Below are 47,628 nucleotides of genomic sequence, written 5' to 3' on the forward strand. Positions count from 1 at the left end.
GGTGCTGCCGCGGCGGGCAGCGTCACCGACGCGGTGGCCGCCGGTGCCGGTGCGGCGGGGGCGGCGGCGGGTGCGGCCGCTGCGCCCGTGAACGCCGACGCGAGACCCTGCAGCATCGCCGGCGCGTTGGCCGGTGACATGCCGCTGAGGAACGGGATGTTCGGCATGGCCGGCGCGGGGGCCGGAATCGGGTCGGCCGATGCGGTGGCGCTGAGCAGCAGGGCGCCCGGGACGGCGCATGCTGCCGCGATCACGCTGGTGGCAAGGGCTTTTCTGGCGAAGTGCATGGTTCTCCCGATCGGTTGGTGACACGTCTGAAACCGAAGCTACGGAGTTACTGGTGTTACTCAAGTGACACGTGTGGCATTTACTCAACCGTTATGGCTATGACGGCCGATGGTGACCGAACCGCCCGCCTGCCACGACCGGCGGCGACCGGAAACTAGAGTCGGACGAATAACGAGACAGTCAGAGGTCGAACCCGTCGGCGTCACCGTGGCGCCCCGACGCCGAGTGGCGAGCGCCGCGCCGTACCTGCTCGCGGTCAGCCTTCTCGCGCGGTTCGCCGTCACCTACCTGGTGCCCAACGGCACCAACTTCATCGACCTCCACGTCTACGTCGACGGCGCGGCGACCATGCGCGACGGCGGCCTCTACGACTTCGTCTACCACCCGGTGATCCCGCCGCTCCCGCTGCAGTTCACCTATCCGCCGTTCGCCGGGGTGGTGTTCTACCCGCTGCACTTCCTGCCGTTCCCCGTCGTGGCGCTGTGCTGGCAGCTCGGCACCGTGGCGGCGCTCTACGGCTCCGCGGCGCTCGTCATGAAGATGCTCGGCACGCCCGACGCCCGGCAGGCGATGGCGTGGACCGCGCTCGCCATCTGGTTCGAGCCGGTGCGCCACCTCTTCGAGCTAGGCCAGGTCGGCGCGCTGCTGATGGTCGCCGTGCTCTACGCGGTGCACAGCACGCGGTGGTGGGTGTCCGGGGTGCTGGTGGGGCTGGCCACCGGGGTGAAGCTCACCCCCGCGGTGGCGGGCGTCTACTTCGTCGGCGCGCGCCGGTGGGGCGTCGTGCTGCTCTCGGCGGCGGTGTTCGGCGCGACGGTGGCGGCGTCGATCCTGCTCGGCGGCGCTCAGGCCCGGTTCTACTTCACCGATCTGCTTGGCAACGCGAACCGGGTCGGCGTGGTGGACACCCCGATGAACCAGTCGCTGCGCGGCGCCATTGGCTATGTGGCGGGTCACGACGTCGGGTATGGCGTGCCGCTGCTGGCCGCCGTCGCCGTCACCGCGGCGCTCAGCCTCGCGGCATGGTGGCGCGTCGGGGCCGACGACGCGCTCGGCCGGATCGTCGTGGTGATGCTGTTCGGGTTGCTGATCTCGCCGATCAGTTGGACCCACCACTGGGTCTGGATGATGCCGCTGGCCATGTGGCTGGTGCTCGGGTCGACGCATCCGCGCGCCAGGGTCGTCGGCTGGGCGTGGGTGGTGCTCGCCTACGTCGGGTCGCCGTGGTTGGTGACGTTCGCCGGCGACACCGGCAGGCTGGACGGCAGGCCCTGGTACGCCGAACTGTGCGGCTCGCTGTACGTGCTGGCGGCGGTCGCGACGCTGGCCTACCTCGCGGTGGTCAGCCGACGATCCGGTTGATGTCGCCTGCCATCGCGACGTCCTTGTCGGTGATGCCGCCCTCCGAATGCGTGACGAGAGCGAAAGTGACTGTCCGCCAACGGATGTCGATGTCAGGATGATGATCCTTGGCTTCCGCCTGCTCGCCGACGCGGCGGACGGCGTCGATGCCGTCGAGGAATGCGGGAAACTTCACCGATCGGCGCAGGGCTCCGTCGGAGTGCTCCCAGCCCGCCAGGTCGGCCAGCGCGGTGTCCACTTGTTCGTCGGTCAACACGGCCATGCATCGACGGTATACCGTCGCAGCGTGCCGAACCAGATCGTCGTCGCGGGCGCATTGATCGTCGGCGCCAATCTTCTGGTGGCCCAACGCGACCGGCCTCCGGAACTCGCCGGACTGTGGGAACTGCCCGGCGGGAAGGTGGCGCCGGGGGAGAGCGACGCCGCGGCACTGGCCCGCGAACTCGACGAGGAACTGGGCGTCGAGGTCAGCGTGGGAGCCCGGCTGAGCGTCGAGGTGGCGCTGAGCGAGACGACGACCCTGCGGGCCTTCCGCGTCACGCAGACGGGCGGAACCCTGCACCCGCGCGACCATCGCGCACTGCGCTGGGTGACGGCCGACCAGCTCGAGGCGCTCGACTGGGTGCCCGCCGACCGCGCCTGGCTGCCGGAGCTGACGGCCGCGTTGCGATCGCGATGAGACGCGGGTGCCCCGAGTGCGGTGGTGACATGGCGCACACCCGCGGGGACGGCTCGGCCGAACGCCCGAGGCGAACGCGTCATCGGGACGGACGTGGCTCCGACCACCGGCGGACACCTCGACGGCGCCTAGCGACTCGTCCCGGTGAGCGGTCGCGTCGCTACCGGGCCGCACGGCGCTGGACGACGGTATTCGCGCAGCTCATCACGCCTTTCTCGCGCGTTTGAACACCTTTTCCAACTCCTTGCCGCGAATGCCGGAGAGTTCGGCTTTGTGCACCTTGTGGAGTACGAGCGGGCAGCGTTTGCAGCGGGGTTTGCTGCGACAACACTTCTTCTTCGCCTTGAGCGTGGCGAACTCCGACGGCTTCACTTGTCCCTCTCCATGTGTGCGGGCGAAACCCGCCGTTTTCGCGATTGCATACCTACGCTGCGACAATCTCGAGGTGGATTCACGCCCCAACTTTCGCAATGTCGCCATCGTCGCTCACGTCGACCACGGTAAGACCACCCTCGTCGACGCCATGCTCCGGCAGTCCGGAGCACTGACGCACCGCGGTGACGACGCCGTCGAACGCCTGATGGACTCCGGTGACCTGGAGAAGGAAAAGGGCATCACGATCCTGGCGAAGAACACCGCCGTGCATCGCCTCAACCCCGACGGCTCCATGACGGTCATCAACGTCATCGACACCCCGGGCCACGCCGACTTCGGTGGCGAGGTCGAACGCGGTCTGTCGATGGTCGACGGCGTCCTGCTGTTGGTCGACGCGTCCGAAGGCCCGCTGCCCCAGACCCGCTTCGTGCTGCGCAAGGCGCTGACCGCGCACCTGCCGGTGATCGTGTGCGTCAACAAGACCGACCGTCCCGACGCCCGCATCGCCGAGGTGGTCTCCGAGAGCCACGACCTGCTGCTCGACGTCGCATCCGACCTGGACGAAGAAGCGCAGAAGGCCGCCGAGTTCGCGCTCGGCCTGCCGACGCTCTACGCCTCGGGCCGCGCGGGCATCGCCAGCACCACCCAGCCCGCCAACGGCGAGAACCCCGACGGGGAGAACCTCGACGTGCTCTTCGACGTGCTGCTCGAGCACATCCCCGAGCCCGAGGGCGATCCAGAGGCCCCGCTGCAGGCCCTGGTCACCAACCTCGACGCCTCGGCGTTCCTCGGCCGCCTGGCGCTGATTCGCATCTACAAGGGTCGGATCAAGAAGGGCCAGCAGGTCGCGTGGATGCGCGAAGTGGACGGCCATCCCGTCATCACCAACGCGAAGATCACCGAGCTCCTGGCGACCGAAGGCGTCGAGCGGACCAGCACCAACGAAGCCGTTGCGGGCGACATCGTCGCCGTAGCGGGCATGCCCGAGATCATGATCGGCGACACCCTCGCCGACGTCGACCACGCGCACGCACTGCCGCGCATCACCGTCGACGAACCGGCCATCTCGGTCACCATCGGCACCAACACCTCGCCGCTGGCCGGCAAGGTCTCCGGACACAAGCTGACCGCCCGCATGGTGAAGGCCCGGTTGGACAGCGAACTGATCGGCAACGTGTCGATCAAGGTCGTCGACATCGACCGGCCCGACGCCTGGGAGGTCCAGGGCCGTGGCGAGTTGGCGCTGGCCATCCTCGTCGAGCAGATGCGTCGCGAAGGGTTCGAGCTCACCGTCGGCAAGCCGCAGGTGGTCACCAGGATGGTCGACGGCAAGCTGCACGAGCCGTTCGAGTCGATGACCATCGACTGTCCCGAGGAATTCGTCGGCGCGGTCACGCAGCTGATGGCCGCGCGCAAGGCCCGCATGGAGGAGATGGCCAACCACGCTGCGGGGTGGGTGCGCATGGACTTCATCGTCCCCAGCCGCGGGCTGATCGGCTTCCGCACCGACTTCCTCACCCTCACGCGAGGCACCGGCATCGCCAACGCCGTGTTCGACGGTTACCGCCCGTGGGCGGGCGAGATCAGGGCCCGTCACACCGGTTCGCTCGTCTCCGACCGCACCGGCAAGATCACGCCGTTCGCCCTGACGCAGCTGTCGGACCGCGGGCAGTTCTTCGTCGTCCCGGGTGACGACACCTACGAGGGCCAGGTCGTGGGCATCAACCCCCGCGCCGAGGACCTCGACATCAACGCCACCCGCGAGAAGAAGCTCACCAACATGCGCTCGGCCAACGCCGACGTCTTCGAAACGCTGGCGCGGCCGCTGGAAATGGGGCTGGAGCAGGCGATGGAATTCTGTGCAGAGGACGAGTGCGTCGAGGTGACGCCCGAGGTCGTGCGCGTGCGCAAGGTGGAGTTGGCCGCGACGACCCGGGCCCGCTCGAAGTCGCGCGCGAAGACCCGCGGCTGACTCGGCGCGCCGGGGCGACGCCGCGCCGTGCCGATAATCTGAAGGGCGTGCCGACGACCTCACGACGATTGATCTCCGTCGCCGGTGCGTTGACGTCGACGTTGATGCTGGTGGCGGCCTGTACCGTCAGCCCGCCGCCGGCACCGCAAAGCACGGAGACGACGGAGAGCACGCCGCCGCCACCGCTCAAGGCGTCGCAGATCATCATGGCGATCGACTCCGTCGGGCCGGGGTTCAACCCGCACCTGCTGTCGGATCAGTCGCCGGTGAACGCGGCGATCGCCTCCCTGGTGCTCCCGAGTTCGTTCCGCCCGATCCCCGATCCGACGTCGCCTACGGGCTCGCGGTGGGAACTGGACCCGACCATGCTCGAGTCGGCGGAGGTGACGAGCGAGGACCCCTTCACCGTCACCTACAAGATTCGACCGGAAGCGCAGTGGACGGACAACGCGCCGATCGCCGCCGACGACTACTGGTACCTGTGGCGACAGATGGTCAGCGCGCCCGGCGTGGTCGACCCGGCGGGATACGACCTCATCACCGGAGTCCAGTCGCTGGCGGGCGGCAAGACCGCCGTCGTGACGTTCTCCCAGGCCTACCCGGCGTGGCGGGAACTCTTCAACGACATCCTTCCGGCCCACATCGTCAAGGACGTGCCAGGCGGGTTCGCGGCGGGGCTCCTCCGGGCGCTTCCCGTGACCGGCGGCCAGTTCCGCGTCGACTCCATCGACCCGCAGCGCGACGAAATTCTGTTGGCGCGCAACGACCGCTACTGGGGTCAGCCCGCCAAACCGGATCAGATCCTGTTCCGCCGCGGCGGAGCGCCCGCCGTGCTCGCCGACTCGATCCGCAACGGTGACACCCAGGTCGCCCAGGTGCACGGCGGCCAGGCCGCGTTCATCCAACTCGGGGCCATCCCCGACGTCCGAACCGCGCGGATCGTCACGCCGCGGGTGATGCAGGTGACGCTTCGGGCCAGGCAACCGGCTCTGCAGGACACCCAGGTGCGCAAGGCGATCCTCGGGCTGCTCGACGTGGATCTCTTGGCCGCCGTCGGCGCGGGTAGCGACAACACCGTGACGCTGGCTCAGGCGCAGGTGCGATCACCGTCGGATCCGGGGTACGCACCCACCGCGCCGCCCGCCTTGCCTCGGGAGGCCGCGCTGGACCTCTTGAAGGCCAGCGGCTACGTCGTCGAGGAGGAGGCGTCCTCGACCAGCCCGATGCCGCCCCCGACGCCGGGTTCGGCACCACCGACCAGGGGGCGCATCAGCAAGGACGGCGAGCAATTGCGATTCGTCGTCGGGGTCGCGGCCAACGACCCGACGTCGGTCGCGGTCGCCAACACCGCCGCCGACCAGCTGCGCAGCGTCGGCATCTCCGCGTCGGTGCTGGCGCTCGATCCACCGGCCCTCTACGGCGACGCGCTGTCCCAGAACCGCGTCGACGCAATCGTGGGCTGGCACCAGGCGGGCGGCGATCTCGCGACCGCTTTGGCGTCGCGCTTCGGCTGCCCGGCGCTCGAGGCGACCCCGGTGCCCACGGCCCCGCCAAGTGGCACCCCGACACCGATCCCGTCCACGACGACGACGTCGGTCACCCCGCCGCGCTCGACGGCCACCTCCACCGCCACGGCGACGCCGCCCCCGACGGAGCCCCAGTCCCCGTCCGGTCCCGATCAGCTCGTCCAGGCCCCCAGCAACCTGACCGGTATCTGCGACCGCAGCATCCAGCCGAACATCGACGCAGCGCTCGACGGCAGCCAGCCCATCGCAGACGTGATCACCGCGGTCGAGCCGAGACTGTGGAACATGTCGACCGTCTTGCCGATCCTTCAGGACACCACCATCGTCGCCGCGGCACCCAACGTGCAGAACGTGAGCCTGTCGGGCGCCGTGCCGGTCGGCATCGTCGGCGACGCAGGCAACTGGGTCAAGGCGCCCCAGTAGCAGTCGAATTGCGTTCGCGCAGAAGGCGAATCCCGTGCGCCGTGAACGCCGCGGCGGCGAAGACGACGAACAGCCACACCGGCGGTCGCGCGAGTTCCCAGACGAAGAGCGCCGCGAACAACGGCGCACGTTGGGTGATCGCCAAAACGCCTGCAGAGCACGCAAGTGCCACCGCGGCAACCTGAATGTGGATGCCCGCCAAGTTGTTCAGGGTATGGGTGGCGACCGCGCCCGCCGCGGCCCCGGTCGCCAGTGCGGGGGTGATCATGCCGCCGATTGCACCTGCCCGCAGAAACAGTGCCGTCAGCAGCGGTTTGAGGAACAGGATGACCGCGGCGCCGCCGAGCGTCAGGCTCGCGTCGACGCTGACGGTCAGGATGCTGCGTCCGTTTCCCGGCAGTTCCGGCCACCAGATCGAACAGACACCCGTGGCGAGGCCCGCCAGCGCGATCGCCGGAATCAGCAGCCACGACCGCAACTGCGGCCGAGGGCGCGCCAGCGCCATCACCTTGTCGAACGCCAACCCGACGGCGACGGACAGTGGCGCGATCGCGCAGGCGAGGAACACGAACAGGTACGACAGTTTCAGGTCGGGCCACACCAGCGAGTGCTCGAGGTGGGTGACGGGTGAGGCCACCGCCACCGCGAGACTCGAGGTGATCAGCGCCGTGCCGACCGCCCGCGGATGCCAGGTGCCGAGCACGATCCGGACCGCGAACAGCGCACCGCCCAGCGGCACGCTGTAGACCGCGCCGAGGCCCGCTCCCGCCGCGCAGGCCAGCAGGATCTCGCGGTCCCTCGGGGTCAGCGACCACCGCGACGTACCCCAGTCGCCAAGCGCCGCGGCCAGCTGGCGAGGCGCACCTTCGCGACCCAGGGACGCACCGGCGCCGACGAGCAGCACCTGCAGGCCCGCGTCGGCCGACATCCGCCATCTCGGGATCGGTCGGTGCTCGGCGATGGTCGCGGACAGCCCGGGAACGTCGCCGCCGCGACGCAACAGCCACCACCCGAAGCCGGCCAGCGCACCGCCGATCATCGGTCCGACGGCACGCCGGACCGGGCTGCTGCCGCCGACGCCGGTCAGCAGCGTGCCGAACGAGTAGTGGTAGACGAGGTGCTCCACCCAGTGCAGCAAGAGTGTGGTGGCCGCGCCAGCCACGCCGGCCAACAGCCCGATCACCACGACGGCACAGCCGTACTCAACGGTGCGCCGCGTCACGGGGTGAACCTATCTTGTGGGGATGGAGAATCCACGACTGCTGTTCGTCCACGCGCATCCGGACGACGAGACGCTGACCACCGGCGCCACGATCGCCCACTACGTGGCACGCGGAGCCCAGGTTCAGGTCGTGACGTGCACCCTCGGTGAGGAGGGCGAGGTCATCGGTGACCGCTTCGCGCAGTTGGCCGCCGATGCAGCCGATCAGCTCGGCGGTTACCGCATCAGCGAGCTGACGTCTGCGCTAAGCGAATTGGGAGTCGACGGTCCACGCTTCCTCGGCGGCGCGGGGAAGTGGCGCGACTCAGGTATGGCGGGCACCCCGGCCCGCGACGGCCGGCAGAGGTTCGTCGACGCCGACCCGGCCGAGCCGATCGCGGCGCTCGTCGCGGTCATCCGTGACCTTCGCCCCCACGTCGTCGTCACCTACGACCCCAACGGTGGATACGGACACCCCGACCACATCCGCGCCCACGAGGTGACGACGGCCGCCGTCGCCGCCGCGGCCGGAACCGGTCACCCCGGCGAACCCTGGCAGGTGCCCAAGTTCTACTGGACCGTCATGGCGCGCACCGCGGTCGAACTCGGCATGCGGGAACTCGCCGACCTCGATCTGCCCGCCGAGTGGATCCGGGTCTCGGCCGCCGACTTCGTCGCCGTCGTCGGCGCGATCGACGACGCGGAGGTCGACGCGGTGGTCGACGCGCCGGAGAGCCGGGCGGCCAAGGTCGCCGCGCTGCGGGCGCACGCCACGCAGGTGACGGTGGAACCGGGCGGCCGCGCGTGCACGCTGTCGAACAACGTCGCGCTGCCGATCCCGGCGAGCGAGCACTACGTGCTGGTCGAGGGGACGGCCGGCGCGCGGGACGGTCGCGGTTGGGAAACCGATCTACTCGCCGGCGTGAACCTGGGATAGCAACGGCGAGAAGGGGTACGCTGCGATCAATTGGCGGACCCCGCTGCGACTAATTGGCGACCCCGAGGAAGGGATGGCGATGGACCCGGATCTGGATCCCAACCTGCAACATTGGCAGGATCGCTTGGACAGCTTTCAGTGGGTCGTCGGCGGCATGGTGGGCCTGCTCGACAGCGTTCCCACCTGACCACTCGTCCTTCCGGTCGGCTGCGGTTCGCCGCACTGGCCGTTCTCACACTCGACGGTGTTCTGTCGGCCGTCATCGGCGCGTTCTTCCTGCCGCTCTACGTTGGCGCCTTTCCCTTGCCCGTCAGCGGCCTGATCAGCGGTCTGCTGAACCTTGCCTTGGTGTGGGCGGCGCTGCAGTGGGAGACGTCGCCTCGGCTCGCGGCGCTGCCGCTGTGGGCCTGGCTGGTCACGACTCTCGGGCTGACGTTGGGCGGGCCAGGCGGTGACATCGTCCTCAGCGGCGCCGGGGTCATGCAGCTGGCACCGGTGATCTTCGTGGTGCTCGGCGGCGGGCCGCCGGCCTACTTCCTGTGGCGGCTGACGTCGAGGGTCGCCGCCTAGCCTTCGTCGCTCTCCGCGGGGCTCTTCGTGTCGGGCCCGGTGTCGGCCGTCTTGGGGTCCGGCGCCGCGGCGGGCGCGGGGGCCGTCGTGGGGTGTGTTCCCGCCTCGGTTCCAGTGGTAGTCGTGGCTCCGGTGGTCGTGGTGGTGGTGACCGTCGTCGTGCCGGTGGTGGTGCCGTTCCCGCCACGCACCTCGCCCTGGGCCTGCACGCCGCCTGCGGCGGTGGTGGTCGGCGGCTTGGGCGATTCGGTGGGCTCGGGTGTCTCAGGGGTCTTCGTGGGCTCAACGGTTTTCGTGGGCTCAGGGCTTTCGGACGGCTCGGCGGTCGGGCTGGGCTCGGCGGTTTCCGAGGGCTTGGTCGTTTCCGAGGGCTCAGTGGTCTTGGTGGGCTCGGCCGTGGTCTTGGTGGGCTCGGCCGACGCAGACGGCTCGGCACCCGGCGCAGGAGCCTCCCCACCCTCGGGCGCCTCCTGAATCTCCTGAACCTCGGACGCCTCCTCGACGACCGGCATCTCCCGTGCCACCGCGAGCGGTCGCGGTGGGAGCGGCGGGATCAGCCAGCCGAAGAAGTAGTTGAACTCGGCGACGCCGGTGTTGATCAGGGCGTTGACCGACGTCTGGCCGACGGCGACGAGGCCGTTGACGTAGGACGCCAGGTTCAGCGGATCGTTCACCACGGGGACGACCAGCTGGTAGACGATGCTGTCGGAGATCGGCAGGACGAGGTTGTAGTAGACGATGTTGACCTGGTCGGCGATGGCGTATCCGAACGGGACGAAGCCGAGGACGTAGTCGGCGAGCTGGACCCCGTAGGTCACCCAGTACCGGAGGAACTGATAGCCCGCGACGATGGCGTCGGAGGCCGCGTTGAAGGTGGCGGGGGCGTCGACCACGGCGGACGTGCCGGCTGGGTCGAGGCGCGCCATCGCGGCCGTCGCGTCGGCGAAGTGCGCGGGATTCGGCGGCGTGGTGAGCAGCGAGCGCACCGCTGCGGCCAGCTCGACCCGCGGTGCAGGCTGTACCTGCGCGGCGACGGCGGTCGGACCCGCGGGCGCGGCGGCGGGGGCGGTCGGCGGGATCGCCACGACGGCCGCCGCGGTGAGCGTGGCGACCCCCACGCGAAGGCAAGAGCCAATAGATCCACTCATGATGTGCTCCCCAGAGGTCCGTCACCGATGCCGTTGCTCGGTAAGTTACGCGGACCTGCGCGTCGCCGGAGCGAGATGGCCCTGCAACGTCGCGCCGTTCTGGCGCTAGTGTGGCCGGTATGCCTGTGGCAGTTGTTTCGGATTGTGGGATGCGCGGATGATTTCGGACGACCGTGGGGTTACAGGGGAGTGGCTCTGAACCCCCAGCGTGGTGCCGATCTGCCCATTCCCGTCGTGCCTCCGGCCCCGACGGAACCAAGTGCACCGTCGCCCGCCGCGGTGCGGCGTGTGTTGCGACGTGCCCGTGACGGGGTGGCGCTGAACGTCGACGAAGCCGCGATTGCGATGACGGTGCGCGGCGCCGACCTCGAAGACCTGATGGCCAGCGCGGCCAGGGTGCGCGACGCGGGTCTGACCGCAGCCGGTCGGGTAGGTGCCACCGGCAAGCTGCCCGTCAGCTATTCGCGCAAGGTCTTCATCCCGGTCACGCACCTGTGCCGCGACACCTGCCACTACTGCACCTTCGTCACGGTTCCCGGAAAGCTGCGGGCGGCGGGCAAGGGCATGTACATGGAGCCCGACGAGATACTCGACGTCGCTCGCCGCGGTGCCGAGTTGGGTTGCAAGGAAGCGCTTTTCACCCTGGGTGATCGACCAGAGGCGCGGTGGCCGGAAGCCAAGCAGTGGCTCGACGAACGCGGATATGACTCGACGCTGGCCTACGTCAGGGCGATGGCGATCCGCGTCCTGGAGGAGACGGGGCTGCTGCCGCACCTCAACCCTGGCGTGATGACCTGGTCGGAGCTGTCGGCGCTCAAGCCGGTCGCACCGTCGATGGGCATGATGCTGGAGACCACGTCGCGGCGGTTGTACGAGACGAAGGGCCTGGCTCACTACGGCAGTCCCGACAAGGATCCCGCCGTGCGTCTGCGCACGCTGGACGACGCGGGCCGGCTGTCGGTGCCGTTCACGACCGGCCTTCTCGTCGGCATCGGCGAGAACCTCACCGAGCGTGCCGAGACGATGCATGCGATTCGCCGCTCCCACAAGGAGTTTGGCCACGTCCAAGAAGTGATCGTGCAGAACTTCCGGGCCAAGGATCACACCGCGATGGCGAGCACGCCGGACACGGGAATCGACGACTTCCTGGCGACCGTGGCCGTGACCCGGCTGGTGCTCGGCCCGAAGATGCGCATCCAGGCCCCGCCGAATCTGGTGTCGCGGGACGAGTGCCTGGCGCTGATCGGTGCCGGCGTCGACGACTGGGGCGGTGTGTCTCCGCTGACCCCGGATCACGTCAACCCGGAACGCCCGTGGCCCGCGCTTGACGAACTCGCCGCGGTGACCGCCGAGGCCGGCTACGACCTGGTGCAACGTCTGACCGCGCAGCCGCAGTACGTGCAGGCCGGCGCGGCGTGGATCGACCCCCGGGTGCGGGGACACGTCGACGCGCTGGCCGATCCGGAGACCGGCTTCGCCCGCGACGTCAACCCGGTCGGGCGGCCGTGGCAGGAACCCGATGAGGCGACGGAGTCGCTGGGTCGCACCGACCTGAACACCGCGATCGACTCCGAAGGCCGGCTCACCGAAACGCGCAGCGACCTCGGTAGTGCGTTCGGTGACTGGGAGTCCATCCGCGCCAAGGTCGACGAGCTCGCGACCCGGGCCCCGGAACGCATCGACACCGACGTCCTCGCCGCACTGCGCGCCGCGGAGTCCAACCCCGCGGGTCTGAGTGACGACGCGTATCACGCGCTGGCCACCGCCGACGGCCCGGCCATGGATGCCGTTGCCGCGCTTGCCGATTCGTTGCGTCGCGACGTGGTCGGGGACGACGTGACGTTCGTGGTCAACCGCAACATCAACTTCACCAACATCTGCTACACCGGGTGCCGGTTCTGCGCGTTCGCCCAGCGCAAGGGTGACGCGGACGCCTTCTCGCTGTCGACCGACGACGTCGCCGACCGCGCGTGGGAAGCCCACGTCGCCGGTGCCACCGAGGTCTGCATGCAGGGCGGCATCGATCCCGAACTGCCCGTCACCGGGTACGCCGACCTGGTTCGTGCGGTGAAGGCGCGGGTGCCGTCGATGCACGTGCACGCCTTCTCGCCGATGGAGATCTCCAACGGCGTCACCAAGAGCGGGACGTCGATCCGCGAGTGGCTGACGAATCTGCGGGAGGCCGGGCTCGGCTCGATTCCCGGGACGGCCGCGGAGATCCTCGACGACGAAGTGCGCTGGGTGCTGACCAAGGGCAAGCTGCCGACCTCGGCGTGGATCGAGGTCATCACGACCGCCCACGAAGTCGGTCTGCGATCCAGTTCGACGATGATGTACGGCCACGTCGACACCCCGCGGCACTGGGTCGGTCACCTCAACGTGCTGCGCGACATCCAGGACCGCACCGGTGGTTTCACCGAGTTCGTGCCGCTGCCGTTCGTGCACCAGTCCTCACCGCTGTACCTGGCGGGCGGCGCCCGACCGGGTCCGACGCACCGCGACAATCGCGCTGTGCACGCCTTGGCTCGAATCATGTTGCACGGCAGGATTTCCAACATCCAGACCAGTTGGGTCAAGCTTGGCGTCGAGCGCACCCAGGTGATGCTGCGTGGTGGCGCCAACGATCTGGGCGGCACGTTGATGGAGGAGACCATTTCGCGGATGGCGGGCTCGGAGAACGGGTCCGCGAAGTCCGTCGAGGAGCTTGTGTCGATCGCCGAGGGCATCGGCCGCCCGGCACGTCAACGCTCCACGACGTACGACGCCCTGGTCGCCTGACCCGGGAGAATCACGCAAGTCGTGAACTCACAGTAGTTCCGGCACGTATACAGAGGGACAGCCCCGAACCCAAGGAGCCCCCTTGACCACGATTGCCGGCCTACCCGCCCACGCCCTGCTCGTCCACGCCATCGTGGTGCTCGCGCCGCTCGTCGCGCTGCTCGAGATCCTTTGCGGCTTCTGGCCCGCCGCGCGCCGCCGCCTGGTGTGGTTGGTGTTGGCCCTCGCCGCCGTGACAACGGTGTTGACGCCCATCACCACCGAGGCCGGGGAGTGGCTGTTGGAGAGCGGTGGTCAGCCGCGCCCGATCCTGCTGGAGCACGCCGAGCGCGGCGACTGGATGATCTACTTCTCCGTTGCGCTGCTTGTGGTCGCCGTCGCCCAGGCGGTGCTGCACGTGCTGGAGACCCGATCCGACACGCCACGGAAGGTCGCGACCGCCGTCGTCGCGGTGGCGGCTCTCGTCGTGGGGGTGTCCTCGATCGTGACGGTCGTCCGGATTGGCGACGCGGGCGCCCAAGCCGTGTGGGGTGAACGAGGCTGATCCGCGCGAGCTGGGCTCGGGCGTGCTACTCGTAGGGGGTGACTTCACCTCAGACCCACACCGCTGACGGCCGTCCCCGCGCTCGTGGCCTTGGCATCCCGTTGGCCGGTCGGCCCGGTCCGTTCAACGCGATCACCGACGTCCCTGGTGTCGAGGTGGGAACCGCCACCTTGATCGAGGGTGACGGCGTGCGCACCGGCGTCACCGCGATCCTGCCCCGCGGGCGCGACGGCGTTGGACGGCCGTGCGCGGCGGGGTGGCACTCGCTCAACGGCAACGGTGAGCTGACCGGCACCACGTGGATCGAAGAGTCCGGAGCCTTCAATCTGCCCGTCGTGCTGTCGAATACGCACGCCGTCGGCGCCTGTCACACCGGTGTCGTGAGTTGGGTGAACCGGGTGCAGCCCCGGGTGGCGCGCCAGTGGCTGCTGCCAGTCTGCGGTGAGACGTGGGACGGCTATCTCAACGAGATCAACGGCTCGCACGTGCGGCCCGAACACGTTGAGCAGGCGCTGGATTCAGCTGCATCCGGCGCGGTGGCGGAGGGCTCGGTCGGCGGCGGCACCGGGATGAACTGCTACGAATTCAAGGGCGGCAACGGAACTGCGTCGCGGGTCGTCGAGTACGGAACGCACGAGTTCACCGTCGCGGCGTTCGTGCAGGCGAACTTCGGCGCCCGTGCCGAGCTGACCGTGGCGGGCCGGCACGTCGGGCCGCTGCTGGACGTCGAGAATCCGCTGGACTCCGACTGGTTCGCGGCGGACCTCGGATTGCGGCCGCCACCCGGCGCGGGTTCCGTCATCGTCGTCGTCGCGACCGACGCGCCGCTGCTGCCCGGCCAGTGCAAGGCGTTGGCCCGACGGGTGCCGTTGGGCTTGGCGAGGACCGGGACCACGGGCAGTCACTTCTCCGGCGACATCTTCCTGGCGTTCTCGACCGCGGCGGCCGACGGGCTGACGAGTGCCTTTCCGATCGGGCCGCCCTCCGACGACGAGTTCGGCACGCTGCGGTTCCTGCCGTGGGGCCGGATGGATGCGTTCTACACGGCCGTCGTCCAGTCGGTGGAGGAGGCGGTGCTGAACGCGCTGGTGGTCAACGAGGACATGGTCGGCCGCGACGGGCACCGGTCGCCGCGGCTGCCGATCGAGGCGCTGTCGGTACTGCTGGGGTAGGCCTGGAACAAATGTGGACCATGGTCCGTTTAAAGTGGGGAGGCGCCGGGTAGGCCGGCCCCAAGCCAAGGAGGACCAGACATGACTGCATCGGTAGCGAGCGCCCTGAGCACCGGCACGTGGGCCATCGACCCCGCCCATTCGTCGATCGGTTTCTCGGTACGCCACCTGATGGTGAGCAAGGTGCGCGGCAGCTTCGAGGCGTTCAGCGGCGCGATCGTGGTGGCCGAGGACGGCACCCCCTCGGTGACCGCCGAGATCGCCGTGGACTCCGTCAACACCGGCAACGAGCAGCGTGACGCGCACGTCAAGGCCGCCGACTTCTTCGACGTCGAGAATCACCCCACCGCCTCGTTCGTCTCGACCAGCGTGCGCCCCGACGGTGACGACTACGTCCTCGGCGGCAACTTCACCCTCAAGGGCGTGACCAAGCCGATCGACCTCAAGCTCGAGTTCAACGGCGTCAACCCGGGCATGGGCCACGGCGAGGTCGCCGGCTTCACCGCCACGGTCGTGCTCAACCGCAAGGACTTCGGCGTCGACATTGACATGCCGCTGGAGACCGGCGGCACCGTCATCGGTGACAAGGTCACCATCACCCTCGAGATCGAGGCGCTGAAGCAGGCCTAGTTTCCTCGCCGAGCAGACACAAAGGGCCCTCGTTTGGCACATTCGAGGGCCCTTTGTGTCTGCTCGCGAGGGGGCTGAGGGGGCTACAGCCGGGCGGCGAGCTCCATGCCCTGGCGGATGGCGCGCTTGGCGTCGATCTCCGCGGCGACGTCCGCCCCACCGATGACGTGCGGCTCGACGCCGGTGCGGCGCAGCCCGTCCGCCAAATCCCGCACCGACTCCTGCCCGGCACAGATCACGACGTTGTCGACGGCGAGCAGCCGAGGGTCCGAGTGGTCGGAGCCGAAGCTGATGTGCAGGCCGTCGTCGTCGACGCGTTCGTAGTTCACGCCCGACAGTTGGTGAACGCCCTTGGCCTTCAACGACGCTCGGTGCACCCAGCCCGAGGTCTTCCCGAGGCCACGGCCCTGGGCGCCCTTGGTGCGCTGCAGTAGGTAGACCTCTCGGGCCGGCGGCAGGGGGATGGGCGTCGTCAGCCCGCCGCGCGTGTCAGGGGCGTCCTGTGGGTTCAGTGCGCCCCATTCCGCTTGCCATTCCTTGACGTTCATCCCTGCTGGCGCGGTGACCAGGAACTCGCTGACGTCGAAACCGATGCCGCCCGCGCCCACCACCGCGACGCGGTTGCCGATCGGTGCGCCACGGATCGCGTCGGCGTAGGACAACACCATTGGGTGGTTGACGCCGGGGATGTCGGGCATCCGCGGCACGACCCCGGTGGCCAGCACCACGTCGTCGAAGGTCCCGAGTTCGCGGACCTCGGCGCGGGTCTCGAGTCGCACGTCAACGCCGTGCTTGGCGAGCATCGTGGTGTAGTAGCGGATGGTCTCGTTGAATTCCTCCTTGCCGGGAATCCTTCTCGCCAAGTCGAATTGGCCACCGATGGTCCCGGCCGCTTCGAACAGCGTCACGACGTGGCCCCGCTCGGCCGCCGTCACTGCGGCCGCCAGTCCGGCGGGCCCGGCCCCGACGACGGCGACCCGCTTCGTGCGTTTCGTCGGGCCCAGCGTCAGCGTGGTCTCGTGGCCCGCCCGTGGGTTGACCAGACACGACACCGTCTCGTGCACGAACGCGTGATCCAGGCAGGCCTGGTTGCAGGCGATGCACGTGTTGATCTCGTCGGCCGCGTCGGCGGCGGCCTTGTTCACCCAGTCGGGATCGCTCAGCAGCGGTCGTGCCATCGACACCAGCTGGACCGCCCCGTCGGCGAGGATCTGTTCGGCGGCCTGCGGCATGTTGATCCGGTTGGACGCGACGACGGGTATCCGGACGTGTTGGGCCAACGCGTTGCTGACGTCGACGAACGCGCTGTTGGGCACCGAGGTGACGATGGTGGGCACCCGGGACTCGTGCCAGCCGATGCCGGTGTTGACGATGGTCGCACCGGCGGCCTCGACTTCGATTGCAAGCGCGACGATCTCGTCCCAGGTCTGTCCGTCGGCGACGTAGTCGGCCATCGACATGCGGTAGCAGATGACGAAGTCGCGCCCGACCGCTTCCCTGATGCGCCGCACGATTTCGACGGGCAGCCGGCGGCGCTTCTCGGCGGTTCCGCCCCACGCGTCGGTCCGTTTGTTGGTGCGCGGCGCGAGGAACTGGTTGAGCAGATAGCCCTCGCTGCCCATGATCTCGACACCGTCGTACCCGGCCTCGCGGGCGAGCAGGGCGCAGCGCACGAAGTCGTCGACGGTGCCCTCCACGTTGCGGAGTCGTCGCGGCCGGAAGGGGTTGATCGGCGCCTTGATCGACGACGCGCTGACCGAAAGGGGATGGTAGGCATAGCGTCCCGCATGGAGGATCTGAAGCAGGATCTTGCCGCCCTCGTCGTGCACGGCGGCGGTGATGCGGCGATGACGCCGGGCGTCCGACGACGACAGCATCTCGGCGGCGAACGGCAGCAGCCAGCCGGTGCGGTTGGGCGCGTATCCGCCGGTGATGATGAGCCCGACCCCGCCGCGGGCGCGCTCGGCGAAGTAGGCGGCCAGCCGGTCGGTGTCGCGGGCCCGGTCCTCCAGGCCGGTGTGCATCGAGCCCATCACCACCCGGTTCCGCAGGGTGGTGAAGCCAAGGTCCAAGGGGGACAGCAGGTTCGGGTAGCTAGTCACGATCTCGGCCTTTCAGGGCGGTGATTACTTCGTCAAGCCAGTGCAGTGATCCCTCTTCGGCGAGGATCCCGCCGCGCAGCACCAGGTGTTGGTGCAACGCGGCGCCGGTCAGTGCCGAGGGGTCGGGGAATTGGCGCTTCTCGAAACCGCGGTAGACGTCGAGTTGTCGTGCTCTCTCGTCGCGCAGCTCGAGTACCTGCCCGCGTAGTGCATCGGTGTCGCCGTAGGCCGCGCCACGGATCTTCACCGCCAGGTCGCGCGTGCGTGAGTCGGTCACCGCGCTGCCGCGGCCGGTGAGCGGCTCGGCGATCCATCGCGCGAGTTCCTCGCGCCCGGCGTCGGTGACGCCGTAGACCTTCTTGTCGGGTCTGCCGCTCTGCGCGACGACGTCGACGTGCACCCAGCCGTCGGCCTCCATCGCCTTCAACGTGCGGTAGATCTGCTGATGGGTGGCGGCCCAGAAGTAGCCGATGCTGCGGTCGAACCGGTGGGCCAGCTCGTATCCCGAGCCAGCCTGCTCGCTCAACGACACCAGGATTGCGTGCGGGAGTGCCACGCGGGGAGCGTATTTGTTACCGCCGGTTCTATGCAACTAGTTGCACACCGGCGACATGCGCGGGCGTGACGAAAGCGACTAGGCGACTTGTATGTGCTACGTCTAGTATCAGTAACCGTGGGCCGCCCTTACGGGCGGCGCGCGAAGTTAGGACACACTGAGACAGGCGTCCAGGTACGGGCATCGCATACTTGCTTCGGCTTCTCGGTGGTCCATCAGGTTCCACCCAGGTCCCAACCGACCAGCAGCCCACTGGACAGGAGAGACATCAGTGACGTACACCATTGCCGAACCCTGTGTCGACATCAAAGACAAGGCATGTATCGAAGAGTGCCCCGTCGACTGCATCTACGAGGGCGCACGCATGCTGTACATCCACCCCGACGAGTGTGTGGACTGCGGCGCCTGCGAACCGGTGTGCCCGGTCGAGGCCATCTACTACGAGGACGACGTCCCCGACCAGTGGGGCACCTACACCCAGTACAACGCGGACTTCTTCACCGAGCTGGGCTCGCCCGGCGGTGCGTCGAAGGTTGGTCAGACCGACAACGACCCCCAGGCGATCAAGGACATGCCTCCTCAGGGCGAGGAGAGCTGACCCCGGTCGGACGCCTTTCGGCGTCGTTGCCGGTCTTCCCCTGGGACACCCTGGCTGACGTCACGGCCAAGGCCAGGGCGCATCCCGACGGCATCGTCGACCTGTCCGTCGGCACACCGGTCGACGACGTCGCCGACGTGATCCGGAACGCCTTGGCGGCCGCCAGTTCGGCCCCCGGCTACCCGACGACGGCGGGAACACCCGAACTTCGAGCCTCGGCCGTTGATGCACTGCGCCGTCGCTACGGGATCACCGACCTCGCCGCGGACGCCGTGTTGCCGGTCATCGGCACCAAGGAGCTCATCGCCTGGCTGCCGACGCTGCTCGGCATTTCCCGTGACGACGTGGTCGTGGTGCCGGAGCTGGCGTACCCGACCTACGACGTCGGGGCGCGCCTGGCGGGCGCCGAGGTGGTTGCCGCCGATTCGCTGACCCAGCTGGGACCCCGCGTCCCCAAGCTGATCTTCGTGAACTCCCCGAGCAATCCGACGGGTGCGGTGCTCGGCGTCGAGCACCTGCGCAAGGTCGTGCAGTGGGCGAGGAGCAGGGGTGCGTTGGTCGCCTCCGACGAGTGCTACCTCGGTCTCGGCTGGGATCCGGACGCGGTTCCGGTGTCGGTGTTGCACCCCTCGGTGTGCGACGGCGACCACACCGGCCTGCTCGCCATTCACTCGCTGTCGAAGACCTCGTCGCTGGCTGGCTATCGCGCAGGCTTCGTCGCGGGCGATCCAGCGGTGGTTGCCGAGCTGCTCGCGGTGCGCAAGCACGCCGGGATGATGGTGCCGACGCCGATCCAGGCGGCCATGGTCGCCGCGCTCGACGACGACGCACACGAGGCGGTACAGAAGCAACGCTATGCCCGTCGCCGAGATGTTCTCCTGCCTGCGGTGCGTGCCGCCGGGTTCACCGTCGACCACTCCGAGGCGGGGCTCTACCTGTGGGCCACCCGCGATGAGCCGTGCCGCGACACCGTCGCCTCGCTGGCCGACCTCGGGATCCTGGTGGCGCCCGGCGAGTTCTACGGTCCCCGTGGCGCCCGGCACGTGCGCATGGCGCTGACGGCCACCGACGAGCGGATCGACGCCGCGGCCCGCCGCCTAAATCCCTGACGCCGAGTGTGGACATTTGCCACGCCCTCATGCGAGTAGGCCTGGCATAACTGCACATTCGTTGAGCCACGGACACCCCGCTGCGTCGAGTGCGGCGAAGACTCGTTGCAGAATCACCGTCCGTCGATGGCGTAACAGGTCGGCACTGACGCGGATGATTCGCCAGCCAAGCGCGGTCAGGATGGCGTGCCGGTCGATGTCGTGAGCGAATCGGGCGTGGTCGGTCCAGTGCTGCGCCCCGTCGTATTCGACGCCGACCCGAAACTCCTCCCACCCCATGTCGACGCGGGCGAATGGATAGCCGACGTCGTCGAGGACGTCGATCTGAGTGCTAGGCGCTCGAAAGTTCGCTTCTGTCAACAACAGCCGAGTCCGCGTCTCCTGAGGTGACTCCGAGCCGCCGTCCATCGCGTCGAGGACCTCGCGAAGCTGCACCACCCCTCGCGCCCCGCGGTGTGCTTCGACCAGCGGGTGGACCATCGGTGCGTCGACGCCGCAGGCGTTGGCGAGCGCGTCGACTTGAATCACCGCCCTCTCGAACCCCTTTCGCCGGCCAAGGTCGAAGACGGTCCTGGCCGGTGTGGTGACGGACATGCCGTCGACCGTCGTCACTTCGTCGTCGAACAGGGTCTCGCGGTGGACGACGATGCCGTTCGCGCTGGCTTCGGTCCTGGTGAGCTCGGCGGGCTCGTCGGGGGAGACCCACTGCGAGCCGTGCAGCACCGAGGCCGACAGCCCGGCCACCGTGGCGCGCCGCCCCGACCACAGCCAGGCCGCAACGGCCCGATCGCGAGCGGTGAGCTCTTGGCCGACGGGCAAGAACACGTTGCGATGGATCACCTGGTTGCGACTGTGCAACGTCCGCCTGGTGAATTGGCCGCGGGCCAGGGCTTCGGTGCCGACGAAGGGTCCGGTGATCGGGTGCACGCGACCCACGCAACCACTGCCCACCAACCGCACTCGTCCGTCGCGGGCGGTATTGCTGGCACCTCGTGGATGAACCGCGGACTGTGCACAACCCGCCGAATGTGGACTCGTGTCACGCCGTCATGCGGGTTGGCGTGGCACAAGTCCACACTCGGTGGGAAGGGGGAGTGGGTCAGGGGACCCGCAGGCTCAGTGACAGCAGCAGTCGCACGTCGGGGTCCGCCAGCGAGCTGTCCAGAATCTCCTCGATCCGCCGCACGCGATACCGCACCGTGTTGGGGTGGACGTGCAGCTCCGCCGCGGCCGCCGCCACGTCACCGAACGCGTCGAGGTAGGCCCGCAGCGTGTCCACCAGGACGGGGTCCTTCGACCGCAGCGCGCCAACCCGCGGGTCGACCAGCCGGTCGTCGGCCGCGATCATCGTGACGATCTCGTCGAGCAGCACCGTGGTCCGCGACTCGGCCAGCGAGGTCACCTGACCGATCGCGCCGGGGTGGCGTTCGGCGCTGTCGAGCACGCGGTCGACCTCCGCCCGCGCTCCGGCAGCCCCCGTCAGACCCGTTGTCGGAGTGGCGATCGCGGCCCGCAGTTCGAGGCCCAGCTCGCTGCGCAGGGCGCCGATGGTGCCGCGGATCCACGACGACACCGCCGACACCTTGCCGGAGTGAGGGAACAGCACGTAGACCCGCGACGGGCCGGCGGCCACCTGCGCATCCCGCCGAAAGGCGCTGGCGCTCAAGGCAAGTACGTCGGCGAGCCGGGTGGGTGCACCCGCGGCCCCGTCGAAGCCGATCACCGCGACGCGTCCGTCGGCCACGACGCCGAGCTCGCGTGCGACGTCCGCCACCTGCGCGTCGTCGAGGGGGGCCTCGCGGAGGCCGAGTAGCTCTTGCACGCGCACCGCATGGGTCGACGGCGTGGCCGCCAGCCGGGAGATGATCCGCGCGGCCAGCACGCCAGCGCCGCGCAGCACGTCGTCGGCGTCCTCGGCCAGCGGCCGGGAACCCTCCTGCAACCAGATGGTGCCGGCGAACACCGGTCCGCGCCTGCGATCCGACGCGACGTGATGGATGCCGACCGCGCGCCGCGGCCGAAGACCCAGTTCCGGCCTGGCGTCGACGCGGACGACGTCGCCGGTGGCCCTCAACGCGTCGAAGATGCCGGCCCGCCCGATCCAGGCCAGATGCTCCGGCGGGCCCGCCCGGCCCAGGATCGACAGCCGCCGCAACTCGTCGGCCTCGTCGTTGGAGGCCGAGTAGGCCAAGACGTGGGACTGCACGTCCTCGACGCTGACCATGCCGTGGGTGCGGTCGGCGATCGACTGCGCCAGACCGAACAGGTCGGTGCTCGGGTCGTACAGCGGGTCGGCCCGGTCGCCGTGATGGTCGAAGACGTGGTCGACCAGCCGGTACAGCCGCTCCCAGCGGGCCCTCGGCTCGACGGCGACGACGGCCGTGCCCACCGCGACCGCGCGCGCCACCACCGCGTCGGACGGCTCCTTGACGAAGATCGCGGCAGGCGCCCGCCGCGAGGTCTGCTGAACCAGCCAGGCCAGCACGTCGTCGTCACCGACGCCGAGGATGAAGAACACGTCCGCCGAGCTGGCACCGACCGCCAGCCCGAGGCGGACGTCGTCGGCGTCGATCAACGCTGCAGAGGCGACCGGCAGGTCGAGACCGCGCGGGGCGTCGACCAGAGTCACCATGGTCGCGTCCAGCGCGAGCAGCAGCTGGCCCAGTCCCACGCCGGCAGGCTTCACGTTGGCCGATATTACTGGCGCCCGCGACAGACTTTGTCTGATCGGCCAAACGTCCACACCCCTCGATGAGAGACGCTGATCACATGAGCGCTTTCTCCGCCGTCACCGACGTACCCGTCCCCGCCAACGAACCGGTGCTCGAATACGCGCCGGGCAGCCCGGAGCGGGCGACGCTCCTGCGCGAGCTGAGCGATCTCAACTCCGCCGACCCCGTCGACCTGCCGCACGTGATCGGCGGAAAGCACACGATGGGGGCCGGCGAGCGCGTCGACGTCGTGCAGCCGCACCGTCACAGCGCCGTCCTCGGCACCCTGACCAACGGCGGGCACACCGAGGCGACCGCCGCCGTCGCCGCGGCGACGGACGCCAAACGGGCGTGGGAGGCGACGCCGTTCGACGAGCGTGCCGCGGTCTTCCTGCGCGCCGCGGACCTTCTCGCCGGACCGTGGCGGGCCAAGCTCGCCGCCGCCACCATGCTCGGCCAGTCCAAGAGCGCCTACCAAGCCGAGATCGACGCATCGTGCGAGCTCGCCGACTTCTGGCGGTTCAACGTCGCCTTCGCCAGGCAGCTCATGGCGCAGCAGCCGGTCAGTTCGCACGGCGTGTGGAACCGGACCGACTACCGCCCGCTCGAGGGTTTCGTCTACGCGATCACGCCCTTCAACTTCACCGCCATCGCCGGCAATCTGCCCACCGCCCCGGCCCTGATGGGCAACACCGTGGTGTGGAAACCGTCCGTCACGCAGACCTTTTCGGCCTACCTGACCATGCAGCTGCTTGAGTCGGCCGGTCTGCCGCCTGGGGTGATCAACCTCGTCACCGGTGACGGGATCGCCGTGTCCGAGGTGGTGCTCGCCGACCCCCGGCTTGCCGGCATCCACTTCACCGGGTCGACCGCGACGTTCCAGCACCTGTGGCGCGAGGTCGGCGCACGTGTCGAGCGTTACGACACCTATCCGCGGCTCGTCGGTGAGACCGGCGGCAAGGACTTCGTCGTCGCACACTCCTCGGCGCGCCCAGACGTGTTGCGTACCGCCTTGATTCGGGGTGCCTTCGACTACCAGGGGCAAAAGTGCTCGGCCGCCTCGCGTGCCTTCGTCCCGCGGTCGGTGTGGCAGCAGATGGGCGACGACTTCCTCGACGCCACCGGCAAGCTCACCTACGGCGACGTGTCGGACCTGTCCAACTACGGTGGCGCGCTGATCGACGAGCGCTCCTTCACCAAGAACGTGAACGCCATCGAGCGCGCGAAGGGTGCGGCCGGAGTGACGATCGCGGTCGGTGGTGAATACGACGACAGCGAAGGCTATTTCGTCCGTCCCACGGTGCTGCTGTCCGACGACCCGACCGACGAGGCGTTCTCACAGGAGTACTTCGGCCCGATCCTGGCGGTCCACGTGTACGACGACGACCGCTGGGACGACGTTCTGGGTGTCGTCGACTCCGGCTCCAAGTACGGTCTGACCGGCGCGGTGATCGCCGACGACCGCGCCGCGGTGCTCACCGCCCAAGAGCGACTTCGCCACGCGGCGGGCAACTTCTACGTCAACGACAAGCCCACCGGTGCCGTCGTGGGGCAGCAGCCGTTCGGCGGGTCGCGTGCCTCGGGCACCAACGACAAGGCCGGTTCGCCGCTGAATCTGCAGCGCTGGACGTCGGCGCGCTCGATCAAGGAGACGTTCGTGGCGCCGGTGACCCATGCCTACCCCCACATGGAGGGCTGACCGATGGGCGTCTTCCAGCAGTTCGCCCGGCCCGCGATCTTGGCCGCCGCCCGGTCGGACGGGCTCCGCCGCACCGCCGAACGGATGCCCGTGACCCGTCACGTCGTGCACCGCTTCGTCCCTGGTGAGACTGTCGAGCATGCGCTGACGTCGGTTGCGGAACTGCGTGAGTCGCGCCGCTTCGTCTCGATCGACTACCTCGGCGAGGACGTCACCGACGCCGATGCGGCCGACGCCACCGTCCGGGCCTACTCCGACCTGCTGGACGCCCTCGCTCAGCGCGACGAGGTCGCCGACGGGCCGCGGCCACTGGAGGTCTCGCTGAAGCTCTCGGCGCTCGGGCAGGCGCTGCCCCGCGACGGCGAGAAGATCGCGCTCGAGAACGCCCACCTCATCTGCACCAAGGCCCGCGACGCGGGCATCTGGGTGACGGTCGACGCCGAGGACCACACGACCACCGATTCGACGCTGTCGATCGTGCGCGACCTCCGCGGCGACTTCCCCTGGTTGGCAACGGTTTTGCAGGCCTATCTGAAGCGCACCGAAGGTGACTGCGAGGAGTTCGCGGCCAGCCCGGGGGCCAGGATCCGCCTATGCAAGGGCGCGTACGACGAGCCCGCCTCGGTGGCCTACCGCGACGCCGACGCGGTCACCGATTCCTATCTTCGATGCCTGCGCGTGCTGATGGCGGGGGACGGCTATCCGATGGTGGCGTCGCACGACCCGGTGATCGTCGACGCGGTGCCTGCCATGGCGCGCGAATTCTCCAGGGGCGTAGACGACTTCGAGTACCAGATGCTCTACGGCATTCGCGACGGCGAGCAGCGCCGGCTTGCCGAGGAGGGCAACCACGTTCGCGTGTACGTCCCGTTCGGCACGCAGTGGTACGGCTACTTCGTCCGTCGCCTCGCCGAGCGGCCAGCCAACCTGACGTTCTTCCTACGTGCGCTCGCCGAGCGGCGGCGCTGACCTCAGCACTGCTCGTACGGCATGGGCAGGTCGTCGGTGTACTCGATCTGCAAGACGTGCTCCCCGTACACCTTTCGGTACCGATCACATTCGTGGTACGTCGCGCATTCCTCGGTGACGGCGAAGTCGAAACCGACGTCGTGGCGCCCCATTTCGGTCCACTCGGCGGCGTTCTTCTGACCGATCGCCAACCCGCGGCCGTGGGCGATGCCTGCGAGGGAACGCGCCAGCTCGATCGCGCCGGCCCGGTCGACGTCGGGGAACCGGGTGAACGCGTCGACGATCAGCGCGCGCTGCGGTGCGGTCGACGGGTTGAGTCTGAAAGCCGTTCACGTAGCGGACGGTGTAGGCCCCCGGCGGTGTCGGCGGTGCCGCCCAGCTGATAGTCGAAGGACCCCGAGACGGGTGGCAGGCGCACCTGGGCAGTGCCGCTCACCGGCGGTCGGCGAGCCGCAGCAGCGTCCACGCCGCGATCGTCTGCGCGTCGGTGATGGTGCCGTCGACGATCATCTCGTCGATCCGGTCGCCGGTGAACCACTCGCTGTGCATGTCCTGCTCTTCCAGCTCGCGTTCGTGCTCGCCCTCGGTGATCCCGGTCGCGAGGAACACCCAGCCCCGCTGGCTGCTCATCCCGGGCGCGACGTCGAGCTGGCCGAGCACCACCATCGACTCGGCGCGCAGCCCGGTTTCCTCCCGCAGCTCGTCGGCGGCGAGGTCGGCCGGTGGCGGCTGTTCGCCCTCCAACGTTCCCGGCGCGGTGCCCTGCGGGAACTCCCACCGGCGCAACCCGATGGGGTAGCGGAACTGTTCGACGAGCCGGTATCTGTGGTCGTCTCGGGCGATCACCAGGGCGTACGTCGGCTTGTCGATGACGCCGTAGATGCCGAGGGTGCCGTCGGGCCTGCGAATGTCGTCCTCGCGAACGATCATCCAGGCATTGCGATATACCTCACGCGAGCTGACGCGTTCAACGGGATCCACCCGACCAGTATCGCCGCCCACGGTAGCGTCACGGGTGTGCTGTTGGCCTCCCTCAATCCGTCGGCTGTGGCCGCGGGACACGATCTCGCCGATGCCGTCCGCATCGGCGGGGTGAGCCTGAGCCGCAGCGACCTCGTCGGCGCGGCGACCTCGGTCGCCGAACGCGTCGGAGGAGCGCGCAGGATCGCCGTGCTCGCCACGCCCACCGCCACCACGGTGCTCGCGATCGCCGGATGCCTGATCGCAGGTGTCCCCGTCGTGCCGGTGCCCGCCGACGTCGGCGAGGCCGAACGCAGGCACATCCTCAGCGACTCGGGTGCGCAAGCGTGGCTGGGGGAGCTGCCCGAGCAGACCGAGGGGCTTCCGCACGTCCCGGTCCGCCTGCACGCGCGGTCGTGGCATCGCTACGCGGAGCCGTCGCCGGACGCCATCGCGATGGTGATGTACACCTCCGGCACCACCGGTCCGCCGAAGGGAGTGCTGATCAGCCGGCGGGCGATCGCGACCGACGTCGACGCGCTCGCCACGGCGTGGGCCTGGACGCCCGACGACACCCTGGTTCACGGTCTGCCGCTGTTCCACGTGCACGGGCTGATCCTCGGCCTGCTGGGATCGTTGCGCATCGGAAATCGGTTGGTGCACACCGGGAAGCCGTCGCCAGCCGCGTACGCGGAGGCGGCCGGGTCGCTGTACTTCGGCGTCCCGACGGTGTGGTCGAGGATCGCCGGCGACCTCGACGCGGCGCTGGCCCTTTCCTCGGCCAGGCTGCTGGTGTCGGGGAGTGCGCCGCTGCCCGTGCCCGTCTTCGACCGGCTGGTCCAGCTGACCGGACACGCGCCCGTCGAACGCTATGGAAGTACCGAATCGCTCATCACGTTGAGCACCATCGCCGACGGCGAACGACGGCCGGGCTGGGTGGGCCTTCCGCTGGCTGGCGTGCAGACCCGGCTGACGGGCGAGGACGGTGCAGCGGTGCCGCACGACGGGGAATCCATTGGGCGCCTTGAGGTTCGAGGACCCATGCTGTTCGACGGCTACCTGAACCTTCCCGAGGCGACCGCTGCGGCGCTCGGCCAGGATGGCTGGTACCGCACGGGCGACGTCGCCGTGGTCGACTCCGGCGGCATGCACCGCATCGTCGGGCGCGAGTCGGTGGACCTGATCAAGTCGGGCGGCTATCGCGTGGGTGCGGGCGAGATCGAGACGGCACTGCTGGGCCACGAGGGAGTCGTCGAGGTGGCTGTGGTCGGGGTGCCCGACGACGACCTCGGTCAGCGGATCGTCGCATTCGTGGTGGGGTCGGCCGAGCCCGAGGTGTTGATCGAGTTCGTCGCCGGGCAACTCTCGGCGCACAAGCGCCCGCGCGAAGTGCGGATCGTCGACGCCCTGCCTCGCAACGCGATGGGCAAGGTCATGAAGAAGGAACTGACGCAAGGGGATTGATCATGGGCCTGAGATTGTCGGAGGTGTGCGTCGACGCAACCGACGTCGACGCACTCGCGCGATGGTGGTCCGAGGTGCTCGGGTGGCCCGCTGAAACCGTCGAGGACGGCGACGTCCTCCTGCGTTCGGCCACCGGCCCGGACTGGTTGTTCCTCGAGGTGCCCGACCGCAAGGTGGTGAAGAACCGCATCCACTTCGACCTGACCCCCGACGACCAGGCGGTCGAGGTTGACCGGTTGCTCGCTCTCGGCGCACGCCGCGTCGACGTCGGCCAGGGCGACCAATCATGGGTGGTGCTGGCCGATCCCGAGGGCAACGAGTTCTGCGTGCTGTCGGGCAAGAGCTGACGCGCGGCGAGTCCACAGCTTCTTCGAAACCGATCCACAGATCGCGATGTCAGGATGGCCGCGTGCGTCGACTGTGGGGCTTGGTGGTCTGCGTCGCCGTGCTGGCCGCGTGCGCGTCACCTGCTCCCGAGCCACGACCGTCCGAAACCCCTCCCATGGGGTGGAATTCGTGGAACTCCGGAATCCCGTTGACCGAGCGGGCCGTCGAGGAGACCGTCGACGCCATGGTGTCCTCGGGCATGCGCGACGCCGGCTACCGCTACGTCAACCTCGACGCGGGCTGGGCCGCGCCCACCCGTGACGCGAACGGTGACCTTCACGCCGACCCCGACAGGTTTCCCAACGGCATCGCGCCGGTGGCCGCCTACGCGCACGACCGCGGCATGCTCCTCGGGATCTATCACAGCCCGTTCAACCAAGGGTGCGGTCAGGATCCGCGGATAGGCGGCGCCGGACACGAAGAGGCCGATGCGCGGACCTTCGCCGCTTGGGGCGTCGACTACCTGAAGTACGACTGGTGCCGGACGGACGCCGGCCACAGTGAACAGGTGAAGTACTTCGCCGCGATGCGAGATGCGTTGCGGGCCAGCGGTCGTCACATTCGTTACAGCATCAACCCCAACAGTTCGGGCGACACCGACGCGGGAACCGAGTACGACTGGTCCCACATCGCCGACGTGAGCCGCGACGCCATGGATCTGGTGCCCGCATGGGGCGACAAGGAGTTGTGGGCAGCAGGCCTCGCCGGAGTCAGCCAGGCGTTCGCGGCCGCCGGTCCCAGCGCCCCGCACGACGGGCCAAGGCACGTCAACGATCCGGACATGTTGGTGGTCGGCATCGGCTGGTCGCAGTTCGTCCGCGGGCACCCCACGATGGCACTGGGGCCGCAACGGCCCGACCTGACCGATGTCGAACAGCGCGCGCACTTCTCGCTGTGGGCGATGCTGGCCGCGCCATTGCTGGCTGGCAACGACGTCCGCACGATGGACGATGACACCCGAGAGATCCTGACCAATCGTGACGTCATCGCGGTCGACCAGGATCCGTTGGTACTTCAGGGACTTCCGCTACTGGCGGATCCGAGGATCATCGTCAAGCCCCTGGCCGACGGTTCGGTGGCGGTGGCGCTGTTCAACTCCGACGCCGTCCCCGTCGAGATTCACACCGACGCCCATGCCGTCGGCCTGTCGGGCAGCCAGTGCTTCACCGTCCGTGATCTGTGGCAGCACTCCGAGGCGACGACGAAGGGCGACGTGGCCGAAACCGTTCCGGCGCACGGCGTCGCGATGTTGCGGGTGTCGCGCTGCCGGTAGGCGTCAGTTCTTGTGCAGGGCGTCGTTGAGGGTGATGCCGGTGCCGTCGCGCGAGACCACTTCGACCGCTCCGGACAGCGAATTGCGCCGGAACAGAAGGTTGTTGGCGCCGGACAGTTCCTTGGCCTTCACGGTCTGACCGTCCGAGGTGGTCACCTTGGTGCCGCCCGTGACGTAGAGGCCCGCCTCGACGACGCAGTCGTCGCCGAGTGAGATGCCGAGTCCGGAGTTGGCGCCAAGGAGGCATCGCTTGCCCACCGAGATGACTTCCTTGCCGCCGCCGGACAGCGTGCCCATGATCGACGCACCGCCGCCGACGTCGGAGCCGTCGCCGACCACGACGCCCGCGGAGATTCGGCCCTCGACCATCGACGTGCCGAGCGTGCCGGCGTTGAAGTTCACGAAGCCCTCGTGCATGACCGTCGTCCCTGGCGCCAGGTGGGCACCGAGGCGCACCCGGTCCGCGTCCGCGATCCGGACGCCGGTCGGCAACACGTAGTCGACCATCCTGGGGAACTTGTCGACGCCGTACACGGTCACCGGTCCACGCCTGCGCAGCCGCGCGCGCGTCAATTCGAACCCCTCGACCGCGCACGGGCCGTAGTTCGTCCACACCACGTTGGCGAGCAACCCGAAGACACCGTCCATGTTGGCGCCGTGGGGCGCGATCAGGCGGTGCGACAGCAGGTGCAGTCGCAGGTAGGCGTCGAACGCGTCGACCGGCTTGTCGTCGAGCGAGGCGATGGTGGTACGCACGATGACCGTCTCGACGTCGCGTTCGTCGTCGCGCCCGGTCAGCGCGCCGAGCTCCTCGGTCACCTCCGCCACCGACAGCCGGTTGGTCCCCGTCGTCGCGTCGCCGTCCTCGCCGATCTCCGGCTCGGGGAACCACGTGTCGAGAATCGTCCCCTCGGCTGAAATGGTCGCCACGCCTACACCTGATGCTGAAGTCACGGTCCCAAAGGCTACTGGACTAACCTCGACGACTGTGGGCCTGGACTTGCGCGCCGATCCGATTGAGCTGACCGCTGCCCTGGTGGACATCCCCAGCGAGTCGCGGCACGAGCAGCGCATCGCCGACGAGGTCGAGGCCGCGCTACGTGCGCAGGCACCCGGCTATGAGGTGATCCGCAACGGCGACGCCGTGCTGGCCAGGACCAACCTCGGACGACCGTCACGCGTGCTGCTCGCCGGCCACCTCGACACCGTCCCGGCGGCCGACAACGTGCCCAGCCGCCGCGTCGGCGACGAACTGTTCGGCTGCGGCACGTCGGACATGAAGGCCGGCGACGCGGTCTTCCTGCACCTCGCCGCCACCGTCGCCGAGCCGACGCACGACATCACGTTGGTGATGTACGACTGCGAGGAGATCGAGTCGAGCGCCAACGGCCTCGGCCGCATCGAGCACGAGTTGCCCGACTGGCTGCGAGCTGACGTCGCGATTCTCGGCGAGCCGTCCGGCGGCTTCATCGAGGCCGGTTGTCAGGGGACCGTCCGCCACGTCGTCAGGGCGACGGGCACCAGGGCGCACTCCGCTCGATCGTGGTTGGGTGACAACGCCATTCACAAGCTCGGTGCCGTCCTCGACAGGCTGTCGTCGTACGAGGCGCGCAATGTGGAGATCGACGGGTGCACGTACCGCGAGGGGCTGTCCGCGGTCCGGATCGACGGCGGCATCGCCGGCAACGTCATCCCCGACGCGGCGTCGGTCACGGTGAACTTCCGCTTTGCGCCCGACCGCAGCGTCGAGCAGGCCGACGCACACGTCCGTGAGGTGCTCGACGGACTCGACGTCGAGCTCGAACGTACCGATGGGGCACCCGGGGCGCTTCCCGGTCTGACGAAGCCGGCCGCCGCCGCGCTGGTGCGGGCGGCCGGGGGACAGGTACGGGCCAAGTTCGGATGGACCGACGTCGCCCGCTTCGCCGCGCTCGGCATTCCGGCGGTCAACTACGGTCCCGGCGATCCGAACATGGCCCATCGGGTCGACGAGCGCGTTGACGTCACGCAGATCACCGCGGTCACCGCGATGCTGCGCCAATATTTGCTTGACTGACGCCGCTAGCATGGAACACATGCTGGGTGACGACCTCTCCGGATAGTTCGGAGCCACTTCTCCGTCGTCGTCGCGTGCCCCATGTCTGGGCACCAGCAAGAAAGCTCTTTCATGTCTTCCATCGTTTCGTCACATCTGTCCTTCGGCTGGGCCGACGACACTCCGCTGTTCGTCGACCTGTCCTTCACCGTTCCGGGTGGCCGCACCGGTCTGGTCGCACCCAACGGCGCAGGCAAGAGCACGCTGCTCAAACTCGTTGCGGGAGAACTCAGTCCGACGGGAGGCGGCCTCGTCGTCGACGGCGCGGTCGGATACCTGCCGCAGACGCTGCCGTTCGAGGCCGACCGCACCGTCGCCGACGTCCTCGGCGTCGCAGCCGTCATCGCAGCGCTGGACGCCTTGGCGGCCGGTGACGCCTCCGACGCGGTGTTCACCGCAATCGGTGACGATTGGGACGTCGAGGAGCGACTGCGGGCCCAGCTCGACCGTCTGGGTCTGGCGCAGCTGGCGATGGATCGCGCCCTCGGTGCCCTCAGCGGCGGGGAGGTGGTGTCGGTCGGTCTGGCGGCGCAGCTGCTGAGGCGCCCTGACGTCCTGCTCCTCGACGAACCGACCAACAATCTGGACGCCAAGGCGCGCAGGCGGCTGTACTCCGCGCTCGACGACTTCGGTGGGACGCTGTTGGTCGTCAGCCACGATCGGGTGCTGCTCGACCGGATGGATCGCATCGCGGAGTTGCGAGGCGGCGAAATTTGCTTCTACGGAGGAACTTTCACCGACTACGAGGCTGCTCTCGACGCGGCTCAGCAATCCGCGGAGTCCGACGTCCGCAATGCCGAGCAGCTGTTGAAGCGCGAGAAGCGTCAGATGCAGCAGGCCCGCGAGCGCGCGGCGAAGCGTTCGAGCACCGCCGCCCGCAACGTGAAGGACGCCGGCTTGCCGAAGATCGTGGCGGGCAAGCTCAAACGCGACGCCCAGGAGTCGGCGGCCAAGTCCGACGACGTCCACGCCAAGCGCCTCGACGACGCGAGAAGTCGGCTGGATCACGCCGACCGTGCCGTCCGCGACGACGACGTCATCGTGCTGGACCTACCCGATACCGACGTTCCCGCAGGCCGCACGGTGCTCGCTGCACGTGGTCTTCAGATTCGCGTCGGGGGCCGTGACCTGTTCGCCGACAAGGGAATCGACCTGGACGTTCGCGGGCCCGAACGCATCGCGTTGACCGGGGGCAACGGCGCGGGAAAGTCGACGCTTCTGAGACTGGTCAGCGGAGACCTGCTGCCGGAGCGGGGCGAGGTGCACCGCGCGGACGGGCGGATCGCCTATCTGTCGCAGCGGCTCGACCTGCTGGACCCAGCTCGCAGCGTCGCCGAGAGCTTGGCCGCGTTTGCTCCCAGCCTGACGCACACCCGACGCATGCATCTGTTGGCGCAGTTCCTCTTTCGCGGCGATCTCGTCGACCTACCCGTGGCGGCGCTGTCGGGCGGGGAGCGGCTGAGAGCGACGCTGGTCTGCGTGCTCAACGCCGAACCCGCACCGCAGTTGCTGCTCCTCGACGAGCCGACGAACAACCTCGACCTGGTCAGCGTTGGCCAGTTGGAGTTGGCGCTGAACGCGTATCGAGGCGCCTTCGTGGTGGTCAGTCACGACGAGAGCTTTCTCGCGGCGATCGGCGTCCAGCGCAGATTGCACCTCGCCGACGGGGTGCTCTCCTAGAGCGGGAACTGCTGCGGCCGGGTCTGCGCGGGCTGCGGACGCTCGGGTACTGGCGGTGCCACGGGGGCGGGTCCACCATCGGTACCACGGCCAGGCTGCGCGCCCTCGGTCCGGGCCGGAGGTCGCTGCTGCGCGCGTTCTTCTTCGGCGCGCTTGGCGGCGTCCTCATCCTCCTTGCGCTTGCGCTCCTCGGAGTCATCGGCCTTGTCCGCGTTGGCTTTCTCCTCGGCGGCCTTGGCCAGTGTCTCGGCGTCGGACCCCTTGCCCGCCGAGCCGGCCATGCCCTGGATGCCCTGCATGATCTGCTGGGGGAGTTGAGTGAGGCCCTGCGCGAGGCCCTGCATCGACTGGGCCATGCCCTGGGCGAGTTGGCCGACTTGCTGCCCGACCTGGCTGGCCATCTGACCCGCCATCTCGGCGCCGCCGCCACCGGCCGCGCCTGCGCCTGCCCCACCAGCACCCGCGGCGCCTGCTGGGCCCGTGCCACCGCCGGGGCCGGAGCCCTCCAGCGTCTCGGCCGCGGCCTTGAGCTTGGCCGCGCCTTCCTGGTCGCCCTGGGCGTAGAGCTTCTCGGCCTTGCCGAGCAGTTCGGCGATGGTGTCGCTGGAGCCCTTCGTGGCTTGCAGTGTGTTGCCGCGACTTTGGGTCACGCCGTCGAGGGCGTTGTTCACCGAGAACGCGATGTTGCCGAAGGACTTGGCCACGTCGGCCGCTTGCGGCCCGCCCGCCCCGGTCAGCTGTGCCAGCCCGGCGGCGACCTGCGAGTGGATCTCAGCCAGCGGTGTCAGGCCGGCGCTGTCGAGGGTGAACTTGCCGCCCATGGTGGTCCTCTCTTCGTGCGCGTCAACCGATTCTATTGCCGGCCGCGCCTCAGCCGTCGCGGCAATTGACGGCTGCGCTCACGTCACTTCGACTCGGCGGGCCAGCCCGGAATCGCGTCACCGTGCGGTGGGGGTGCTGCGTGAAATCCCGTGGACATGGCTGTGCGTGCGGCAGCGTCATCCGGCATGGCGGCAGCGCACTGCTGACGTACCTCGGGAGTGTCGATTTGCTCAGTGTTGCCACCGACTGGGCCCCAAACGCCGGAACTGTTGCCCGTGATGAACCATGGACCGAAGACGTCGTCTACTGGCGCTGGCTGGGGCCCAATCTGCGGCAGTGCCGGCACGGGCGGCGCCGTGTTCGCCTGTGGACCCGTGTCGGTCAGTTCGACGCGCCAAATCTCGATACCGCCGCCGTCTCCGTGCAACGGTTGTCCGGTGGTCGGGTTGGTTATCGTCGAGAAGTACTTTGTCCGATCGTCGTCCGCAGTTCGGTAGACGGAATAGAGACCAAGGCACACGGTGGCGCGGTAGCCGCTTTCTTGGCGAGTGAGATCGAGTACGTAGGTTGGTTGATAACCGTAGATTTGTCTCGGTACGTACTTAACACCGTTCGCCTCATTGTCAGCGCGAGTCTTGGGACGCACGTACCACAGCTGAAGGAGGCTGCCCGGATCGTCTGAGGGGCCAGTGCTTTCGGCCGTAGCGCGCATGAATCCGGGGTAGACGGCCGATTGGTCACCTCCCGCGAAAGCGGTGAGTCGATACGACTCTACGTAGGCGCGGAGCGCAACGGCAGGCCCATTCGCGAGGTCTACCCCCGGTGCCCCGGCCCATTGAAAACGAAACTCATTGGCCTCGGGGGGCCAGTTCGGAAACTGCCGTGGCGGAATCGATGAACTCGTTTGGTTAGGAGGCTGGGACGATGGCGAATGACCTCCGCATGCAGTCGCGAGCATCGCGACGACTACCAATGTGATCAGCCTCGTCGCTCGGCCGCTTCGCCTACTTGAGTACATCGCGGTATGCCTGGTCGTACCCGGCCAGCGGATTGTTGATCACGGGATCCAAGCGGTTGAAGTAGTCACTCAAGTGTCTCAGGTAAGCCTCGCGCGCCTGGTCGTACTCGTTGTAGGCCGGAATTTCGATTTGACCGTCGCCGTCCGAGTCGTAGGGCCGCATTTGCGCGATGTCCCCAGGATCGCCAATGCCGTGCGCGATGAAGGTTGAAGCCAAGGCGGATTTCATGCCCAGAGACCCCTCGATGGGGGTGTGGCCCGGATCGACGTCTCCGGGGCGTGGCCCCAAGATGGCGTCCTTCATGAGGGTCGACTGGAGTTCGAGTGCGGGTCCCGCGTGTGGAATCGCCCCAGCGAGACCAACTGCCGCATCGTAATTCGTTGACAACCGGTCCCACGCCGCCTTCCTGGCCTCGGACGCATCGGATGTTACGTCGGAAGCGGCGATGAAGGCTCCTTCAGCCGTGATTCCCTTCAATCGACCGGCGGCCTCCAGCGCGCCCGAGTCGGATGAATGCCCGCCGCTGTCGATGACGGAGTTGGCGTACTCGTTGATGTAGCCGCCCTGCACCGACGCCGAACGCGTGTCCAGAATCTTCGCCGCGTCGGGATCGGTACCCAACACGCCCATGACATTGGTGGCGTGTGGAAAGGAACGATCTGTGTCGGGGTTGTCGATCGAATGCCAGCCCGACGATCCGTCAATGTTTCGCCCCGCCATTTCATCGACGTACGGGCTCATGGCATGCGCGAGGCTTTGCGTCAGTTCGGGATTCATCTTGCCAATCGACATATTTGGTTCCGACCCAGTGCTGATGTTCATCAGAGAGTCCTTGTTTGCGGGGTCGCCCAAGTAGTCGGCCAAGGCGCTGGCAGTCTCGCCGGCCCGTTGGTTCACCATCGGATCTGACGACAACGCGTCGCGGTTGATCCAGTCGGTGAGAGTGCGGGCAGATTCACCGTTGTCCTGCCATTCGTGGGTCAGCACGTCGTGGGTGAATTCCTTGTCCGTGGTGAACATGTCGTGATTGACGACGGTGTCGCGACCCGCGGTGTCGAAAACGCGCTCGACGACTTCGTCGCCCCAGTGTTCTTGGGATCTTCCGTCTGGACTCTCTTGTGCGCTTAGCCACTCCTTGGCGTTCGACATCATTTCGCGGTCGAGTTGAGAGCCCTGCTGGAATCGTGGGTCGCCGTCGCCGACGATGTTGGCCAGGTTCTTCAGATTCTCGGCGGCTTCGTGGCGGGCGCCGCCCTCGAAGTCGGTTTGCGTGCCGGGATATCCCGCGCTCGGATCGGGCGGACCCATGAAATCTCCGCGCTGATTGAGCGTCGCCTGAACCCCATCCGGGAGGGCACCCGTGTCACCCGGCAGCACGCCGTCGTTTGGCAATGGTCCACCAGGTTCGGACGACACGATCTGGGGGCCGTCTCCGTCATGACGCGGATAAGTGACATCGGGGTCGCTCATGACCTGCATGGCATTGGACAGGATGTCTTTGTTGGGCCCCAGTCGGTCGCGGGCTGCATTCAAGTCGTCCATGGACATCGGCTTCATCTGCGCTTGCATCTGGCCGATGAGTTCCGCCTGAACCGGGTCAAGTGGATGCTGCGCACTGTTTGGACCTAGTTGTTCGCCTTTAATGCCATTGAGTAATTCGTCGACCTTGGCCGCCGCTACTGGGTCGCCTTCGGCGACTGCCTTGTGAACCAACTCTTCCATCTGTTCGGGAGTCGGCTTGTCGTCTTTTACCTCTTCGTCCTTGCCCTTGTCGTCGCCGAGAACGCCGTCGCCGACGCCTTCCTTCGGAGCGAACTTCTGATTCCCCAGCGCGTCGTACTCCCCACCGAGCCCGCGGATCTTGCCGCCGATGGTGGCGAGGTCCGCGTTGGACTTGGTGACGACCTCGCGGAGCTGCCCCAACCCCTTGTTCACGATCTGCATGACCATCTGGTCGTGGTTCTTGCCAGGGGGCACCGCAGCCGCGCCGTCGACGACCCACTTGCGGATCGTGTCCAGGTTCTGGCGTCCGGCCGCCACCACTTCGGAGGACGCCGTGACGTGGCTGCTCAATTGCTTGTCGAGGGCCGCCAGCTGAGCGAACACCTTGCCGTGGTCGGCGTTGGCGGTCTGATAGGCCGAGGCACCGGCGCCGGTCCACCGCGACCCGGGTGCGGCCGACTCCACGTTCGACTGCATCGTCGTCAGGGGGCCGCTCTTGTCGAACTGCTCACCCGTGGCTGGAACCCCCTGGCCGAAGGTCTCGCGCGCGTTGGACCACGTCGAGATGAACCCGTCCAGAACACCCACCGACAGCCCCCTTGATCGCTCGACCGCCCAATTCTAAGTCCGCTCGACTACCCGTCACCGCGGCAACTCTGGGCCTGCCGCAAGGCATCTACGGCAACCCCTCGCATGCCGATTGCCTCGAAACCGGCCGCGGCCTCCTGCAGCGCGCCGGCGTCTCCCGCCGTCAACGCCCGCGCATACGCCAGTGCCAGCCGGCCTACGACGCAACCCACGTTCACGCGCTCGATGGCGTCGCCGGCGCGCAGATCACCGAGGCGTACCGCGTCGACGAGCGCCCGAAGGGCGACCGCGGACTGACCTCCGCGCTCGGCAGCGCGGGCCGCCTCGCGTGCCGCGTTGACCGCTCCCGGCGCGTCTCGACGGGCCGCCGCCGTCCACGCCCGCGCCACCGACAGCTCAGGGGCGAACAGCATCGATTTGAGTCCATGGCGAGCCTCGGCCTTCGCCAGGACGCGGCCCGCGTCGGCGGTCCGCCCGAGCTGACCGAGCGCCTGGGCCAACAACATCCACGCCAGCGGCCCCCAGGAGTACCCCGTCGGGGCCAGCGCGGCGGCCGCGGTCTCGAGCATCGGCACCGCGTCGGCCGCGTCGCCGCGTGCGATCAACACGTCGGCGACGAGGAGCAGACCGATCGCGTGGCTTGGGTGCGACGGTGGCGACGCGTCGACCAGCTCCTGCGCCAGGCGATGAGCGCGGTCGAGTTCACCCGACATCACCAGCGCCGTGGTCTGGCCGAACGCGCTGGTGAATCGGAGCAGGCCAGGATGTCCCGCGGCGATCGCGCGTTCGGCGAGCGCGTCGACGTCGACGAAGTTGCCCATCCTCGCGTTGCAGAGCGCCGCCGCGGACGCGGCCCAGCCGACGGCCTGCTGGTCGGCCGTCGGTGAGCTCAGGACGTCGCGCGAAAGCTGAATCGCACGTTCCGGGCTGCCGGCGTTCATCGTGAACGTGCCAAGCAGTGCGTCCAGCGTCGCTCCTGCACCCGCCGAGGTGACGCTGCCGCGTACCGACTGTAGGAACGCGGTCGCCCGCTCCGGCTGATTCAGCATCCAAAACTGGTTGGCCGCGCGTGGCAGCGCCCACGCCATCAAATCGGTTTCGTCCAAGGCGGATTCGTCGACCTCGGACAGCACCGCGTCGGCGTCGCGTCCCCTGCCCTGCCACGCCAGCGCCTGAGCAAGGGTCAGTCGAGCCGCGAGCGACCCGTCGTCGCGCAGCGCCGCGCGCCCCAACTCCTCGGCGGCGGCGAGGTCGCCCCGCGCCAATGCCTCGGCGGCAGGGGTCGTCCCATCTGGTCCGTCGGACACCGCCGCAGTGTATGGCGGTCACACCCGCCTCCATCGGTGAAATCGGCGACCAGGGTCGCCCGCGGTACCTTGCTCGGCGTGCCCGCAGAAATTTCAGAAGCCCCAGAACCACGAGGCCCCTGGGCGGTCTGTGTCTATTGCGCGTCCGGCCCCACACACAAGGAGTTGCTGAAGCTGGCCTCCGACGTGGGGGAGGCGATCGCCGACCGCGACTGGACGCTGGTGTCCGGCGGCGGAAACGTCTCGGCCATGGGCGCGGTGGCGGGTGCCGCCCGGGCGCACAACGGTCGCACCGTCGGAGTGATCCCCAAGGCGCTGGTCCACCGCGAACTCGCCGACGTCGAGGCCGAGGAACTGATCGTCACCGACACCATGCGCCAGCGCAAACAGGTCATGGAGGACAGGGCCGACGCGTTCCTGGTGCTGCCCGGTGGCATCGGCACGCTCGAGGAGTTCTTCGAGGCCTGGACCGCGGGCTATCTCGGCATGCACGACAAGCCGCTGGTCATGCTCGACCCGTTCGGCCACTACGACGGGCTCCTCGCGTGGCTGCGCGGACTGGTCGGCACCGGATACGTCGGCACGGGCGCACTCGATCGATTGATAGTCGCCACCGATGTGGCGGAGGCGCTCGACGCATGCGCACCACCTGTGTGACGGTTGCCACGACGCGGTTATGGTTGCGTCGTGAGCGACGAGAAATCCGGTACCCGCAGTAACGTCGGCCTCCTGGACATCGCCCCGCGGCTGCCTGGACTACTGAAGGACGTGCCGGTCATCGCGCGCGGCGTCGTCACCGGCTTCCTGGCGCGGCCGACGGCGAAGACCTCCATTGGCAAGGTGTTTCAGGAGCGGGCGGCCCGCTACGGCGACAAGACCTTCATCAAGTTCGAGGACCAGCGGCTGACCTACCGCGAGTCCAACGAGACCGTCAACCGCTACGCGGCGGTACTGGCCTCGCGTGGCGTCGGACCCGGCGACGTCGTCGGCGTCATGTTGCGCAACTCGCCGAACTCGGTGCTGTTGATGCTCGCGGTCGTCAAGTGCGGTGCCGTCGCCGGGATGCTCAACTACCACCAGCGCGGCAAGGTGCTCGCTCACAGCATCGGTTTGCTCAACGCCAAGGTCGTCGTCGCGGAGAACGACTTCATCGACCCGATCAGCGAGAGCGAGGCCGACACCGACGGGCTGATGACGCTCGACGAGCTGATCCAGCTTGCCGTCTCCGCACCGGCCACCAACCCGGCCACCACCAGCGCCGTCCTGGCCAAGGACAAGGCGTTCTACATCTTCACCTCGGGCACCACCGGGATGCCGAAGGCCAGCGTCATGACCCACTACCGCTGGCTGCGCGCGCTGGCCGGGTTCGGCGGGCTGGGCATGCGGCTGACGACTGACGACACCCTGTACTGCTGCCTACCGCTGTACCACAACAACGCGCTGACGGTGGCGCTGTCCTCGGTGCTCAACTCGGGATCGACACTGGCACTTGGCAAGTCGTTCTCGGCGTCGAAGTTCTGGGACGAAGTCATCCGCCATGACGCGACGGCCTTCGTCTACATCGGCGAGGTCTGCGCCTACCTGCTCAACCAGTCGCCCAAGCCCACCGACCGCAAGCACCGCGTCCGCGTCATCGCGGGCAACGGGCTGCGCCCGGCCATCTGGGACGAGTTCACCAAGCGGTTCGGCATCGCGCGGGTCTGTGAGTTCTACGCCGCCAGCGAGGGAAACACCGCCTTCCTCAACGTGTTCAACGTCGACAAGACCACCGGCATCTGCCCGTCGCCGATCGCCTTCGTCGAATACGACGAGGAGACCGGCGGACCGCTGCGCGACGAGGACGGTCGCGTCCGCAAGGTCAAGACCGGGCAACCCGGGTTGCTGCTGTCGAAGGTGAGCAACTTCCAGCCGTTCGACGGCTATACCGACCGCGAGGCCACCGAGAAGAAGCTGGTCCGTGACGCCTTCAAGGATGGCGACGTGTGGTTCAACACCGGCGACCTGATGCGGTCGCAGGGGTTCGGGCACGCCGCGTTCACGGACCGCCTCGGCGACACGTTCCGCTGGAAGGGTGAGAACGTCGCAACCACCGAGGTCGAGGCCGCGGTGTCGACCGACGCGCAGGTCGAGGAGTGCACGGTGTTCGGCGTCGAGGTGGAGGGCGCTGGCGGCAAGGCGGGCATGGTCGCCATCCAGCTCAAGGAGGGCCAGGAGTTCGACGGCAAGGCGCTGGCCAAGTCCGCCTACGAGCACCTCCCAGGCTATGCGGTGCCGTTGTTCGTCAGGATCACCGAGTCGCTCGCCCACACCTCGACGTTCAAGAGCCAGAAGGTCGACCTCCGCAAGGAGGGCTACGGCGGCAACTCCGGCGAGGGTGACGAGGATTCGGGGAAGGTCGAGGACCCGATCTACGTGCTCGCCGGTCGTGAAGAGGGTTACGTGGAGTTCTACGACGAGTACCCGTCGGAGGTCGTGGACGGCAAGCGCCCCAAGAACTGAGCCGTAGCCTGGGAGGCATGCAGGCGACGTTTCTGGGCCGTCCCGTGGCGGGTGATCGCGCCATGATCATGGCGATCGTCAACCGGACCCCCGATTCGTTCTACGACCGCGGGGCCAACTTCACCGACGAGGCCGCCAAGGAGGCCGTGCATCGGGTGGTTGAGGAGGGTGCCGACGTCGTCGACGTGGGCGGCGTGAAGGCCGGCCCCGGGGACGTGGTCGACGCCGACGAGGAGATCGCTCGCGTCGTGCCGTTCATCGAGTGGCTCCGCGGCGCCTACCCTGACCAGCTGATCAGCGTCGACACCTGGCGGGCGGCCGTCGCAAAGCAGGCGTGTGCGGCCGGGGCCGACATCATCAACGACACCTGGGGTGGGTCCGATCCCGGACTCGTCGACGTCGCCGCCGAGTTCGGCGCCGGGTTGGTGTGCTCACACACCGGCGGGGCCGTCCCTCGGACGCGACCGTTCCGCGTCAACTACGGATTGTCCGAACGCGGCGTCGTGGACGACGTCATCGCCGAGGTCACCTCGGCGGCCGAACGCGCCGTCGCCGCGGGCGTAGCCAGGGACGCGGTTCTCGTCGATCCGACGCACGATTTCGGTAAGAACACTCACCATGGTCTTAGTTTGTTGCGCCATGTAAAAGACCTTGTAAACACTGGATGGCCTGTCCTGATGGCCCTGAGTAACAAGGATTTCGTCGGGGAGACTCTGGGAGTGGGCTTGACCGAACGCCTCGAGGGAACTCTGGCCGCGACCGCGCTCGCCGCGCAGGCGGGGGCAGCCATGTTCCGAGTCCACGAGGTGGGGTCCACTCGACGCGTCCTGGAAATGGTCGCGTCGATCCAGGGCGTGCGTCCACCGACGCGGACCGTAAGGGGACTGGCATGAGCTTGACACCTGAACTCGACGCCGTTGAGGCCATCGCGGGACATCGTTGGCTGACCGATCACACGTGGCGCAGGCCGCAGTGGACCGTCGCCGAGCTCGAAGCGGCCAAGGCCGGCCGGACCATCTCGGTGGTGCTGCCCGCGTTGAACGAGGAGGAGACCGTCGCCTCGGTGGTCGACACCATCACGCCACTGCTCGGCGGACTGGTCGACGAGATCGTGGTCCTCGATTCCGGCTCGACCGACGACACCGAGATCCGTGCGGTCGCCGCCGGAGCCAGGGTGGTCAGTCGCGAGGCCGCGCTGCCGGAAGTCGCTCCGCAGCCCGGCAAGGGGGAGGTGTTGTGGCGATCGCTCGCTGCGACCACCGGTGACCTCGTCGTCTTCGTCGACTCTGACCTCATCGACCCGGATCCGATGTTCGTGCCGAAGCTGCTCGGCCCGCTGCTGACCACCGACGGCGTACATCTGGTCAAGGGCTTCTACCGTCGACCGCTCAAGGTCAGCGGCAGCGAGGACGCCAACGGCGGTGGCCGGGTCACCGAGCTGGTCGCGCGGCCGCTGCTGGCCGCGCTGCGCCCAGAGCTGACCTGCTTGCTCCAACCCCTGGGTGGCGAGTACGCGGGTACTCGCGAACTGCTGACGGCGCTGCCGTTCGCGCCGGCGTACGGCGTCGAGATCGGGCTGCTGATCGACACCTACGACCGTCTCGGTTTGGATGCCATCGCCCAGGTGAACCTCGGCGTGCGCACCCACCGCAACCGGCCGCTGACCGAGCTGGCCGCGATGAGCCGTCAGGTGATTGCCACGCTGCTGTCCCGCTGCGGGGTGCCGGACTCCGGCGTCGGCCTCACCCAGTTCTTCGCCGACGGCGAGGACTACACCGCCCGCACCTCCACGGTGTCCCTGGCTGACCGGCCACCGATGGCGACGCTGCGCCCTCGCTGATGCCTCTGTCATAGCGGTCAGGCAGTATCGACGTCGTGACGTTGATACTGCTGTATCTGGTGGTACTGATCCTGGTCGCCGTCGTGCTGTTCGGCGTCGGCAGCGTGCTGTTTGGGCGCGGGGAGCGGTTGCCCCCGCTGCCGCGCGCCACCACGGCAACCATGCTGCCGGCGTCGGAGATCACCGGTGCCGACGTCGAGGCCCTGAAGTTCACCCAGACGTTGCGCGGCTACAAGGCCGCCGAGGTGGATTGGGCGCTGGACCGGCTCGGCCAGGAAGTCGACCAACTACGCGGCCAGGTGGCCGCCCTCCGCGCTGCCTACGGAGTCGACGACTTCGTGCCGGATTCCGACACCGCCGCCGAGTCCGAGACGCACGTGCCATGAGCGACGGTCGAACTCGTTGCAGCTGGGCGGATTTCAGCGGTGAGCGCTGGGCAACCGACGACTCTGTGCTGTACCGCAACTACCACGACACCGAATGGGGCCAGCCCCTGCGCGGTGATCGTGAACTGTTCGAGCGGATGACGCTTGAGGCGTTCCAGAGCGGTCTGTCGTGGCTCATCATCCTGCGCAAGCGGGACAACTTCCGGCGGGCCTTCCAGCGCTTCGACGCCGACGAGATCGCCCGCTTCGGCGACGGGGACGTCGAGCGGTTGATGGCCGACGCCGGGATCGTGCGCAACCGCGCCAAGATCGAGGCGACCATCGCCAATGCGCGGGCGATCGCGGATCTCGACGTCGGTCTGAGCGAACTGCTGTGGTCGTTCGCTCCCGAGCCGCGACCGCGCCCCGGCGCCATGTCCGAGGTGCCCGCCGTCACTCCCGAGTCCACCGCGATGGCCAAGGAACTGAAGCGTCGCGGCTTCAAATTCGTCGGCCCGACGACGGCATATGCGCTGATGCAGGCGACCGGAATGGTCGACGACCACCTGGCGTCGTGTTGGGTTCCAGCCATCTCGGCGACCGCCTAAGTCGGGTCCTAAGTCGGGTCTTTGCACATCGACTGGCCGGTATAGGGAACAATGGTTGAAAGATCAGTTCAGTGCCGAGTGCTGTCGCCGAGTGGGCAGTCTTGGCCCCGACCCGTTTCGCGGACGCGGAACGGACCATTCGGAAGGGAGCACTCGATGGCGGCGATGAAGCCCCGGACCGGCGACGGTCCTCTGGAAGCAACCAAGGAGGGGCGGGGCATCGTGATGCGAGTACCACTGGAGGGTGGTGGACGTCTCGTCGTCGAATTGACTCCGGATGAAGCCGCAGCACTCGGCGACGAACTGAAGAACGTCACCGCGTAGCTGCCGCACCGGTGTTCGGCTAGCTGGACACCATCCGGTAGATCTCGAGGGTCTGCTCGGCGATGCGCTCCCACGAGAACTCGTCGATACACCTCTGACGGCCGGTGCGGCCGTACTGGGCCGCCCGGTCGGGATCCAAGACCAACGCGTTGACGGCGTCGGCAAGTCGGGTCTCGAAGCCCTCCTCGTCGGCGGGGTCGTAGTGCACCAACAGGCCCGTCTCGCCCTCGACGACGACCTCGGGAATGCCTCCGACGTCGGAGGCGACGACGGCCGTCGAACACGCCATCGCCTCGAGGTTGACGATGCCCAGTGGTTCGTAGACCGACGGGCACACGAAGACCGTTGCCGCGGACAATATTTCGCGGATCTGGTCGGTCGGCAACATTTCCTGCACCCAGAAGACGCCGTCGCGTGAGGCGGCCAGCTTCTCCACCGCGCCCCCCACCTCTGCGGCGATCTCGGGGGTGTCCGGCGCACCGGCACACAGCACCAGTTGAACCTCTGGCGCGAAAGCGTGCGCGGCGGCGACCAGGTGGGCAACGCCCTTCTGCCGCGTGATGCGACCGACGAACGCCACGATGGGCCGGGTCGGGTCGACGCCGATGCGGGCGAGCGTGCCCGTCGCTGCGTCCGTGTCGGGGTACCACTTCTCGGTGTCGATGCCGTTGCGCACGACGTGAACACGGTTGGGGTCCAAGGCGGGGTAGGTGGCCAGCACGTCCTCGCGCATGCCCGAACTGACCGCGATGACCGCGTCGGCCGCCTCGACCGCCGTGCGCTCCACCCACGACGACACCCGGTACCCGCCGCCGAGTTGTTCTGCCTTCCAGGGCCGCATCGGTTCCAGGGAGTGCGCCGTCAGGACGTGTGGGATGCCGTACAGCATCGCCGCGAGATGGCCGGCGAGCCCGGCGTACCACGTGTGCGAATGCGCGACGGTCGCGCCGGCCGCGGCGTTGACCATCACCAGGTCGGCCGACAGCGTCGTCAGGGCCGGATTCGCACCGCTGAGGGCGGGGTCCGCCGCCGCAACGTGGACGTCCGGCTCACCCGGTCGCGGTGCGCCCATGCAGTGCACGTCCACGTCGCACATCTTCTTGAGTTGGGCAACCAGCTCGGTGACGTGTACTCCCGCGCCGCCGTAGACCTCCGGTGGGTACTCCCGTGTCATCATCGCCACTCGCATGTGCACGACGGTAGTTCACCGCCGCGGCGCAGTGCGCGAGTCGGACCCAATTGTCTTGACTGACAATCCGACACACTTTGGCCAATCGTGTCCGAATAGCGTGAATGGCTAGCCGCGACCCCTAAGGGCCGATAGGTTTGACGCATGAGGGAACTGCCAACCGTTTTGGGTATCGTCTTGGCAGGCGGCGAAGGCAAGCGGCTATACCCGCTGACCGCGGATCGGGCCAAGCCCGCGGTTCCCTTCGGCGGCGCCTATCGGCTCATCGACTTCGTCCTGTCGAATCTGGTCAACGCTCGCTACTTGAAGATCTGCGTACTGACGCAATACAAGTCGCATTCGCTGGACCGTCACATTTCGCAGAACTGGCGATTATCGGGGCTTGCCGGCGAGTACATCACTCCCGTGCCGGCGCAGCAGCGGCTCGGTCCGCGGTGGTACACGGGTTCGGGCGACGCGATCCTGCAGTCGCTCAACTTGATCTACGACGAGGACCCCGATTACGTCGTCGTGTTCGGTGCCGATCACATCTATCGGATGGACCCCGAGCAGATGTTGCAGTTCCACATCGAGAGTGGAGCTGGCGCGACGGTCGCAGGAATTCGGGTGCCGCGCGCGGAGGCGACGGCGTTCGGCTGCATCGACGCCGACGAATCCGGACTGATCCGCGCGTTCGTCGAGAAGCCGGCCGACCCGCCGGGGACGCCTGACGATCCCGAGCAGACGTTCGCGTCGATGGGCAACTACATCTTCACCACCAAGGTGCTCGTCGACGCGATCCGGGCCGACGCCGACGACGACGATTCCGACCACGACATGGGTGGCGACATCATCCCGCGGTTGGTGGCCGATGGTCAGGCCGCCGTCTACGACTTCAACGACAACGAGGTGCCCGGTTCGACGGAGCGCGATCACGGCTACTGGCGTGACGTCGGGACGCTGGACGCCTTCTACGACGCGCACATGGACTTGGTGTCGGTCCACCCGATCTTCAATCTGTACAACCGGCGGTGGCCGATCCGGGGCGAACCGGAGAACCTGGCGCCGGCGAAGTTCGTCAACGGCGGCTCGGCGCAGGAGTCGGTCGTCGGGGCGGGCAGCATCGTGTCGGCCGCGTCGGTGCGCAATTCGGTGTTGTCGTCCAACGTGGTGATCAACGACGGCGCCATCGTCGAGGGCAGCGTGATCATGCCCGGCGTACGCATCGGACGGGGTGCCGTGGTGCGCCACGCGATCCTCGACAAGAACGTCGTGGTCGGACCGGGTGAGCACGTCGGGGTGGATCTGGAGCGCGATCGCGAACGGTTCGCGATCAGTGCCGGTGGCGTCGTGGCCGTCGGCAAGGGCATCTGGATCTAGAGCTGGCGGCGTCCCGGTCGTTCGTGCCGGGGCACCTTCGGCGTGTTGGTGACCGTTCTACCCTTACCGGCGACGGTCGACAGCGCGCGACGGCAGCGAGGGCAGATTGGCTTGCCCGCGATGTCGACCGTCCACGGCTTGCCGCTGCCCATGCACGTCTTGTCGCTTGGGCCTGTCCCGCGTCCGGCCGAATCCTTGTCCTTCACCCGATCAGTATGAGGCGTCCTCAGGCGGCGTTGTGCCAGGCGAGTTCGTCGGCGAAGGCGACTTCGACGATGCTGCGGCGATGGCCGGGCCGCCCGGGTAGCGGTGGTGCGGTGGAGTGGTGGCGGGCGCCGGTGGGGGTGACGACGTCGCAGGTGTGGGTGCCGTCGCGGTCGCGGTGGTTGCTTACCTTCCAGCCTGGCGCCTGTTTGTCGTAGTTGCACCCCGCGCAGGTGCCCCTTCCGTTGACGGCGGTGGTGGGTCCGCCGGTCGCGTGGTCGACGGCGTGGTCGGTGTGGCGGATCGGGGCGTCGCAGTACGGGGTGCGGCAGGTGTCGTCGCGCACGGTGATGAACCGGGTCAGACCTTTTGGGAAGGCCCGGGCCCGCGATTCCATCGCGATCAGGGCGCCGGAGTCGGGGTGGCGGTACAACCGGCGCAGCGTCGCCGTGGATTGTTCGTCACCGGCGGCGTCGGCGACCAGCCGGCACGCCACCGTGGCGGGGATGGGTCCGTAGCCGGGGACGCGGGCCGCGGCCTGGTCTCCGCCGAGCAGGGTGTCGTCGGTGATGAC

At 68.3% G+C, this 47,628-nt stretch carries 43 protein-coding genes and 3 pseudogenes; 27 read left to right on the top strand and 19 right to left on the bottom strand.

What is annotated here, in order from left to right:
- A pseudogene (locus tag B1790_RS30805) lies at positions 1-287 on the bottom strand (hypothetical protein); the annotation flags it as partial.
- A gap of 109 nt (positions 288-396) precedes the next feature.
- Here B1790_RS30805 and B1790_RS30810 point away from each other — a divergent pair.
- Positions 397-1,650 carry a mannosyltransferase gene (locus B1790_RS30810; protein ID WP_079927083.1) on the top strand — a complete coding sequence of 418 codons (1,254 nt, stop codon included), beginning with the start codon at positions 397-399 and terminating at the stop codon, positions 1,648-1,650.
- Here the strand turns inward: B1790_RS30810 and B1790_RS30815 are convergent.
- Entirely contained in the window at positions 1,631-1,912 is a 282-nt protein-coding gene (locus B1790_RS30815) for a 4a-hydroxytetrahydrobiopterin dehydratase (RefSeq protein WP_079927084.1), read from the bottom strand. The genes B1790_RS30810 and B1790_RS30815 overlap by 20 nt on opposite strands.
- Positions 1,913-1,936: 24 nt before the next feature.
- On the opposite strand from B1790_RS30815, the gene B1790_RS30820 reads away from it, so the two are divergent.
- Positions 1,937-2,329 carry a (deoxy)nucleoside triphosphate pyrophosphohydrolase gene (locus tag B1790_RS30820; protein ID WP_079927085.1) on the top strand — a complete coding sequence of 131 codons (393 nt, stop codon included), beginning with the start codon at positions 1,937-1,939 and terminating at the stop codon, positions 2,327-2,329.
- Positions 2,330-2,533: 204 nt separating this feature from the next.
- Here the strand turns inward: B1790_RS30820 and B1790_RS34480 are convergent, their stop codons facing one another.
- Positions 2,534-2,701 carry a hypothetical protein gene (locus B1790_RS34480; protein WP_142271589.1) on the bottom strand — a complete coding sequence of 56 codons (168 nt, stop codon included), beginning with the start codon at positions 2,699-2,701 and terminating at the stop codon, positions 2,534-2,536.
- Between the two features lie 73 nt (positions 2,702-2,774).
- Between B1790_RS34480 and typA the strand changes: the two genes are divergently transcribed.
- Together typA and B1790_RS30830 are read left to right on the top strand one after the other, a co-directional pair.
- A complete protein-coding gene (gene typA / locus B1790_RS30825) occupies positions 2,775-4,676 on the top strand; it encodes a translational GTPase TypA (protein ID WP_079927086.1) in 1,902 nt (633 codons plus the stop codon).
- Positions 4,677-4,780: 104 nt separating this feature from the next.
- Entirely contained in the window at positions 4,781-6,625 is a 1,845-nt protein-coding gene (locus B1790_RS30830) for an ABC transporter family substrate-binding protein (RefSeq protein ID WP_079927119.1), read from the top strand.
- Here B1790_RS30830 and B1790_RS30835 read toward each other — a convergent pair.
- Entirely contained in the window at positions 6,609-7,847 is a 1,239-nt protein-coding gene (locus B1790_RS30835) for a chloride channel protein (RefSeq protein WP_079927087.1), read from the bottom strand. The genes B1790_RS30830 and B1790_RS30835 overlap by 17 nt on opposite strands.
- 22 nt (positions 7,848-7,869) lie before the next feature.
- Between B1790_RS30835 and mshB the strand changes: the two genes are divergently transcribed.
- Both mshB and B1790_RS30845 read left to right on the top strand, forming a co-directional pair.
- Entirely contained in the window at positions 7,870-8,763 is an 894-nt protein-coding gene (mshB, locus tag B1790_RS30840) for an N-acetyl-1-D-myo-inositol-2-amino-2-deoxy-alpha-D-glucopyranoside deacetylase (RefSeq protein ID WP_079927088.1), read from the top strand.
- A gap of 138 nt (positions 8,764-8,901) precedes the next feature.
- Positions 8,902-9,333 carry a hypothetical protein gene (locus B1790_RS30845; RefSeq protein ID WP_079927089.1) on the top strand — a complete coding sequence of 144 codons (432 nt, stop codon included), beginning with the start codon at positions 8,902-8,904 and terminating at the stop codon, positions 9,331-9,333.
- On the opposite strand, the gene B1790_RS30850 is transcribed toward B1790_RS30845, so the two are convergent.
- Positions 9,330-10,481 (bottom strand): hypothetical protein, encoded by a 1,152-nt coding sequence (locus tag B1790_RS30850; RefSeq protein WP_142271590.1) that lies wholly within the window; start codon positions 10,479-10,481, stop codon positions 9,330-9,332. The two genes, B1790_RS30845 and B1790_RS30850, sit on opposite strands and share 4 nt — an antisense overlap.
- A 189-nt stretch (positions 10,482-10,670) precedes the next feature.
- Between B1790_RS30850 and B1790_RS30860 the strand changes: the two genes are divergently transcribed.
- The 4 genes from B1790_RS30860 to B1790_RS30875 all read left to right on the top strand — a co-directional run bounded on the left by B1790_RS30860 (position 10,671) and on the right by B1790_RS30875 (position 15,605).
- Positions 10,671-13,259, top strand: a complete 2,589-nt coding sequence (locus tag B1790_RS30860; protein WP_079927092.1) for a bifunctional FO biosynthesis protein CofGH — start codon at positions 10,671-10,673, stop codon at positions 13,257-13,259.
- 82 nt (positions 13,260-13,341) lie between these two features.
- Positions 13,342-13,803: a DUF2231 domain-containing protein gene (locus tag B1790_RS30865; RefSeq protein ID WP_079927093.1), complete on the top strand. Its 462-nt coding sequence runs from the start codon at positions 13,342-13,344 to the stop codon at positions 13,801-13,803.
- Between the two features lie 38 nt (positions 13,804-13,841).
- Positions 13,842-14,975: a P1 family peptidase gene (locus B1790_RS30870; protein ID WP_079927094.1), complete on the top strand. Its 1,134-nt coding sequence runs from the start codon at positions 13,842-13,844 to the stop codon at positions 14,973-14,975.
- 81 nt (positions 14,976-15,056) lie between these two features.
- Positions 15,057-15,605, top strand: coding sequence for a YceI family protein (locus B1790_RS30875; RefSeq protein WP_079927095.1), 549 nt, complete (start codon positions 15,057-15,059; stop codon positions 15,603-15,605).
- Between the two features lie 83 nt (positions 15,606-15,688).
- On the opposite strand, the gene B1790_RS30880 is transcribed toward B1790_RS30875, so the two are convergent.
- Entirely contained in the window at positions 15,689-17,710 is a 2,022-nt protein-coding gene (locus B1790_RS30880; RefSeq protein WP_079927096.1) for an NADPH-dependent 2,4-dienoyl-CoA reductase, read from the bottom strand.
- Positions 17,700-18,263, bottom strand: coding sequence for a PadR family transcriptional regulator (locus B1790_RS30885; protein ID WP_079927097.1), 564 nt, complete (start codon positions 18,261-18,263; stop codon positions 17,700-17,702). The genes B1790_RS30880 and B1790_RS30885 overlap by 11 nt, the downstream gene beginning before the upstream one ends.
- A gap of 271 nt (positions 18,264-18,534) precedes the next feature.
- Here B1790_RS30885 and fdxA point away from each other — a divergent pair, with 271 nt between their 5' ends.
- A complete protein-coding gene (fdxA, locus tag B1790_RS30890) occupies positions 18,535-18,861 on the top strand; it encodes a ferredoxin (protein WP_079927098.1) in 327 nt (108 codons plus the stop codon).
- Positions 18,858-19,970, top strand: coding sequence for a succinyldiaminopimelate transaminase (gene dapC, locus B1790_RS30895; RefSeq protein ID WP_079927120.1), 1,113 nt, complete (start codon positions 18,858-18,860; stop codon positions 19,968-19,970). The genes fdxA and dapC overlap by 4 nt, the downstream gene beginning before the upstream one ends.
- A 27-nt stretch (positions 19,971-19,997) precedes the next feature.
- Here the strand turns inward: dapC and B1790_RS30900 are convergent, their stop codons facing one another.
- Positions 19,998-20,906, bottom strand: coding sequence for a DUF559 domain-containing protein (locus B1790_RS30900; RefSeq protein WP_233165395.1), 909 nt, complete (start codon positions 20,904-20,906; stop codon positions 19,998-20,000).
- Positions 20,907-21,069: 163 nt separating this feature from the next.
- Positions 21,070-22,602: a helix-turn-helix domain-containing protein gene (locus B1790_RS30905; protein WP_079927122.1), complete on the bottom strand. Its 1,533-nt coding sequence runs from the start codon at positions 22,600-22,602 to the stop codon at positions 21,070-21,072.
- Positions 22,603-22,739: 137 nt separating this feature from the next.
- Here B1790_RS30905 and pruA point away from each other — a divergent pair, with 137 nt between their 5' ends.
- A complete protein-coding gene (gene pruA / locus B1790_RS30910; protein ID WP_079927099.1) occupies positions 22,740-24,380 on the top strand; it encodes an L-glutamate gamma-semialdehyde dehydrogenase in 1,641 nt (546 codons plus the stop codon).
- 3 nt (positions 24,381-24,383) lie between these two features.
- Positions 24,384-25,349: a proline dehydrogenase family protein gene (locus B1790_RS30915; protein WP_079927100.1), complete on the top strand. Its 966-nt coding sequence runs from the start codon at positions 24,384-24,386 to the stop codon at positions 25,347-25,349.
- Positions 25,350-25,351: 2 nt separating this feature from the next.
- On the opposite strand, the gene B1790_RS30920 is transcribed toward B1790_RS30915, so the two are convergent.
- Together B1790_RS30920 and B1790_RS30925 are read right to left on the bottom strand one after the other, a co-directional pair.
- Positions 25,352-25,636: an endo alpha-1,4 polygalactosaminidase gene (locus B1790_RS30920; RefSeq protein ID WP_079927101.1), complete on the bottom strand. Its 285-nt coding sequence runs from the start codon at positions 25,634-25,636 to the stop codon at positions 25,352-25,354.
- A 145-nt stretch (positions 25,637-25,781) separates the two neighbouring features.
- A complete protein-coding gene (locus B1790_RS30925) occupies positions 25,782-26,330 on the bottom strand; it encodes an NUDIX hydrolase (RefSeq protein ID WP_079927102.1) in 549 nt (182 codons plus the stop codon).
- Between the two features lie 36 nt (positions 26,331-26,366).
- On the opposite strand from B1790_RS30925, the gene B1790_RS30930 reads away from it, so the two are divergent.
- From B1790_RS30930 to B1790_RS30940, 3 genes are all read left to right on the top strand, one after another.
- Positions 26,367-27,773 carry an acyl-CoA synthetase gene (locus tag B1790_RS30930; RefSeq protein WP_079927103.1) on the top strand — a complete coding sequence of 469 codons (1,407 nt, stop codon included), beginning with the start codon at positions 26,367-26,369 and terminating at the stop codon, positions 27,771-27,773.
- Positions 27,774-27,775: 2 nt separating this feature from the next.
- Positions 27,776-28,120, top strand: coding sequence for a VOC family protein (locus B1790_RS30935; protein ID WP_079927104.1), 345 nt, complete (start codon positions 27,776-27,778; stop codon positions 28,118-28,120).
- A 62-nt stretch (positions 28,121-28,182) separates the two neighbouring features.
- Positions 28,183-29,433 carry a glycoside hydrolase family 27 protein gene (locus tag B1790_RS30940; RefSeq protein WP_079927105.1) on the top strand — a complete coding sequence of 417 codons (1,251 nt, stop codon included), beginning with the start codon at positions 28,183-28,185 and terminating at the stop codon, positions 29,431-29,433.
- Positions 29,434-29,436: 3 nt separating this feature from the next.
- Here the strand turns inward: B1790_RS30940 and dapD are convergent, their stop codons facing one another.
- Positions 29,437-30,387: a 2,3,4,5-tetrahydropyridine-2,6-dicarboxylate N-succinyltransferase gene (gene dapD / locus B1790_RS30945; protein ID WP_079927106.1), complete on the bottom strand. Its 951-nt coding sequence runs from the start codon at positions 30,385-30,387 to the stop codon at positions 29,437-29,439.
- A 34-nt stretch (positions 30,388-30,421) separates the two neighbouring features.
- Between dapD and dapE the strand changes: the two genes are divergently transcribed.
- Positions 30,422-31,489: a succinyl-diaminopimelate desuccinylase gene (dapE, locus tag B1790_RS30950; protein ID WP_142271592.1), complete on the top strand. Its 1,068-nt coding sequence runs from the start codon at positions 30,422-30,424 to the stop codon at positions 31,487-31,489.
- A 111-nt stretch (positions 31,490-31,600) separates the two neighbouring features.
- Positions 31,601-33,208 carry an ABC-F family ATP-binding cassette domain-containing protein gene (locus tag B1790_RS30955; protein ID WP_079927108.1) on the top strand — a complete coding sequence of 536 codons (1,608 nt, stop codon included), beginning with the start codon at positions 31,601-31,603 and terminating at the stop codon, positions 33,206-33,208.
- Here the strand turns inward: B1790_RS30955 and B1790_RS30960 are convergent.
- From B1790_RS30960 to B1790_RS30975, 4 genes and pseudogenes are all read right to left on the bottom strand, one after another.
- Entirely contained in the window at positions 33,205-34,029 is an 825-nt protein-coding gene (locus B1790_RS30960) for a type VII secretion target (RefSeq protein ID WP_079927109.1), read from the bottom strand. The two genes, B1790_RS30955 and B1790_RS30960, sit on opposite strands and share 4 nt — an antisense overlap.
- 83 nt (positions 34,030-34,112) lie before the next feature.
- A complete protein-coding gene (locus B1790_RS30965) occupies positions 34,113-34,742 on the bottom strand; it encodes a hypothetical protein (RefSeq protein WP_142271593.1) in 630 nt (209 codons plus the stop codon).
- A gap of 292 nt (positions 34,743-35,034) precedes the next feature.
- The gene (locus tag B1790_RS30970; RefSeq protein WP_079927111.1) at positions 35,035-37,359 is read right to left on the bottom strand and encodes an EspA/EspE family type VII secretion system effector; all 2,325 of its coding nucleotides are present in this window, start codon (positions 37,357-37,359) and stop codon (positions 35,035-35,037) included.
- Positions 37,360-37,406: 47 nt separating this feature from the next.
- Positions 37,407-38,645: pseudogene (locus B1790_RS30975) on the bottom strand (AAA family ATPase); the annotation flags it as partial.
- A 111-nt stretch (positions 38,646-38,756) separates the two neighbouring features.
- Here B1790_RS30975 and B1790_RS30980 point away from each other — a divergent pair.
- The 7 genes from B1790_RS30980 to B1790_RS31010 all read left to right on the top strand — a co-directional run bounded on the left by B1790_RS30980 (position 38,757) and on the right by B1790_RS31010 (position 44,302).
- Positions 38,757-39,323 (top strand): TIGR00730 family Rossman fold protein, encoded by a 567-nt coding sequence (locus B1790_RS30980; protein WP_079927123.1) that lies wholly within the window; start codon positions 38,757-38,759, stop codon positions 39,321-39,323.
- 30 nt (positions 39,324-39,353) lie between these two features.
- Positions 39,354-41,165 carry a long-chain-acyl-CoA synthetase FadD6 gene (gene fadD6 / locus B1790_RS30985; protein WP_079927113.1) on the top strand — a complete coding sequence of 604 codons (1,812 nt, stop codon included), beginning with the start codon at positions 39,354-39,356 and terminating at the stop codon, positions 41,163-41,165.
- Positions 41,166-41,182: 17 nt separating this feature from the next.
- Positions 41,183-42,058, top strand: a complete 876-nt coding sequence (folP, locus tag B1790_RS30990; protein ID WP_079927114.1) for a dihydropteroate synthase — start codon at positions 41,183-41,185, stop codon at positions 42,056-42,058.
- Positions 42,055-43,005 carry a glucosyl-3-phosphoglycerate synthase gene (locus tag B1790_RS30995; protein WP_079927115.1) on the top strand — a complete coding sequence of 317 codons (951 nt, stop codon included), beginning with the start codon at positions 42,055-42,057 and terminating at the stop codon, positions 43,003-43,005. The genes folP and B1790_RS30995 overlap by 4 nt, the downstream gene beginning before the upstream one ends.
- Positions 43,006-43,040: 35 nt before the next feature.
- Positions 43,041-43,391: a DivIVA domain-containing protein gene (locus B1790_RS31000; protein WP_079927116.1), complete on the top strand. Its 351-nt coding sequence runs from the start codon at positions 43,041-43,043 to the stop codon at positions 43,389-43,391.
- The gene (locus B1790_RS31005) at positions 43,388-43,978 is read left to right on the top strand and encodes a DNA-3-methyladenine glycosylase I (RefSeq protein WP_079927117.1); all 591 of its coding nucleotides are present in this window, start codon (positions 43,388-43,390) and stop codon (positions 43,976-43,978) included. Before B1790_RS31000 ends, B1790_RS31005 begins: the two co-directional genes overlap by 4 nt.
- A 156-nt stretch (positions 43,979-44,134) precedes the next feature.
- Complete coding sequence (locus tag B1790_RS31010; RefSeq protein ID WP_069392118.1) at positions 44,135-44,302, top strand: DUF3117 domain-containing protein; 168 nt, start codon at positions 44,135-44,137, stop codon at positions 44,300-44,302.
- A 19-nt stretch (positions 44,303-44,321) separates the two neighbouring features.
- On the opposite strand, the gene glgA is transcribed toward B1790_RS31010, so the two are convergent.
- Positions 44,322-45,491, bottom strand: a complete 1,170-nt coding sequence (gene glgA / locus B1790_RS31015; RefSeq protein ID WP_142271595.1) for a glycogen synthase — start codon at positions 45,489-45,491, stop codon at positions 44,322-44,324.
- Positions 45,492-45,635: 144 nt separating this feature from the next.
- Between glgA and glgC the strand changes: the two genes are divergently transcribed.
- On the top strand, positions 45,636-46,850 hold the full coding sequence (gene glgC, locus B1790_RS31020) for a glucose-1-phosphate adenylyltransferase (protein ID WP_079927118.1): 1,215 nt from the start codon (positions 45,636-45,638) through the stop codon (positions 46,848-46,850).
- Here glgC and B1790_RS34485 read toward each other — a convergent pair.
- Together B1790_RS34485 and B1790_RS34840 are read right to left on the bottom strand one after the other, a co-directional pair.
- Positions 46,847-47,056 carry a hypothetical protein gene (locus B1790_RS34485; RefSeq protein WP_142271596.1) on the bottom strand — a complete coding sequence of 70 codons (210 nt, stop codon included), beginning with the start codon at positions 47,054-47,056 and terminating at the stop codon, positions 46,847-46,849. The genes glgC and B1790_RS34485 overlap by 4 nt on opposite strands.
- A gap of 20 nt (positions 47,057-47,076) precedes the next feature.
- Positions 47,077-47,628, bottom strand: a pseudogene (locus tag B1790_RS34840) (HNH endonuclease); the annotation flags it as partial.

Source organism: Mycobacterium sp. AT1, from assembly GCF_002043095.1.
In the GTDB taxonomy this organism is placed as follows: domain Bacteria; phylum Actinomycetota; class Actinomycetes; order Mycobacteriales; family Mycobacteriaceae; genus Mycobacterium.

What these genes read in the sequence shown, in the direction of transcription:
- B1790_RS30995 (WP_079927115.1), top strand. Translation starts at nt 42,055, where the DNA reads ATGAGCTTGACACCTGAACTCGACGCCGTTGAGGCCATCGCGGGACAT.
- B1790_RS30935 (WP_079927104.1), top strand. Translation starts at nt 27,776, where the DNA reads ATGGGCCTGAGATTGTCGGAGGTGTGCGTCGACGCAACCGACGTCGAC.
- B1790_RS30905 (WP_079927122.1), bottom strand. Translation starts at nt 22,602, where the DNA reads ATGGTGACTCTGGTCGACGCCCCGCGCGGTCTCGACCTGCCGGTCGCC.
- B1790_RS30960 (WP_079927109.1), bottom strand. Translation starts at nt 34,029, where the DNA reads ATGGGCGGCAAGTTCACCCTCGACAGCGCCGGCCTGACACCGCTGGCT.
- B1790_RS30965 (WP_142271593.1), bottom strand. Translation starts at nt 34,742, where the DNA reads ATGCGCGCTACGGCCGAAAGCACTGGCCCCTCAGACGATCCGGGCAGC.
- pruA (WP_079927099.1), top strand. Translation starts at nt 22,740, where the DNA reads ATGAGCGCTTTCTCCGCCGTCACCGACGTACCCGTCCCCGCCAACGAA.
- B1790_RS30810 (WP_079927083.1), top strand. Translation starts at nt 397, where the DNA reads ATGGTGACCGAACCGCCCGCCTGCCACGACCGGCGGCGACCGGAAACT.
- B1790_RS30850 (WP_142271590.1), bottom strand. Translation starts at nt 10,481, where the DNA reads ATGAGTGGATCTATTGGCTCTTGCCTTCGCGTGGGGGTCGCCACGCTC.
- mshB (WP_079927088.1), top strand. Translation starts at nt 7,870, where the DNA reads ATGGAGAATCCACGACTGCTGTTCGTCCACGCGCATCCGGACGACGAG.
- folP (WP_079927114.1), top strand. Translation starts at nt 41,183, where the DNA reads ATGCAGGCGACGTTTCTGGGCCGTCCCGTGGCGGGTGATCGCGCCATG.
- B1790_RS30875 (WP_079927095.1), top strand. Translation starts at nt 15,057, where the DNA reads ATGACTGCATCGGTAGCGAGCGCCCTGAGCACCGGCACGTGGGCCATC.
- B1790_RS30915 (WP_079927100.1), top strand. Translation starts at nt 24,384, where the DNA reads ATGGGCGTCTTCCAGCAGTTCGCCCGGCCCGCGATCTTGGCCGCCGCC.
- glgC (WP_079927118.1), top strand. Translation starts at nt 45,636, where the DNA reads ATGAGGGAACTGCCAACCGTTTTGGGTATCGTCTTGGCAGGCGGCGAA.
- B1790_RS31005 (WP_079927117.1), top strand. Translation starts at nt 43,388, where the DNA reads ATGAGCGACGGTCGAACTCGTTGCAGCTGGGCGGATTTCAGCGGTGAG.
- B1790_RS31010 (WP_069392118.1), top strand. Translation starts at nt 44,135, where the DNA reads ATGGCGGCGATGAAGCCCCGGACCGGCGACGGTCCTCTGGAAGCAACC.
- B1790_RS30955 (WP_079927108.1), top strand. Translation starts at nt 31,601, where the DNA reads ATGTCTTCCATCGTTTCGTCACATCTGTCCTTCGGCTGGGCCGACGAC.
- B1790_RS30815 (WP_079927084.1), bottom strand. Translation starts at nt 1,912, where the DNA reads ATGGCCGTGTTGACCGACGAACAAGTGGACACCGCGCTGGCCGACCTG.
- B1790_RS30830 (WP_079927119.1), top strand. Translation starts at nt 4,781, where the DNA reads ATGCTGGTGGCGGCCTGTACCGTCAGCCCGCCGCCGGCACCGCAAAGC.
- glgA (WP_142271595.1), bottom strand. Translation starts at nt 45,491, where the DNA reads ATGCGAGTGGCGATGATGACACGGGAGTACCCACCGGAGGTCTACGGC.